The sequence below is a fragment of the Pseudomonas sp. D2002 genome, from assembly GCF_013385735.1.
Lineage (GTDB): Bacteria > Pseudomonadota > Gammaproteobacteria > Pseudomonadales > Pseudomonadaceae > Aquipseudomonas.
Window position 1 is genome coordinate 1 of the sequence record NZ_JACAPL010000024.1, and the last position, 57,110, is coordinate 57,110.

52 protein-coding genes and 2 pseudogenes (1 of these 54 running past the window's edge) are annotated in these 57,110 nt (G+C 60.5%); 36 read left to right on the top strand and 18 right to left on the bottom strand.

The genetic code is table 11. The features are described 5' to 3' along the window. Positions 1–135: 135 nt before the first annotated feature. The 6 genes from recC (at position 136) to HX783_RS28685 (ending at position 11,783) form a co-directional block, all read left to right on the top strand. Complete coding sequence (recC, locus tag HX783_RS28660; RefSeq protein WP_177019110.1) at positions 136–3,585, top strand: exodeoxyribonuclease V subunit gamma; 3,450 nt, start codon at positions 136–138, stop codon at positions 3,583–3,585. Beyond that, the gene (gene recB, locus HX783_RS28665) at positions 3,582–7,253 is read left to right on the top strand and encodes an exodeoxyribonuclease V subunit beta (protein ID WP_177019111.1); all 3,672 of its coding nucleotides are present in this window, start codon (positions 3,582–3,584) and stop codon (positions 7,251–7,253) included. Before recC ends, recB begins: the two co-directional genes overlap by 4 nt. Then, positions 7,250–9,319 (top strand): exodeoxyribonuclease V subunit alpha, encoded by a 2,070-nt coding sequence (gene recD / locus HX783_RS28670; RefSeq protein ID WP_177019112.1) that lies wholly within the window; start codon positions 7,250–7,252, stop codon positions 9,317–9,319. The genes recB and recD overlap by 4 nt, the downstream gene beginning before the upstream one ends. Before the next feature lie 142 nt (positions 9,320–9,461). Next, a complete protein-coding gene (locus HX783_RS28675) occupies positions 9,462–10,028 on the top strand; it encodes a YfiR family protein (protein ID WP_177019113.1) in 567 nt (188 codons plus the stop codon). Continuing rightward, positions 10,025–11,287 (top strand): diguanylate cyclase domain-containing protein, encoded by a 1,263-nt coding sequence (locus HX783_RS28680; protein WP_159959874.1) that lies wholly within the window; start codon positions 10,025–10,027, stop codon positions 11,285–11,287. The genes HX783_RS28675 and HX783_RS28680 overlap by 4 nt, the downstream gene beginning before the upstream one ends. A gap of 4 nt (positions 11,288–11,291) precedes the next feature. Further along, positions 11,292–11,783: an OmpA family protein gene (locus HX783_RS28685; protein ID WP_177019114.1), complete on the top strand. Its 492-nt coding sequence runs from the start codon at positions 11,292–11,294 to the stop codon at positions 11,781–11,783. A gap of 687 nt (positions 11,784–12,470) precedes the next feature. Here HX783_RS28685 and HX783_RS28690 read toward each other — a convergent pair. Together HX783_RS28690 and HX783_RS28695 are read right to left on the bottom strand one after the other, a co-directional pair. Beyond that, entirely contained in the window at positions 12,471–12,761 is a 291-nt protein-coding gene (locus tag HX783_RS28690) for a DUF3077 domain-containing protein (RefSeq protein ID WP_177019115.1), read from the bottom strand. A 498-nt stretch (positions 12,762–13,259) separates the two neighbouring features. Continuing rightward, a pseudogene (locus HX783_RS28695) lies at positions 13,260–13,397 on the bottom strand (DUF3077 domain-containing protein); the annotation flags it as partial. A gap of 201 nt (positions 13,398–13,598) precedes the next feature. Between HX783_RS28695 and HX783_RS28700 the strand changes: the two are divergent. Genes HX783_RS28700 through HX783_RS28710 form a run of 3 tightly spaced genes read left to right on the top strand, consistent with a single transcriptional unit; the run spans position 13,599 to position 16,395 of the window. Then, a complete protein-coding gene (locus HX783_RS28700; protein WP_177019116.1) occupies positions 13,599–14,546 on the top strand; it encodes a TauD/TfdA family dioxygenase in 948 nt (315 codons plus the stop codon). A gap of 53 nt (positions 14,547–14,599) precedes the next feature. Continuing rightward, a complete protein-coding gene (locus HX783_RS28705; RefSeq protein ID WP_177019117.1) occupies positions 14,600–15,448 on the top strand; it encodes an EamA family transporter in 849 nt (282 codons plus the stop codon). After that, positions 15,448–16,395, top strand: coding sequence for a LysR substrate-binding domain-containing protein (locus tag HX783_RS28710; RefSeq protein ID WP_177019118.1), 948 nt, complete (start codon positions 15,448–15,450; stop codon positions 16,393–16,395). Before HX783_RS28705 ends, HX783_RS28710 begins: the two co-directional genes overlap by 1 nt. Positions 16,396–16,534: 139 nt before the next feature. Here HX783_RS28710 and HX783_RS28715 read toward each other — a convergent pair whose 3' ends face one another. After that, the gene (locus HX783_RS28715; RefSeq protein WP_177019119.1) at positions 16,535–16,825 is read right to left on the bottom strand and encodes a DUF3077 domain-containing protein; all 291 of its coding nucleotides are present in this window, start codon (positions 16,823–16,825) and stop codon (positions 16,535–16,537) included. Between the two features lie 328 nt (positions 16,826–17,153). Continuing rightward, entirely contained in the window at positions 17,154–18,101 is a 948-nt protein-coding gene (locus HX783_RS28720; RefSeq protein ID WP_177019120.1) for a LysR family transcriptional regulator, read from the bottom strand. Between the two features lie 130 nt (positions 18,102–18,231). On the opposite strand from HX783_RS28720, the gene HX783_RS28725 reads away from it, so the two are divergent. Further along, positions 18,232–19,749, top strand: coding sequence for a CoA-acylating methylmalonate-semialdehyde dehydrogenase (locus tag HX783_RS28725; protein ID WP_083356770.1), 1,518 nt, complete (start codon positions 18,232–18,234; stop codon positions 19,747–19,749). Positions 19,750–19,764: 15 nt separating this feature from the next. Beyond that, complete coding sequence (gene mmsB, locus HX783_RS28730; protein WP_177019121.1) at positions 19,765–20,652, top strand: 3-hydroxyisobutyrate dehydrogenase; 888 nt, start codon at positions 19,765–19,767, stop codon at positions 20,650–20,652. Between the two features lie 48 nt (positions 20,653–20,700). Here the strand turns inward: mmsB and HX783_RS28735 are convergent, their stop codons facing one another. Next, positions 20,701–21,045: a cupin domain-containing protein gene (locus tag HX783_RS28735; protein WP_003194115.1), complete on the bottom strand. Its 345-nt coding sequence runs from the start codon at positions 21,043–21,045 to the stop codon at positions 20,701–20,703. A gap of 386 nt (positions 21,046–21,431) precedes the next feature. On the opposite strand from HX783_RS28735, the gene kynB reads away from it, so the two are divergent. Both kynB and kynA read left to right on the top strand, forming a co-directional pair. Continuing rightward, positions 21,432–22,082, top strand: coding sequence for an arylformamidase (gene kynB, locus HX783_RS28740; protein ID WP_177019122.1), 651 nt, complete (start codon positions 21,432–21,434; stop codon positions 22,080–22,082). Beyond that, complete coding sequence (gene kynA / locus HX783_RS28745) at positions 22,079–22,936, top strand: tryptophan 2,3-dioxygenase (protein ID WP_065908419.1); 858 nt, start codon at positions 22,079–22,081, stop codon at positions 22,934–22,936. Before kynB ends, kynA begins: the two co-directional genes overlap by 4 nt. 147 nt (positions 22,937–23,083) lie before the next feature. On the opposite strand, the gene HX783_RS28750 is transcribed toward kynA, so the two are convergent. The 4 genes from HX783_RS28750 to antA form a co-directional block, all read right to left on the bottom strand. Then, positions 23,084–24,484 carry an amino acid permease gene (locus HX783_RS28750; RefSeq protein ID WP_159959860.1) on the bottom strand — a complete coding sequence of 467 codons (1,401 nt, stop codon included), beginning with the start codon at positions 24,482–24,484 and terminating at the stop codon, positions 23,084–23,086. A gap of 72 nt (positions 24,485–24,556) precedes the next feature. Beyond that, positions 24,557–25,564 (bottom strand): anthranilate 1,2-dioxygenase electron transfer component AntC, encoded by a 1,008-nt coding sequence (gene antC / locus HX783_RS28755; RefSeq protein WP_177019123.1) that lies wholly within the window; start codon positions 25,562–25,564, stop codon positions 24,557–24,559. Between the two features lie 134 nt (positions 25,565–25,698). Further along, entirely contained in the window at positions 25,699–26,190 is a 492-nt protein-coding gene (antB, locus tag HX783_RS28760; protein ID WP_177019124.1) for an anthranilate 1,2-dioxygenase small subunit, read from the bottom strand. Beyond that, positions 26,190–27,581 (bottom strand): anthranilate 1,2-dioxygenase large subunit, encoded by a 1,392-nt coding sequence (gene antA / locus HX783_RS28765; protein ID WP_177019125.1) that lies wholly within the window; start codon positions 27,579–27,581, stop codon positions 26,190–26,192. The genes antB and antA overlap by 1 nt, the downstream gene beginning before the upstream one ends. Before the next feature lie 325 nt (positions 27,582–27,906). Between antA and HX783_RS28770 the strand changes: the two genes are divergently transcribed. After that, positions 27,907–28,899, top strand: a complete 993-nt coding sequence (locus tag HX783_RS28770; RefSeq protein WP_177019126.1) for a helix-turn-helix domain-containing protein — start codon at positions 27,907–27,909, stop codon at positions 28,897–28,899. A gap of 41 nt (positions 28,900–28,940) precedes the next feature. On the opposite strand, the gene HX783_RS28775 is transcribed toward HX783_RS28770, so the two are convergent. Next, positions 28,941–29,816, bottom strand: a complete 876-nt coding sequence (locus HX783_RS28775; RefSeq protein WP_177019127.1) for a LysR family transcriptional regulator — start codon at positions 29,814–29,816, stop codon at positions 28,941–28,943. Between the two features lie 114 nt (positions 29,817–29,930). Between HX783_RS28775 and HX783_RS28780 the strand changes: the two genes are divergently transcribed. Genes HX783_RS28780 through catA form a run of 3 tightly spaced genes read left to right on the top strand, consistent with a single transcriptional unit; the run spans position 29,931 to position 32,332 of the window. Continuing rightward, the gene (locus HX783_RS28780) at positions 29,931–31,058 is read left to right on the top strand and encodes a muconate cycloisomerase family protein (RefSeq protein ID WP_177019128.1); all 1,128 of its coding nucleotides are present in this window, start codon (positions 29,931–29,933) and stop codon (positions 31,056–31,058) included. Between the two features lie 12 nt (positions 31,059–31,070). Continuing rightward, positions 31,071–31,361, top strand: a complete 291-nt coding sequence (catC, locus tag HX783_RS28785; protein ID WP_016974901.1) for a muconolactone Delta-isomerase — start codon at positions 31,071–31,073, stop codon at positions 31,359–31,361. Between the two features lie 41 nt (positions 31,362–31,402). After that, the gene (catA, locus tag HX783_RS28790; protein ID WP_159959846.1) at positions 31,403–32,332 is read left to right on the top strand and encodes a catechol 1,2-dioxygenase; all 930 of its coding nucleotides are present in this window, start codon (positions 31,403–31,405) and stop codon (positions 32,330–32,332) included. Between the two features lie 149 nt (positions 32,333–32,481). On the opposite strand, the gene HX783_RS28795 is transcribed toward catA, so the two are convergent. Then, positions 32,482–32,955 carry an Lrp/AsnC family transcriptional regulator gene (locus tag HX783_RS28795; protein WP_003176072.1) on the bottom strand — a complete coding sequence of 158 codons (474 nt, stop codon included), beginning with the start codon at positions 32,953–32,955 and terminating at the stop codon, positions 32,482–32,484. Positions 32,956–33,099: 144 nt separating this feature from the next. Here HX783_RS28795 and kynU point away from each other — a divergent pair, with 144 nt between their 5' ends. Further along, positions 33,100–34,350 (top strand): kynureninase, encoded by a 1,251-nt coding sequence (gene kynU / locus HX783_RS28800; protein ID WP_177019129.1) that lies wholly within the window; start codon positions 33,100–33,102, stop codon positions 34,348–34,350. A 164-nt stretch (positions 34,351–34,514) separates the two neighbouring features. Continuing rightward, complete coding sequence (locus tag HX783_RS28805) at positions 34,515–35,921, top strand: amino acid permease (RefSeq protein ID WP_177019130.1); 1,407 nt, start codon at positions 34,515–34,517, stop codon at positions 35,919–35,921. Here HX783_RS28805 and HX783_RS28810 read toward each other — a convergent pair. Then, positions 35,867–36,757, bottom strand: coding sequence for a LysR substrate-binding domain-containing protein (locus tag HX783_RS28810; RefSeq protein ID WP_177019131.1), 891 nt, complete (start codon positions 36,755–36,757; stop codon positions 35,867–35,869). The two genes, HX783_RS28805 and HX783_RS28810, sit on opposite strands and share 55 nt — an antisense overlap. A gap of 190 nt (positions 36,758–36,947) precedes the next feature. On the opposite strand from HX783_RS28810, the gene HX783_RS28815 reads away from it, so the two are divergent. The 5 genes from HX783_RS28815 (at position 36,948) to HX783_RS28835 (ending at position 42,003) form a co-directional block, all read left to right on the top strand. Continuing rightward, positions 36,948–37,712: a sulfite exporter TauE/SafE family protein gene (locus HX783_RS28815; protein ID WP_177019132.1), complete on the top strand. Its 765-nt coding sequence runs from the start codon at positions 36,948–36,950 to the stop codon at positions 37,710–37,712. 123 nt (positions 37,713–37,835) lie between these two features. Continuing rightward, a complete protein-coding gene (locus HX783_RS28820) occupies positions 37,836–38,426 on the top strand; it encodes an NAD(P)H-dependent oxidoreductase (RefSeq protein WP_177019133.1) in 591 nt (196 codons plus the stop codon). 31 nt (positions 38,427–38,457) lie between these two features. Next, the gene (locus tag HX783_RS28825) at positions 38,458–39,354 is read left to right on the top strand and encodes a LysR family transcriptional regulator (RefSeq protein ID WP_159959834.1); all 897 of its coding nucleotides are present in this window, start codon (positions 38,458–38,460) and stop codon (positions 39,352–39,354) included. A gap of 103 nt (positions 39,355–39,457) precedes the next feature. Then, on the top strand, positions 39,458–40,351 hold the full coding sequence (locus tag HX783_RS28830) for an NAD-dependent epimerase/dehydratase family protein (protein ID WP_177019134.1): 894 nt from the start codon (positions 39,458–39,460) through the stop codon (positions 40,349–40,351). 206 nt (positions 40,352–40,557) lie between these two features. Beyond that, on the top strand, positions 40,558–42,003 hold the full coding sequence (locus HX783_RS28835) for a SulP family inorganic anion transporter (protein WP_177019135.1): 1,446 nt from the start codon (positions 40,558–40,560) through the stop codon (positions 42,001–42,003). Positions 42,004–42,007: 4 nt separating this feature from the next. Here HX783_RS28835 and HX783_RS28840 read toward each other — a convergent pair whose 3' ends face one another. Then, positions 42,008–42,400: a lysozyme inhibitor LprI family protein gene (locus HX783_RS28840; RefSeq protein ID WP_177019136.1), complete on the bottom strand. Its 393-nt coding sequence runs from the start codon at positions 42,398–42,400 to the stop codon at positions 42,008–42,010. Positions 42,401–42,647: 247 nt separating this feature from the next. Between HX783_RS28840 and HX783_RS28845 the strand changes: the two genes are divergently transcribed. Genes HX783_RS28845 through HX783_RS28860 form a run of 4 tightly spaced genes read left to right on the top strand, consistent with a single transcriptional unit; the run spans position 42,648 to position 46,747 of the window. Next, positions 42,648–43,997: a gluconate:H+ symporter gene (locus tag HX783_RS28845; protein ID WP_256347360.1), complete on the top strand. Its 1,350-nt coding sequence runs from the start codon at positions 42,648–42,650 to the stop codon at positions 43,995–43,997. 26 nt (positions 43,998–44,023) lie between these two features. Then, positions 44,024–44,884, top strand: a complete 861-nt coding sequence (locus HX783_RS28850) for a MurR/RpiR family transcriptional regulator (RefSeq protein WP_159959824.1) — start codon at positions 44,024–44,026, stop codon at positions 44,882–44,884. Position 44,885: 1 nt separating this feature from the next. Next, on the top strand, positions 44,886–46,349 hold the full coding sequence (locus HX783_RS28855) for an amidohydrolase family protein (protein ID WP_177019138.1): 1,464 nt from the start codon (positions 44,886–44,888) through the stop codon (positions 46,347–46,349). Between the two features lie 29 nt (positions 46,350–46,378). Further along, complete coding sequence (locus HX783_RS28860) at positions 46,379–46,747, top strand: glyoxalase superfamily protein (RefSeq protein ID WP_177019139.1); 369 nt, start codon at positions 46,379–46,381, stop codon at positions 46,745–46,747. Between the two features lie 627 nt (positions 46,748–47,374). Here HX783_RS28860 and HX783_RS30385 read toward each other — a convergent pair. Further along, the gene (locus HX783_RS30385) at positions 47,375–48,238 is read right to left on the bottom strand and encodes a methyl-accepting chemotaxis protein (protein WP_371317720.1); all 864 of its coding nucleotides are present in this window, start codon (positions 48,236–48,238) and stop codon (positions 47,375–47,377) included. Positions 48,239–48,277: 39 nt separating this feature from the next. Next, positions 48,278–49,294, bottom strand: a pseudogene (locus HX783_RS30390) (methyl-accepting chemotaxis protein); the annotation flags it as partial. A gap of 259 nt (positions 49,295–49,553) precedes the next feature. Between HX783_RS30390 and HX783_RS28870 the strand changes: the two are divergent. Beyond that, a complete protein-coding gene (locus HX783_RS28870; RefSeq protein WP_177019140.1) occupies positions 49,554–50,171 on the top strand; it encodes an FKBP-type peptidyl-prolyl cis-trans isomerase in 618 nt (205 codons plus the stop codon). Positions 50,172–50,324: 153 nt separating this feature from the next. Here HX783_RS28870 and HX783_RS28875 read toward each other — a convergent pair whose 3' ends face one another. From HX783_RS28875 to HX783_RS28885, 3 genes are all read right to left on the bottom strand, one after another. Beyond that, positions 50,325–50,582: a hypothetical protein gene (locus HX783_RS28875; RefSeq protein WP_003194088.1), complete on the bottom strand. Its 258-nt coding sequence runs from the start codon at positions 50,580–50,582 to the stop codon at positions 50,325–50,327. Between the two features lie 159 nt (positions 50,583–50,741). Then, positions 50,742–51,083 carry a zinc ribbon domain-containing protein YjdM gene (locus HX783_RS28880; protein WP_017254008.1) on the bottom strand — a complete coding sequence of 114 codons (342 nt, stop codon included), beginning with the start codon at positions 51,081–51,083 and terminating at the stop codon, positions 50,742–50,744. A gap of 205 nt (positions 51,084–51,288) precedes the next feature. Beyond that, positions 51,289–52,257: a polyprenyl synthetase family protein gene (locus tag HX783_RS28885; protein ID WP_177019141.1), complete on the bottom strand. Its 969-nt coding sequence runs from the start codon at positions 52,255–52,257 to the stop codon at positions 51,289–51,291. A 239-nt stretch (positions 52,258–52,496) separates the two neighbouring features. Between HX783_RS28885 and rplU the strand changes: the two genes are divergently transcribed. The 7 genes from rplU to HX783_RS28920 form a co-directional block, all read left to right on the top strand. Beyond that, positions 52,497–52,811, top strand: a complete 315-nt coding sequence (gene rplU, locus HX783_RS28890; RefSeq protein WP_007950961.1) for a 50S ribosomal protein L21 — start codon at positions 52,497–52,499, stop codon at positions 52,809–52,811. 34 nt (positions 52,812–52,845) lie between these two features. After that, positions 52,846–53,103: a 50S ribosomal protein L27 gene (gene rpmA, locus HX783_RS28895; RefSeq protein WP_003176049.1), complete on the top strand. Its 258-nt coding sequence runs from the start codon at positions 52,846–52,848 to the stop codon at positions 53,101–53,103. 193 nt (positions 53,104–53,296) lie between these two features. Continuing rightward, complete coding sequence (gene cgtA, locus HX783_RS28900) at positions 53,297–54,520, top strand: Obg family GTPase CgtA (protein ID WP_065883536.1); 1,224 nt, start codon at positions 53,297–53,299, stop codon at positions 54,518–54,520. Positions 54,521–54,643: 123 nt separating this feature from the next. Beyond that, the gene (gene proB / locus HX783_RS28905; protein WP_026013771.1) at positions 54,644–55,762 is read left to right on the top strand and encodes a glutamate 5-kinase; all 1,119 of its coding nucleotides are present in this window, start codon (positions 54,644–54,646) and stop codon (positions 55,760–55,762) included. 15 nt (positions 55,763–55,777) lie between these two features. After that, positions 55,778–56,242 (top strand): CreA family protein, encoded by a 465-nt coding sequence (locus HX783_RS28910; RefSeq protein ID WP_159959813.1) that lies wholly within the window; start codon positions 55,778–55,780, stop codon positions 56,240–56,242. A 101-nt stretch (positions 56,243–56,343) separates the two neighbouring features. Further along, the gene (locus tag HX783_RS28915) at positions 56,344–56,826 is read left to right on the top strand and encodes a glutathione peroxidase (protein WP_177019142.1); all 483 of its coding nucleotides are present in this window, start codon (positions 56,344–56,346) and stop codon (positions 56,824–56,826) included. 163 nt (positions 56,827–56,989) lie between these two features. After that, on the top strand, positions 56,990–57,110 hold the 5' portion of the coding sequence (locus HX783_RS28920) for an NADH:flavin oxidoreductase (protein ID WP_177019143.1). 983 nt of this gene lie beyond the right edge of the window; only the first 121 of its 1,104 coding nucleotides appear in the window; the start codon lies at positions 56,990–56,992; its stop codon lies beyond the right edge, outside the window.

Genomic DNA, 57,110 nt, shown 5'->3' on the forward strand with positions numbered 1-57,110 from the left:
CAGGGGTTTTGTTTTGGGCGACCGAAAAAAACTCTGTGACCGCCTCTTACACTCCTGACAGCCTCGCTTGCAGCTTGCAGTCGCCTTCAATGCTAAAGTCGCTCCCTCGATTTTGCTTTTCCCAAGGAAGCCGTTATGCCGGATGCGACGTCCCTCAGCGCTGGATTCATGGTGGTTCACGGCAACCGCCTGGATGAACTGCGCAGCCTGGTAGTCAGCTGGATGCGCCGCTATCCGCTCGCTCCCTTGGAAAACGAGATCGCACTGGTACAAAGCAACGGTATCGCCCAATGGCTCAAGCTGGCTTTGGCCGAAGACCCGGAAGAAGACGATATGGGTGGTTGCGGCATCGCGGCGGCAATTGATGTGCAACTCCCTGGCAGCTTCATGTGGCAGCTCTATCGCATGGTGCTGGGCCGTGACGAAATCCCGCCCAAGTCCCTGCTCGATAAAGCCCCACTGACCTGGCGTCTAATGCGCCTGCTCCCAGAGCTTATCGACCAACCACACTTCGAACCCCTGCAGCGCTTCCTCACCCACGACACCGACCTGCGCAAACGCTATCAACTGGCTGAACGCCTGGCCGACCTGTTCGACCAATACCAGGTCTACCGCGCCGACTGGCTGGAAGACTGGGCTGCTGGCCGCCACCAACTGCGCAACGGCCGAGGCGAGTCCAAGCCACTGAACCCCGCGAACTGCTGGCAGGCCGAACTATGGCGCGCACTGCTATTGGATGTAGGTGAAGAGGGCATGGCCGAAAGCCGCGCGGGCGTTCACCAGCGGTTCATCGAGCGCATCAACACCCTTGAAAAAGCCCCCCAAGGCCTTCCGTCACGAGTGATTGTTTTCGGCATTTCCTCTTTGCCCGCACAAGCGTTGGAAGCACTCGCCGGTCTGGCACGTTTCAGCCAAGTCTTGCTATGCGTGCACAACCCTTGCCGCCATCACTGGTCCGACATCGTCGCCGATAAAGACCTGCTGCGTAACGAGTACAAACGCCAAGCGCGTAAAGCGGGTATGCCGGTCACCATCGACCCGCAAACCCTGCACCAGCATGCGCACCCGCTGCTCGCCGCCTGGGGCAAACAAGGCCGCGACTACATCAGCCTGCTGGACAGTTACGACGACCCCAACAGCTACCGGGCCGCATTCCGCGACGGTCGCATCGACCTGTTCAGCGAAAGCGAACCGACCACGCTGCTCAACCAGCTCCAGGACGACATCCTCGAGCTTCGCCCACTCAACGAAACACGCGAGCTGTGGCCGGGCGTCGACCTCAATAACGACCGCTCCATCCGTTTTCACATCGCCCACAGCGCCCAGCGCGAAGTAGAAATTCTCCACGATCAATTGCTCCAACGCTTCAGCGCCGATCCCTCATTGCGCCCGCGCGACATCATCGTCATGGTCCCTGACGTCGACAGCTACGCGCCGCACATCCGCGCCGTCTTTGGCCAGCTGGAAAAAGGTGATCCACGTTTCATCCCGTTCACCCTCACCGACCAAGGCCAACGCGGCCGTGACCCACTACTGATCGCCGTCGAACACCTGCTCAAACTCCCGGACAGCCGCTTCCCCGTCAGCGAAATCCTCGACCTGCTCGACGTTCCCGCCTTGCGCGAGCGCTTCGCCATCAAAGAACGCGACCTTCCCACACTGCACCGCTGGATCGAAGGCGCCGGCATCCGTTGGGGCCTCAATGCCGAACAGCGTGCAGGGCTTGGTCTGCCGAACGAGCTGGAACAAAACAGCTGGCGATTTGGCCTGCGGCGCATGCTGCTGGGTTACGCCGTCGGCACCGGAATCGCCTGCGACGGCATAGAGCCCTACGATGAAATCGGTGGCCTCGATGCGGCGTTGATCGGCCCGCTGGTCTCCTTGCTCGATGCGTTAAACGATGCCCACCAGGCCCTGTCCCAACCGGCAGCACCCCAGGAGTGGGGCGAACGCCTGCAACGCCTGATGCAACTGTTCTTCCTGCCCAGCAGTGAACATGACGACTATCTCCTAGGCCAACTCGAACAACTCAGAGAGGACTGGCTGGAAACCTGTGAGTCCGTCGGCCTACAAGATGAGTTACCCCTCACCGTAGTCCGCGAAGCCTGGCTGGCTGGCCTGGACCAGGGGCGACTGTCCCAGCGCTTCCTCGCCGGAGCTGTCAATTTCTGCACCCTGATGCCCATGCGCGCCATCCCGTTCAAACTGGTTTGCCTGCTCGGCATGAACGACGGCGACTACCCGCGCGCGCAACCACCGCTGGACTTCGACCTGATGGGCAGCGACTACCGCCCCGGCGACCGTTCACGCCGCGAAGACGACCGCTACCTGCTGCTCGAAGCCCTGCTGTCCGCCCGCGACCAGCTCTACATCAGTTGGGTAGGCCGCAGTATCCGCGACAACAGCGACCGCCCGGCCTCGGTGCTGATAGGCCAACTGCGCGACCATATCGCCAGCGGCTGGCATAACGCAGACACACATGAACTGCTGGAAGCGATGACCCAGGAACACCCGCTCCAACCCTTCAGCGCGCGCTATTTCCATGAGGGCGACCCGCTGTTCAGTTACGCCCGCGAATGGCAGTTGCTCCACGAACCACGCGATACCGAAGTACAAGAGGTCGAACTGACGGAGCACCACCAGGAAGAACCCCTGAGTCTTGGCCAGTTGCAGGACTTCCTGCGCAACCCGGTCAGACACTTCTTCAGCCAACGTCTAAAAGTGTTCTTCGAGGCCGCCGAAGTCCCGCTGGCCGATGAAGAGCCCTTCGTCCTCGACGCGCTGCAACGCTACAGCCTCAGCGACAGCCTGCTGAACGCCGCATTGACCCAGCCCGACCAAGTGGATCAGGCCCTCAACGCCCAAGCCCTGCGCCTGCAAGGCAGTGGCTTGCTGCCCATGGTCGGTTTCGGCGAGTGCCTGCGTAACGAACTGATCGAGCCATTACCGGATCTGTTGCAGCGCTACCACCAATTACTGGCGCTCTGGCCCACGCCACACACAGCCGCCGAACCGATCAGTTTTGAGCATCAAGGCATTCAGCTGGAAGGCTGGATCAGTGGCCTGCATCGGCGCAGTGATGGCGGGTTGCTCAGCGTGACCACCATCCCCAACAGCATCGGCTCGATCAAAACCCGCAAGTGGCACCGCCTGATTCGCCCTTGGGTCAATCACGTGGTGGCCTGCGCCTGCGGCCTGCCACTCAGCACCGGGTTGGTCGCCAGTGACGACACCTTGCTCCTGGCGCCCCTGGAAAAATCCGCGGCCCAGGAAATCCTCGGCAACCTGCTGCTGGCCTGGCACACCGGCATGCGAAAACCACTTCCGGTGGCGGTCAAAACCGCCTTCGCCTGGCTCGGCCAAACCGACCCCGCCAAGGCCCAGGCCGCCGCCAGCAAAGCCTATGAAGGCGACGGCCTGACCACCGATGGCGAACGTCGCGAAACCCCGGCGCTCACTCGGCAATTTCCCGACTACGCCACGCTTATCGCCAGCGAAGAATTCGAAGGCTGGGCTGAAACCCTGTACCGCCCATTGCTCAACGCGCCGTGGCGATCGCTCAGCAGTGAGGAGGCCAGCGCATGATCAGTAAACCTTTAGCCCTGGCCTTCCCGCTCAAAGGCAGCCAACTGATCGAAGCCAGCGCCGGCACGGGTAAAACCTTCACCATCTCTGCCCTGTACCTGCGCCTGGTGCTCGGCCACGGCGGTGATGACTCCGGCTTTGCCCGCGAATTGCTGCCGCCGCAAATCCTGGTGGTGACCTTCACCGACGCCGCCACCAAAGAGCTGCGTGAGCGCATCCGCATCCGTCTGGCCGAAGCCGCGCGCTTTTTCCGCGATGAAATCGAACAACCGGATGCCCTGATCGCCCACCTGCGCGACGAATACCTCCCCGAGCAGTGGCCGGCCTGTGCCAATCGTTTGGATATCGCCGCGCAATGGATGGACGAAGCCGCCGTTTCGACCATCCACAGTTGGTGTCAGCGCATGCTGCGCGAGCACGCATTCGACAGCGGCAGCCTGTTCACCCAAACCCTGGAAACCGACCACAGCGACCTGCTCGGCGAAGTGCTGCGCGACTACTGGCGGCTGTTTTGCTACCCGATGCACGATGACGCGCTCAACTGGGTGCGCAAAAACTGGAGCGGCCCCGCCGCGCTGATGCCACGTGTGCGTGCATTGTTCGGCAGCGAACGGCCGACCGACGAAACGCGCGAGCCGGCCGAGCTGATCAATGCCTGCCTGCAAGAGCGCCGCGAAGCCTTGGTCACCCTCAAGGCGCCCTGGCAACAATGGGCCGCCGAACTGCGCGATATCTGCCTGCAAGCCGTGGCTGCCAAAGCCGTCGACGGCCGCAAGATGCAAGCGCGGTACTTCGAACCCTGGTTCGAAAAGATCAGCGCCTGGGCCGCTGACGAAACCCTCGAACAACTCGACATCGGCACCGGCTTCACGCGCCTGACGCCCGACGGCATGGCCGAAGCCTGGAAGAACGAGCCGCCGAGCCACCCTGGCATCGACGCCATGGCCAGCCTCAAGGCCAGCCTCGACGCCTTGCCCACTCCCGACGCCGCCGTGTTGCAACACGCCGCCGGTTGGGTGGGTAAACGTTTCGAAGAAGAAAAACGCCGTCGCGCCGAAATGGGCTTCGACGACATGCTGATCCGCCTCAACGCCGCCCTCCAAGCCGAAGGCGGCGAGCGCCTTTCCAGTGTGATTCGCGAGCAGTTCCCGGTGGCGTTGATCGACGAATTCCAGGACACCGACCCGGTGCAATACAGCATCTTCGACAGCATCTACCGCATCGAAGAAAACCACCTCGACAGCGGCCTGTTCCTGATCGGCGACCCCAAGCAGGCGATCTACGCCTTTCGCGGCGCCGACATCTACACCTACCTGCGCGCCCGTCAGTCCACCACCGGCCGCCACCACACCTTGGGCACCAACTTCCGCTCCAGCCACGCGATGGTCGAGGCGGTCAACCACGTGTTCCAACGCGCAGAAACCGGCCGTGGCGCCTTCCTGTTCCGCGAGCCGAATGGCGACAACCCGGTGCCGTTCCACTCGGTGCTGTCTCAAGGTCGCAAAGAGCAATTGCAGGTCGACGGTCAAACACTGCCGGCAATGAACCTCTGGCACTTACCCACCGACCAGCCGATTTCCAATGCGGTGTATCGCCAGCAACTCGCCGCCGCCTGCGCCACGCAAATCGTCGAGTTGCTCAATGGCGGACAGCAAGGTACGGCCGGCTTCGTAAAAGATCACAACTTAAAAGGTGTGCTGCCGTCAGACATCGCCATCCTGGTGCGCGACGGCAAGGAAGCCCAAGCCGTGCGCGCTGAGTTGGCCGCCCGTGGTGTGCGCAGCGTGTACCTGTCGGACAAAGACTCGGTCTTCGCCGCCCAGGAAGCCCACGACCTGTTGGCCTGGCTCAAGGCCTGCGCCGAGCCGGACGTCGAGCGCCCACTGCGCGCCGCCCTGGCCTGCGTCACCTTGAACCTGTCATTGGCGGAACTGGAGCGTCTGAATCAAGACGAACTGGCGTGGGAAACCCGCGTGATGCAGTTCCGTGGCTACCGCGCGATCTGGCGCACCCAAGGCGTGCTGCCAATGCTGCGGCGCTTGCTGCATGACTTCAAACTGCCGCAAACCCTGATCGCGCGCAGTGACGGCGAACGTGTGCTGACCAACCTGCTGCACCTCAGCGAATTGTTGCAACAGGCCGCGTCGGAGCTGGACGGCGAGCAAGCGCTGATTCGGCATCTGGCTGAACACCTCGCGCTGTCGGGGCAGGCCGGTGAAGAACAGATCCTGCGTCTGGAAAGCGATGAGCAGTTGGTCAAAGTCGTGACCATCCACAAATCCAAAGGCCTCGAATACGACCTGGTCTTCCTGCCTTTCATCTGCTCAGCCAAACCGGTGGACGGCAGCCGTTTGCCGCTGCATTACCACGACGAACAGGGCAAATCCCAAGTCAGCCTGCGGCCCACCGCCGAGTTGATTGCCCAAGCTGACGATGAACGCCTGGCCGAAGACCTGCGCTTGTTCTACGTCGCCCTCACGCGCGCCAAACACGCCTGCTGGCTCGGCGTTGCCGACCTCAAGCGCGGCAACAACAGCTGCTCCGTGTTGCACCTGTCAGCCCTGGGCTATTTGCTTGGCGCGGGTGCATCGCTGGGCGAATCTGCAGGCCTGGCGCGCTGGCTGCTGGATTTGCAAGAGGGCTGCGCCGCCATCCATTACGGCCAGGTGCCCGACGCGCAAGACATCCAGTTCCACCCGCCCCGCAACGAAGCCACCTTGCTCGCGCCGTTGCTGCCCAAGCGCAAGGCCGCCGAAAACTGGTGGATCGCCTCCTACAGCGCATTGCGCATCGGCGAGAGCATGAGCGCCGCAAGTCTTGAAGCGCCGGAAAGCCCGCAGGCCCAGAAGCTGTTCGACGACGAACGTCTTGACCCTGACGCACCGCGCGAGGTGGCAGCGTCCGGCGGCGATATTCACCGTTTCCCACGTGGCCCTAACCCCGGCACCTTCCTCCATGGCCTGTTGGAATGGGCGGGCGAGGAGGGCTTTAACGTCAACCCCGAGGCCATCGAAAAAGCCGTGGGCGCGCGCTGTAACCGGCGCAACTGGGAAGGCTGGATCGTTACCCTGAGCGGTTGGCTCGGCCACCTGCTGCAAACGCCGCTGCCAGTGGATAACGATCAGGTCACCCTGAGCAGCCTGCAGCAGTACCAGATCGAAATGGAATTCTGGTTCGCCAGCCACAAAGTCGACGTGCTCGCCCTCGACAAGCTGGTGTGCCAGTACACCCACAACGGTGTGTCCCGTGTCGCCGCCGAACCGGTGTTGCTCAATGGCATGTTCAAAGGCTTTATCGACCTGACCTTCGAACACGACGGCCGCTACTACGTGGCCGACTACAAATCAAATTGGCTCGGCCCCGACGATTCGGCCTACACCTCGGATGCCATGGAACAATCGATCCTAGAGCATCGGTACGACCTGCAATACGTACTTTACCTGCTGGCCCTGCACCGCCAGTTGAAGGCACGCCTGCCGGATTACGATTACGACCGCCACGTCGGCGGCGCGCTCTACGTTTTCCTGCGCGGCACTCAATCGGTGAGCAAAGGCGCGTATTTCACCCGGCCACCACGGGAGCTGATCGAAGGCTTGGACCTGTTGTTCCAGGGCAAACCCATACCGCCCAAGGTTGAGCCCGCCTGGGAACAAGGAGTGCTGCTATGAGCCTGTCGCCGTTACCACTTGAGGCGTTAGAGCCGCTCAGCCGCGCCGCCGACCTGGTGCAACTGCTCGAACGCTGGGTTGATCGTGGCTGGCTGCGCGCGTTGGACAAGGCCTTTGTCGGCTTCCTCCACGAGCTCGACCCGCAGGCCGACCCGCTGGTGTTGCTCGCCGCGGCGTTAACCAGCCACCAACTGGGCCATGGCCACGTCTGCCTCGACCTGTTCGAAACCCTCAAGGCGCCGGATTTCGCCCTGTCATTGCCACCCGAAGGCGACCTGCAAACCGGCGCGATGCTGCTGCCGTCGCAATTGCTCGACGGCCTCGACGGCGCCCATTGGTGCCATGCGCTGGCGGCCAGTGACTTGGTCGCGCTGGCCGTCGATGGCAGCGACGCCGCCCAAAGCCGCCCATTGGTTCTGTCCGGCAAACGCCTGTACTTGCGCCGCTACTGGACCTATGAACGACGCATCGACACTGCTCTGCGCTTACGTCTGGCGACTCAGGAGACTGTCGGCGCCGACCTGCCGCAACGCCTGAATAGTCTGTTCAACCAGCCACCGCCCGACGGCGTGATCGACTGGCAAAAACTCGCCTGCGCCCTGGCCACGCGCGGTGCCTTCAGCATCGTCACCGGCGGCCCCGGCACCGGCAAGACCACCACCGTCGTGCGCCTGCTCGCGCTGTTGCAGGCGCCCGCCGTGGAGGCCGGCAGCCCGTTGCGTATCCGCCTGGCGGCGCCCACCGGTAAAGCCGCCGCACGCCTTACCGAATCCATCAGCCAGCAAGTGCAGTCGTTGACCGTGCCCGACAACGTGCGGGAAAAAATCCCCACAGAGGTCACCACCGTTCACCGCTTGTTGGGCAGCCGCCCGGGCACGCGGCACTTCCGCCATCACATCGGCAACCCATTGCCCCTGGATGTGCTGGTGGTGGACGAAGCCTCGATGATCGACCTGGAAATGATGGCCAACCTGCTGGACGCCTTGCCGCCCCACGCACGCTTGGTGTTGCTGGGCGACAAGGACCAACTCGCCTCGGTGGAAGCCGGCGCCGTCCTCGGCGACTTGTGCCGCGACGCCGAAGCCGGTTGGTACAGCCCCGCCACGCGCCAATGGCTGCAAGCGGTCAGCGGTGAAGACCTCAGCGCCAGCGGCCTGCAAGAAGACCTCGACGGCAGCCATCCCCTGGCCCAGCAAGTGGTGATGCTGCGCTACTCGCGACGGTTTGGCGAAGGCAGCGGCATCGGCCAATTGGCGCGCTGGGTCAACCAGCAAAACGCCGAAGAGGCGCGCAAACTGCTCGCCGCGCGCAGCCACGATGACCTGTTCTGCCTCAGCCTCAAGGGCGAGCACGACCACGCCTTCGAGCGCCTGGTGCTGGACGGGCAGGGCGACGAAGCCCAGGGTTATCGCTACTACCTCAACCTGCTGCAAAGCGCGCGCCCAGCCCTCCATACACCCCGTGAAGACCTGGCCTGGACCCACTGGGCGCAACAACTGCTGCAAGCGTTCGATGCCTTCCAACTGCTCTGCGCGGTGCGCAAAGGCCCTTGGGGCGTGGAAGGCTTGAACCTGCGCATCACCGCCGCCTTGCGCAAAGTGCGGCTGATCGAAGGCGATGACCAATGGTACGAAGGCCGCCCGGTGCTGATGACCCGCAACGATTACGGCCTCGGTTTGATGAACGGTGACATCGGCATCGCCCTCAAACTACCCGAAACAGACGGCGGCCCCCACGTGCTGCGCGTAGCTTTCCCACGCAACGATGGCCAAGGCGGCGTGCGTTTTGTATTGCCTAGCCGTCTGAACGATGTGGAAACCGTGTACGCCATGACCGTGCACAAATCCCAGGGCTCGGAATTCACCCACACCGCGCTGATCCTGCCGGATGCACTTAACCCGGTGCTGACCAAAGAACTGATCTACACCGGCATCACCCGCGCCAAGCGTTGGTTCAGCCTGATTGAGCCGCGTGGCGGCGTGTTCGAAGAAGCCGTGCGACGCAAGGTCAAGCGCTTGAGCGGGTTGATGCTGGAGCTGGACGCCCAGGATGAAAAAACTGACTGATAGGTCATGAAATATTTCTGATTCAGTCGTCTGAATTTTCTGAAAAAATAGCGGACTCCGCGAAGCACCGGCTTCGTGGGGCTTTCCGCCGCTGTGCTATCGTTGCGGCATCACCTCGAAAATACCTGAAGAGAATCGCTGCATGAACGTGGCTGTCTCGCCCACAGAGCGCAGTTTGAGCTGGAGACGCATGTTACTGGTGGCGCTCGTGTGCCTGCTCGCCCCACGAGCATTTGCCCAGGCGCCCAGCCCGGCTGACCAACGCGCCCAAGCGGTGACCCAAGTCGTACTCGGCATCCTCAGTTACGCACGTTGGCCGGTGGAGCCTACGCAACTGCGTTTGTGCATCGTCGGGCCGACCCAATACACCGACGACCTGGTCAAAGGCACCACCCAGGCGACCGGCCGTCCGGTAGTGGTGCAGCGCCTGTTGGCCGACCATCCCGACATTGTCAGTGCCTGCGACGCCGTGTACATCGGCAAACTCAGCGCAGACGAACGCGCTCGGCTGTTTACTTCGCTGATCGGCCACCCGGTGTTGAGCATCAGCGAAGGTGGCGACCAATGCACCGTGGGCAGCCTGTTTTGCCTGCGCGTGGGCGATGAGCAAGTGTCGTTCGAGGTCAACCTGGACTCGGTTGCCCGCAGTGGCGTGCGTATTCACCCCAGCGTGTTGCAGCTGTCCCGCCGTCGAGCGCCCGCGTCATGAAAGCCGTGAAAGCGCGGCCGACTCTGCGTTCGGTCATCGGCCGTGGGCATTTGATTTTGGCGTTGGTCGCCGTGACCCTGGCCAGCGTGTCGCTGACCCTGCTCGGCGTGCTGGCGCTGCGCGTGTATGCCGAGCACAACCTGCACCTGATCGCGCGCTCCATCAACTACACCGTGGAAGCGGCGGTGGTGTTTAACGACAGCGCGGCCGCTACCGAAGCCCTCAGCCTGATCGCCTCCACCGAAGAGGTGGCCCAGGCCGAAGTGTTCGACGCCAATGGCAAGTTGCTGGCGCAATGGGTGCGGCCAGAAACCGGGATGCTCTCCAAGGTCGAACTGGCGCTGGCGCATGCCTTGCTTGAACAGCCGATCAGCCAGCCGATAGTGCATCAAGGGCAGACTGTGGGCAGCATTCACGTGGTCGGCCATGGCGGTAGCCTGCTGCGCTTCCTGCTCAGCGGCCTGGCCGGCATTGTGATTTGTACCGCCCTCAGTGCCTGGGTGGCTTTGTATTTGGCGCGGCGTTTGTTGCTGGGCATCACTCGACCGCTGCAAAGCCTCGCCGCCGTGGCCCACGCCGCCCGTAGCGAGCGCGACTTTGACCGGCGCGTGCCTCCGGCGCAGATCGCCGAACTCGACAGCCTCGGCAGTGACTTCAATGCCCTGCTGGGTGAGATGGAAGCCTGGCAAAGCCACCTGCAAAGTGAAAACGAGACCCTCGCCCACCAAGCCAGCCACGACAGTTTGACCGGCCTGCCCAACCGCGCATTTTTCGAAGGCCGGCTGATCCGTGCCTTGCGCAGTGCCGCCAAGGTCAACGAGCGCGTGGCCGTGCTGTTCCTCGACAGCGACCGCTTCAAAGACATCAACGACAACTTTGGCCACGCCGCCGGGGATGCCGTGCTGGTCGCCGTCGCCGAGCGCGTGCGCGCGCAATTGCGTGAAGATGACTTGGTGGCGCGCCTGGGCGGTGATGAGTTCGCAGTGCTGTTGGCGCCGTTGCACAAACTCGACGACGCCCAGCGCATCGCCGACAAGATTATCGCCAGCATGGACAAGCCGATCCCACTGCCCGGCAACACCCAGGTGTTGACCTCCCTCAGTATCGGCATTGCCGTTTATCCCGATCATGGCGCCACCCCCGGCACCTTGCTCAATGCCGCCGACGCGGCGATGTACCAGGCCAAACGTTTGTCCCAGGGCGGCCAGCAAACGGCGGAATCGGAGCCCACCGCCGCAAATGTTAACCACAGGAGTTGATCCCTTGTTCTCGACCGCGCGTTTTATGTTTATCACTCTATTGGTGGCCTTTTTGGCCCTCGGCGGCTGCCAGACGGCCCCACCCAAAGGCCTGACCCCGGCCCAAGTCGCGGTCCTCAAGCAGCAAGGCTTCGAACTGACCGACGAAGGCTGGGCCTTCGGCCTGTCAGGCAAAGTGCTGTTCGGCAGCGACGTTGAAAGCCTCAACAAAGCCAGCACCGACATCGTCGAACGCATCGGCAAAGCCCTGGTCGGCGCCGGCATCGACCGCGTGCGCGTCGACGGCCACACCGACGCCTCGGGCAAAGAGAGCTACAACCAGCAACTGTCCCTGCGTCGCGCCAAAAGCGTAGGCAACGTGCTGACCGGTGTGGGCATGAAAGAAGAAAACATCCAACTGCGCGGCCTGGGCAGCAGCGAGCCGGTGGCGCCGAACACCACAGTGGCCGGGCGCACCGAGAATCGGCGCGTGTCGATTGTGGTGATCGCGGACTAACGCTGAGAGCTGACGCAGAGCGTCCAGGGCGGCATTCCCAAATGTGGGAGCTGGCTTGCCTGCGATAGCGGTATATCAGCAGCAGATGTGCTGACTGACCCACCGCTATCGCAGGCAAGCCAGCTCCCACACTTATTTGCGCCTGACCAAAAATTCGCACCCGCCACAGTTCAAAAAATGTGGGAGCGGGCTTGCTCGCGAATGCGGTGTATCAGCAACGGCTAAGCCGACTGACCCACCACATCGCAGGCAAGCCAGCTCCCACACTTATATGCGCCTGACCAAAATTTCGCACCCGCCACAGTTCAAAAAATGTGGGAGCGGGCTTGCTCGCGAATGCGGTGTATCAGCAACGGCTAAGCTGACTGACCCACCACCATCGTAGGCAAGCCAGCTCCCACACTTATTTGCGCCTGACCAAATTTCGCACCCGCCACAGTTCAAAAAATGTGGGAGCGGGCTTGCTCGCGAATGCGGTGTATCAGCAACGGCTAAGCTGACTGACCCACCGCTATCGCAGGCAAGCCAGCTCCCACACTTATTTGGCCTGACCAAAATTTCGCACCCGCCATAATTCAAATGTGGGAGCCGGGCTTGCCCGCGATAGCGGTCGTTCAGCCAATAATTTATTGGCTGACCTACCGCATTCGCGAGCAAGCCCGCTCCCACATGGAGACAGTGTTTCGCTTAACTGCTCGGCGTCATCGCCTGCGTCAAGTCATCCACCACGGCCTTGCCCATCTCACACAGGTAATGCGCGGCCCATGCGTATTGCTCGCCGCGCACATCCATGGCGGCTTCCATCGCGAGTTTCTTGGAGTAAAAAAGCAGGGTGGAGGCGTGTTCCAGGGCTTGCTCGATGGGCATGCCGGAATTGACGCGGAACAGGTTTTTTTGGTTTTCGCCGTAATCGCCGAAGGTGACGACGCCGAGGGTGGTGATGGAGGAAAGCGGTGGATCGGGGACGATTTTTGACATGATGTTTCCCAAATTTGCAGTAGGGGTCACCACGGCATGTCGCTAAACATGAAGGGGTGGCAGCTGTACACGGGTTAGCGAACCGGTAAATTTGGGAACCCGGCAGACCCGAAGGTCTCCCGCGTACAGCCGCCATAAAACGGTAAAGACAGGTAAAACGCCTGGCAATACTTTGGCATCACATCCCCAACTAATCCGAGTCGCTAAACCCGATCGCTGATATGCAGCGACCCAGGGAGGCTAGTGACCCAAACGGTAAGGCGCAATGGGGTAGAGAGTCTCTAGGAAACGTCCTGCAAATTAAAGCGAATCGTCGTTGATGGCCCTTTAATCCGCGAACCTCATCTCCCGCGTCTCCCCCATCAACAACCCCTGATCCGATCGTTCCCACGCTCCGCGTGGGAATGCATCCTGTGACGCTCCGCGTCACCACTTCAAAAGCAGACGCAGAGCGTCCATGGCGGCATTCCCACGCAGAGCGTGGGAACGATCTGGCGTTTAGCTCGTTGGCGTCATCGCTTGCGTCAAGTCATCCACCACGGCCTTGCCCATCTCACACAGGTAATGCGCGGCCCATGCGTATTGCTCGCCGCGCACATCCATGGCGGCTTCCATGGCGAGTCTCTTGGAATAAAAAGCAGGGTGGAGGCTGTTCCAGGGCTTCGCCGGGGCTGATGCACCATGGCAAAACCCCAGTAATGAGCATCCAGTTTTTTTACCCCTTAGGAACGGTCTGCCATGACGGATTTTGATGGCTAAGCTGATGAGGTTTCGCTTTTTGGTAAGCGGCGGGCTTAGTTAAATAGTCGCTCTAACTAAGCACCGTAAAGGATTGCGATGAACATAAATGTCAGTAATTTCCGCCAAGAAGTTTCTAAGATCAGGCTTTCAAAAAGTGCTTTTGATGAACTGTTAAGTGCAACAAAGATTATCGAATCTGAAATCCAGAACAGTCGATTCGACGCGAAGCCAGCGTACATCAATCCACTGCTATTGCCCGATCTCAGCGAGGAACTACATAGAATACGAAACATGATTGATCACGAGAGCCATGTCTTGATCCTCGATGGCTTTAAGGTCGAAAAGCTTGCCAGCTTCAAATCACTGGTGTGGACATTCGGTTCTTTACTCGGTGTGCCAATGGTGCAGAACCATCTCGGTCACAAGGTGATTGAGGTTTATGACCGAGGCGGTAAGAGCATTGAAGAAGGTGCGAGGTACCATCAAACCCGTCAAGGCGCCTACGTACACAATGATGGGGTGAGCGACCCACTGCCTATCGATTACTTGATCTTGGCTTGCGGACAGAAAGCGCTTTTAGGCGGTGAAAGCATTCTCATTGATGCAAGTGCGGTGTATGCGGAGCTGATGGCATTCCCGGAAATATTGGAAGAGCTCAAATGTGACTTCTTTTTTGAGAATCGCGGCATGTCAGATGAGGAGCAGTTGTTTAAAGCACCCATTCTGAGTTTTTCCAATGAAGGTATTCCACTGATCAGATATTTTCGAGTCTACATTGAATCAGCCCACCTTAAGGCGGGAGTGCCGTTAACATTGGCTCAATCCCAAGCGCTGGACTTTCTAGACACCGTTCTCGATCAGTCATCGGTTCAGCATCGAGTACTGCTGGAGCCAGGGCAGGTGCTTATTTCGGCCGATAACAAGTTTCTACATACCCGCACGCACTTCATTGATATGAATGCTCCACGCTCCGAGATTAATAATACCGAGCCTTTGAGCGATCTGAATCGCTACATGCTACGGATGTGGTTACGCAAACAATGATGCACCGATGCTCATAACGTACGTCCTCACATATCCGCCAAAAGCCGAGCCCCATGGACAACTCCAATATCGCGATCACGCTGGTCTTGATCTCTGCCTTTATGCACGCCACGTGGAATGCTGTAGTCCGCGCCGGTAGCAGTCGCTTCATGACCTTGGCCATGGTTGATGGCGCCGCGTTGGTGATATGCCTGTTGGCGTTGCCGTTTGTCAGCGTGCCGAGCCTGGAGGTCGGGGGTTATATCCTCGTCTCTGTGGTGCTCAATACGGTCTATCGGCTATTTCTGATCAAAGCGTACGAAACGGGTGACTTCGGCCAGGTTTACCCCGTGATGCGTGGGGTGCCGCCCGTATTGGTCGCGCTGTTTTCTTATTTTTTGCTGCATGAACAGTTGTCACTCCAGACGCTGGCGGGTGTGTTGCTGATTTGTGTGGGGATTATCAGCCTGACCTTTGTGCGCAGGATGACGGCGCAGATGTTCAAGCCGATCTTCATGGCGGTGTGCGCCGGTGTGTTTATTGCGTCTTACACGGTGGTGGATGCCAAAGGTGTAAGAGCCAGCGAGACGGTGTTGCAGTACATCATCTACCTGACGGTGTTCCAGAGTATTCCGATCCCGGTGCTGGCGTTCTCCAAAGAGCGCTCAGCCTTGGTTCAAGCAATACAGGGGCATTGGCGAGTCGGCCTATTAGGCGGTGTGTTTTACCTGGCGTCGTACGGATTGGTGTTGTTTGCGTTGTCGCTGGACGCAGTCGCCAAGGTCTCAGCGCTGCGAGAAACCAGTGTTATTATCGGCGCTATTATTGCTGCGCTGTTCTTTCATGAACGGTTCGGTTGGCGACGGATGCTGTCGGCATTCGTCATTGTTTGCGGGATCATCTTGATCAAAGTGAGCACCTGATGGCCCAGCGTCCGCCTCCTACACCGATGCTTCAAGCGTTCGTCAGCGCAGCGCAAACCGGTAGTTTTGCGCGTGCAGCCTCTGAGCTCAACCTCACCGCCAGTGCCATCAGTCATCAAATTGCAGGCCTGGAAGAGTGGTGGGGCGTGCAGTTGTTTGAGCGACACTCGCGCGGCGTCAAGCTGACGGCAGCAGGGCAGGCGTTGTTGCCGGTTACCGACGGGTTTTTCAAGGCGCTGGACGGGGTGCTGCATTCGCTCAATCCCGGTAAATCCCAACCGTTGTACCTCTCATGCACGTCTTCTCTCTGTTCAACGTGGCTGATCCCCAGAATGCATGGCTCGCACACTGAGGCCTCTTTCAACCTTGATCTAGTGTTGACCAGCGCCGATATGAGCGGCGCCAGCCTGGAGGCTCATCAATACGATGTTGCGGTGGTGATGGGGTATGGCGACTACCCGGATCATCATGTCGAACTGCTGATGCGCGACGCGGTGTTCCCGGTTTGTTCCCCGGAGTTTCTGCGGTTGAAGGGTGATATTGCGCTGGACGATGTCGCCCGGTATCCGTTGATTCATCGGGTGGACGATCAGGTGTGCCCGGGATGGGAAAGCTGGTTTGCGTTTCAGGGACTTACTGCGCCGCCGTATCACCATGGGCCTAGATTTCCGGATTCGAGCCTGGCGATCAGCCTGGCGGTGAAGGGCGGAGGGATTGCGCTGGGTAGGACTGCGTTGGTGTATGACCAATTGGAAGACGGCGCGTTGGTTGCGTTAAATAGCCCTGTGATGATGTCGCCAGCGGCTTACTACATCATTTGCCGAAACGGACGAGAGACGGAACCGGATATCGCTCGCTTGATTGATTGGCTCAAGATCAGCGCGGGCGAGTTTCTGCGGGAAGTTCGGGTTCGGCACCCGCAAATAGCCGGGGTTGGCGCGATCTAAAGTGGCAAAAGTGCGAACTTCTCCGATCGTACGCTCCGCGTGGGAATGCATCCTGTGACGCTCCGCGTCACGACTTCAAAAGCAGACGCAGAGCGTCCATGGCGGCATTCCCACGCAGAGCGTGGGAACGATCTGGCGTTTAGCTCGTTGGCGTCATCGCCTGCGTCAGGTCATCCACCACGGCCTTGCCCATCTCACACAGGTAATGCGCGGCCCATGCGTATTGCTCGCCGCGCACATCCATGGCGGCTTCCATGGCGAGTTTTTTGGAGTAGAACAGCAGGGTGGAGGCGTGCTCCAGGGCTTGCTCGACGGGCATGCCGGAATTGACGCGGAACAGGGGTTTTTGGTTTTCGCCGTAGTCGCCGAAGGTGACGACGCCGAGGGTGGTGATGGAGGAAAGCGGTGGATCAGGTATGACTTTGCTCATGACGAATGCTCTCTGCAAGTAGAGCTGCCACATCACATCGCTAAACATGAAGAGGGTGGCAGCTGTGTGCAGGTTAGCGATCCGGGCCAGAGCGCATCCCGGGTAGACTCGAAAGTCTCCCGCACACAGCCGCCATAAAACGCTAAAAGCTGGCGAACGCCAGCGAGTGCTATTGGGGCAATGTCACGCCTGAAACCCGGATCGCTAAACCCGATCGCTGATATGCAGCGACCCAGGGAGGCTAGTGACCCAAACGGTAAGGCGCAATGGGGTAGAGAGTCTCTAGGAAACGTCCTGCAAATTAAAGCGAATCGTCGTTGATGGCCCTTTAATCCGCGAACCTCATCTCCCGCGTCTCCCCCATCAACAACCCCTGATTCTGCTCCGTCACTTCCCTGATGTAATCCCACAACAACGTAATCCGCTTCAACTTCCTCAAATCCTCCCGGCAATACATCCAAAACTGGCGCGTGATCGAGATCTGCTCCCCCAGCACCGGCAACAACCGCGAATCCTGCGCCGCTAAAAAGCACGGTAATATCGCCATCGACCGGCCCTGCTGCGCCGCGACGTACTGCGCAATCACGCTGGTGCTGCGCAAACTGGCGCTGGCGCCGGGCACTACATTCGCCAGGTACAGCAGCTCCGAACTGAACGCCAAATCATCCACGTAACTGATAAACGGGTGCTCAGCCAAATCCGCCGGCCGCTGGATCGGTGGGTGCTGGTCGAGGTAGTCCTGGGTCGCGTACAGCTGCAGCTTGTAGTCGCACAGTTTGCAGCACACATAGGGCCCGTGTTCCGGGCGTTCCAGGGCGATGACGATGTCGGCTTCGCGCTTGGACAGGCTGATGAAGTGGGGCAGGGGCAGGATATCCACCGAGATTGCCGGGTACGTATCGACAAAATGGCTGAGCTGGGGCGTGACGAAAAAACTGCCGAAGCCTTCGGTGCAGCCCATGCGCACATGGCCGGACAAGGCCACGCCAGAGCCGGACACCTGCTCGCAGGCCATGTGCAGCGTGCTTTCGATGGACTCCGCATAGCCCAGCAAACGCTGGCCTTCGGTGGTGAGCACAAAACCACTGGTCCGGGATTTTTCGAACAGCAGCGTGCCGAGCGACACTTCCAGTGAACTGATGCGCCGCGACACGGTGGTGTAGTCCACCGCCAGGCGCTTGGCGGCCACGCTGGCCTTGCGGGTGCGCGCCACTTCTAGGAAAAACTTCAGGTCATCCCAGTTCAGGGAGCCCAGTGACGTGATGTTTTTTTGCATATTGGACCGGCTTTTATGTGCGTTCTTATTAGAAGTTTGCACATCTATACTCGAAAAACAGTCCGAACGCCTCATTTCCAAGGCGATTCACGCGCCTTGTCTCTGCATAACTACAAGATTTGGAGACCACATGAACGCTTCTGCCGATATTTCCGTGCAACAGGTCAAGTTGCTGATCAACGGTGAATGGGTCGAGTCCAAGACCACCCACTGGCAAGACATCGTCAACCCGGCCACCCAGCAGGTGCTGGCCAAAGTCCCGTTTGCGACCGCCGATGAGGTCAACGCCGCCATCGACGCTGCCCACCAAGCCTTCCAGACCTGGAAGCTGACGCCGATCGGCGCGCGCATGCGCATCATGCTCAAGCTGCAAGCCCTGATCCGCGAACATTCCAAGCGCATCGCCGTGGTCCTCAGCGCCGAGCAGGGCAAGACCATTGCCGATGCCGAAGGCGATATTTTCCGTGGTCTGGAAGTGGTCGAGCACGCCTGCTCCATCGGCACCTTGCAGATGGGCGAATTCGCTGAGAACGTCGCCGGTGGCGTCGACACCTACACCCTGCGCCAACCCATCGGCGTATGCGCCGGTATTACCCCGTTCAACTTCCCGGCAATGATTCCGCTGTGGATGTTCCCGATGGCGATTGCCTGCGGTAACACCTTCGTGCTCAAGCCGTCCGAGCAGGACCCGCTGTCGACGATGTTGCTGGTTGAGCTGGCGCTGGAAGCCGGTGTACCGGCGGGCGTGCTCAACGTGGTGCACGGCGGCAAGGATGTGGTAGATGCGCTGTGCACCCATAAAGATATCAAGGCGGTGTCGTTCGTCGGCTCGACCGCCGTCGGCACTCACGTGTACGACCTGGCCGGTAAGCACGGCAAGCGCGTGCAGTCGATGATGGGCGCCAAGAACCACGCCGTGGTGCTGCCGGACGCCAACCGCGAACACACGCTGAATGCCTTGGTCGGTGCCGGTTTTGGCGCAGCGGGCCAGCGTTGCATGGCCACCTCGGTGGTGGTGCTGGTGGGCGCGGCCAAACAATGGCTGCCGGACCTCAAGGCGCTGGCGCAAAAACTCAAAGTGAATGCCGGCAGCGAAGCCGGCACGGATGTCGGCCCGGTGATTTCCAAGCGCGCCAAAGCACGCATTCTGGAGCTGATCGAAAGCGGCGTGAAAGAAGGCGCCAAGCTGGAACTGGACGGCCGCGACATCAAGGTGCCGGGCTTCGAGCAAGGCAACTTCGTCGGCCCGACCCTGTTCTCGGGCGTGACCACGGACATGCAAATCTACACCCAGGAAATCTTCGGCCCGGTGTTGGTGGTGCTCGAAGTCGCGACCCTCGATGAGGCCATCGCGCTGGTCAACGCCAACCCATTCGGCAACGGCACTGGCCTATTCACCCAAAGCGGTGCGGCGGCGCGTAAGTTCCAGAGCGAAATCGATGTAGGCCAGGTCGGCATCAACATCCCGATCCCGGTGCCAGTGCCGTTCTTCAGCTTCACCGGCTCGCGGGGTTCCAAGCTCGGCGACCTGGGCCCGTACGGCAAGCAAGTGGTGCAGTTCTACACCCAGACCAAAACCGTTACGAGCCGCTGGTTCGACGACGACACGGTCAACGATGGCGTCAACACCACCATCAACCTGCGCTGATTCCGGGAGACGACCATGAAGATTGCATTTATCGGCTTGGGCAACATGGGCGCGCCCATGGCCCGCAACCTGATCAAGGCCGGGCACGCGCTGAACCTGTTCGACCTGAACCAGACCGTGCTCAAGGAACTCGCCGAATTGGGCGGCAGCATCAGCGACTCGCCGCGTGACGCCGCCCAAGGCGCTGAGCTGGTGATTACCATGCTGCCGGCCGCGGCCCATGTGCGCAGCGTGTGGCTGAATGAGGACGGGGTTTTGGCCGGCATCGGCAAAGGCATACCGGCTGTGGATTGCAGCACCATCGACCCGCAAACTGCGCGTGATGTCGCCGCAGCGGCGGCCAAGCAAGGCGTGGTGATGGCCGATGCGCCCGTCTCCGGTGGCACCGGCGGCGCCCAGGCGGGGACCCTGACCTTCATGGTCGGCGCCACCCCGGAGCTGTTCGCCACCCTGCAACCGGTGCTGGCGCAGATGGGTCGTAACATCGTGCATTGCGGCGACGTAGGCACCGGGCAAATCGCCAAAATCTGCAACAACCTGTTGCTGGGGATCAGTATGGTCGGTGTCAGCGAGGCCATGGCCCTGGGCGATGCACTGGGCATCGACACCCAAGTGCTGGCCGGCATCATCAACAGCTCCACCGGGCGTTGCTGGAGTTCCGACACCTACAACCCCTGGCCGGGCGTGATCGAAACCGCACCGTCGTCGCGGGGTTACACCGGTGGTTTTGGCGCCGACCTGATGCTCAAAGACCTCGGCCTGGCCACCGAAGCCGCGCGCCAAGCCAAGCAACCGGTGATTTTGGGCGCCGTGGCCCAGCAGTTGTATCAATCGATGAGCCAGCGCGGGGAAGGCGGCAAAGACTTCTCGGCGATCATCAACAGCTATCGCAAGCCCGAATAGGGCGTTTTCCGAGAGCCTGCCGTTGGCGGGCTCTCGGGTTTTTGCGCCTCACGCAAACACAAAATACTTACGCACAGTCTCAACCACTTCCCACGTCCCCTTCATCCCTGGCTCCACCACAAAGATATCCCCAGCCCGCAGGTGAATCGGCGCCATCCCTTCGGGCGTGATCACGCAGTAGCCTTCCTGGAAATGGCAGTATTCCCACTTCACGTATTCCACGTACCACTTGCCCGGCGTGCAGATCCAGGTGCCCATGATTTTGCTGCCGTCTTCGCTGGTGTAGGCGTTGAGGTTGACGGTGTGCGGGTCGCCTTCGAGTTTTTCCCATTTGCAGGCATCCAGGACCGGCAGTGGGTGGGTGTCGCGCAGTACGGTGATGGGCTTGGACATGATGGCTCCGAGGCAGGGAATGGAAAGAGCAACCCTAAGGCCTGGGGCGTTGTGTCAGTGGTCTGAACTCGACATCGGGATGCCCAGAAGCGCAGGCGAATGCGATTCCTCTGGCACCCTGCAGTCCATGTGGGAGCGGGCTTGCTCGCGAATGCAGAGTGCCAGTCGCTAAATACTTAGACTGACCCGCCGCCTTCGCGAGCAAGCCCGCTCCCACATTGGATCTCCAGTGTTTGAGCCACTTTCATCAGATGAAACTTCCTGGCGTGAACCCGACCTTTCCTCGCAGTAACTGCGAAAGAATTCCCGCTTGGCGCTGGAATAAGCAAGAAAATGCACGGCTGGCCCTCGTATCATTCACCCCAGTAACGACCGAGAGCCTCGAAATGAACCCAATAAAAACGTGGTGGGATATCAGCCCGCCCTTGAGCACGGCCACCCCGACCTGGCCGGGCGATACGCCGTTCCAGGAAGAGCGCGTGTGGCAGTTCGGCCCGGAGTGCCCGGTGAATGTAGGGCGCGTGACCTTTTCGCCGCACACCGGCGCCCATGTGGACGCGCCGTTGCATTACAGCGCTGACGGCGCGCCGATTGGCGAGGTGTCGCTGGACGTGTACATGGGCCCGTGCCGTGTACTGCATTGCCTGGGCAGTGGCGCGCTGGTGCAGCCGCATCAGTTGGACGGGCGTGTGGATAACTTGCCCGAGCGCGTGCTGCTGCGCACTTATCCACAAGCGCCGCTGACCGAGTGGGATTCGAATTTCACCGCCATCGCCCCGCAAACCATCGAGCTGCTCGCCAGCCTGGGCGTGCGCCTGATTGGTATCGACACGCCGTCCCTGGACCCGCAACAGTCCAAGACCATGGACTCCCACAACGCCGTGGCCCGCCATGGCATGGCGATTCTCGAAGGCATCGTGCTCGATGACGTGCCGGAGGGCGACTATGAATTGATCGCGCTGCCGCTGCGTTTTGCCAATCTGGACGCGAGCCCGGTCCGCGCCATTCTCCGCCCGCTCAAGGAGCCCACGCGATGAGCCAATGTCCTTTCTCTGCTGACTATCAACCGCCGGAAGAATGGCATAACGCCGAGCTGAATTTTTCCGAGTCGATGAGCTACGGCGACTACCTGGATCTGGGCAAAGTCCTCAGCGCTCAGCACCCGCTGTCGCCGGACCACAACGAAATGCTCTTCATCATCCAGCACCAGACTTCCGAGCTGTGGATGAAACTGATGCTCCACGAACTCAAGGCCGCCCGTGAACACGTGCGCCTGGGCGAGCTGCCGCCGGCGTTCAAGATGCTGGCGCGGGTGTCGCGGATCTTCGATCAACTGGTGCACGCCTGGGCGGTGCTGGCGACGATGACACCGTCGGAGTACAAGGCGATTCGCCCGTTCCTGGGGCAGTCGTCGGGGTTCCAGTCGTTCCAGTACCGCGAGATCGAATTTATCCTCGGCAATAAAAGCGCGGCGCTGTTGCGTCCTCACGCGCATCGGCCGGAGTTGTTGAACGAGCTGAAAGTGGCGATTGCCACGCCGTCGCTGTATGACGAGGCGGTCAACCTGATGGCCAAGGCGGGCCTGGCGATTGACCCTAAACGTGCCGAGCGCGACCCGACGGCGGCCACGGTTCACGATGAATCGGTGGAAGCGGCGTGGCGTGAGGTGTATCGCGACCCGAGTCGGTATTGGGATTTGTATCAGTTGGCCGAGAAGTTTATCGACTTGGAGGATTCGTTCCGCCAGTGGCGCTTCCGGCATGTGACGACGGTGGAGCGCATTATCGGCTTCCAGCCGGGCACGGGCGGCACAGAAGGCGTGGGGTATTTGCGCAAGATGCTCGACACGGTGCTGTTTCCCGAGCTGTGGCGAGTGCGTTCCACGCTATAAATAAAAAAGCCCCGGAACGCCGGGGCTTTCTACATCTGGAATGCATTCAAAACTGTGGGAGCGGGCTTGCTCGCGAAAGCGGTGTGTCAGTCAATACATGTGCTGGCTGATCCACCGCCTTCGCGAGCAAGCCCGCTCCCACAGGGGTTACTGCGCTACGGCTACTTTCGCGTTTCTAACCCGCAACCGATACGCCACATAGATAATCCCCACCCAAACCGGCATCGCATACACCGACTCACGAATACCCTCAATCGCCAGCATCACGCTCACAATCATCACCATGAACGCCAGGCACAGGTAGTTGCTGAACGGGAACCAGAAGGTCTTGAACGATGGCGTCACGCCTTGCTCGCCCATGGCTTTGCGGAACTTGATATGAGTGATGCTGATCAGCGCCCAGTTGATCATCAGCGAGGCAACCACCAGCGCAAACAGCAATTCCAGCGCACTCTTCGGCGCGACGTAGTTGACCACCACGCAGAGCATCGTCACCAGTGCCGAAATCGCCAGGGCGCGCAGCGGCACGCCTTGTTTGTTGAGTTTCATCAGCGCTTTCGGCGCGTCGCCTTGCTCGGCCAGGCCGAACAGCATGCGGCTGTTGCAGTACACGCCGCTGTTGTACACCGACAGCGCCGCGGTCAGCACCACGAAGTTGAGGATGTGTGCGGCGGTGTCGTTACCGATCAGCGAGAAAATCTGCACAAACGGGCTGCCGCTGTAGGCATCGCCTGACGCGCCGAGGGTTTGCAGCAGCTGGTCCCACGGGTACAGCGACAGCAGCACGGTGAGCGCGCCGACGTAGAAAATCAGGATCCGGTAAACCACCTGGTTGATGGCTTTGGGGATCACTTTGCGCGGCTCGCTGGCCTCGGCGGCGGTGATGCCCACCAGCTCCAGGCCGCCGAACGAGAACATGATGAACGCCATCGACATCAACAGCCCCATGCCGCCATTCGGGAAGAACCCGCCGTGGCTCCACAGGTTGCTCACCGAGGCTTGCGGGCCGCCGGTGCCGCTGAACAGCAGGTAGCAGCCGAGCACGATCATGCCGACAATCGCCACCACTTTGATGATCGCGAACCAGAACTCGGCTTCACCGAAGAACTTCACGTTCAGCGTGTTGATCAGGTTCACCGCGACGAAGAACACCAGCGCGCTGACCCAGGTTGGAATCTCCGGCCACCAGAACTGGATGTATTTGCCCACGGCCGTCAGTTCGGCCATGCCCACCAGCACGTAAAGTACCCAGTAGTTCCAGCCCGCCAGGAAGCCTGCGTAGCCGCCCCAGTATTTATGTGCGAAGTGGCTGAAGGAGCCGGCCACCGGCTCTTCGACGATCATCTCGCCGAGCTGGCGCATGATCAGGAACGCAATAAAACCGGCAATCGCGTAACCCAGGATCATCGACGGCCCCGCCGACTTGAGCACCCCGGCCGAGCCGAGGAACAACCCCGTGCCAATCGCCCCTCCCAAGGCGATCAGCTGAATATGCCGGTTCTTCAGGCCACGCTTGAGGCCAACCGGGTTAACCATGTCATCCGCCATTAACATTCCCTTCTACTTGTTTTTCTTGAGGGTGATTGCACGCCGCACCCGCCCCTCAGAACTGCTGAGGGGTCAGATATTACTCTGCGTAAACTTTTCGTAATACAGCTGAACGCCATCAAGTGCCTGATCCGACAGCCATTGTTGGATCGATTCGACCATTGGCGGCGGGCCGCACACGTACATATCCGCCGATCTATCCCGCAATTCGGCCAGGTCGAAATGCTCGGTGAGGTAGCCGCGCTTGCCGGCCCACGCCGGTGAGGCGTCGCTCAGCACTTCGGTGTAGCGAAAATTCGGAATTTTTGCAGCGTAGGCGTGGATGCGCGCCGCTTCGCATAAGTCCTCGGCACCACGCACACCGTAATACAAGTGCACAGGTTGGTCGCAGCCGTTGGCCGCTAGTTCATCGAGCATGCCCAGCAACGCCGACAACCCGGTGCCACCGGCCACCAGCACCAGCGGTTGGGTGACATGGCGCAGGTAAAACGCGCCCAACGGCGCCTCCATCAGCACTTCATCACCGACCTGGCAGCGCTCGCGCAGGTAGTTGCTCATGACGCCGTCGGGCAGCAGACGCACCAGAAACTGCAGTTGATTGCCGGGGCGATTAGCGAAGGAATACGCGCGCCAACTGTCGGTGCCGGGAACCGACAGGCGAGCGTATTGGCCGGGCAGAAAATCCAGCGGTGCCTCCAGCTGCACCTGCAAAATCGCCGTGCTGCTTGAAATTTGCTGCACTTCGCTCACCGTACCGCGCACTTGCACCGGCCCGGGCGCGTTGCACAGGCTCGAATCAAAGTCGAAGTAAAACGCCGCGTCGGACTTCACCCGCGTCTGGCAGCTGAGCATCTTGCGCTGTTGCAGATCGAGGCTGGAGAGGGCTTCTTCGTCGACATAATCCTGGGTGTAATCGCCGGACTCGCACCGGCCCTGGCAGGTGCCGCACACGCCTTCGCGGCAATCCAAAGGGATTTTTATGCCGTTGCGCAGGGCCGCGTCCAACAGGATTTCATTGGCGCCCACCGGAAAAAACAGGGTCTTGCCGTCGGCAAAACTGAAGGCCACTTTGTGATTCATTGATTGAGCTCCACGCACATCATGTGTGGAGAGGGAGCTTGCTCCCGCTGGGCTGCGCAGCGGCCCCAAAATCTTGGGAGCGCTGCGCACTCCAGCGGGAGCAAGCTCCCTCGCCACAGGGGTGATGTGCCGGTTTAGAGGTGATAAAAATCCAGCACCGAGTTGATGGTGTCGTTGAGCAGCAAGGCGTGTTTGCGCGTGATCAACCAACTGTCGCCATGGGGTTTGAGGCTGTAGGTGGCATGCCCATAAAACTGCTCCGACGTGGCCAGCCGATAAAACAGCGTGTGCCAGTTCAACTTCACTTCCAGTAACCCGCCCGCCTGCTCGGCCACACGCACGTTATTGATCAAGTGCAATGTGCGCGGCATTGGCGTGGCCGACGCGGCCTTACCCGTACGCAAACGGAACACGCGGTCTTCCAGCCCCGAACGGTTGGCGTAATAGATCAGCGACATCTCGCGCTTGGGGTCGCGGGTGTAGACGTGTTCCGAGTCCCATTGCGGCAAGTGGAATTCACTCTGCGGGTCGAACAGCTGCACATAGGCGTCCCAATCCTGGGCATCGCACAGCTCGGATTTACGGTAGAAAAACTGTTCGATCCGGTACTGCAATTGCGCATTCATCACTTCACCTCCCGCAGTTTCAGCGCTTGTTGGTCCAGGCCCTTGAGGAGGAACTGCTGCCAGTTGCGGTGCTGGTTGACGTACAGGCCTTCGTGGGTGAATTCGGTGCCGGTCATCGCCGGTTGGATGCCGATGGCTTCGCTGTTCGGCGTGGGCCCGGTTTCCCAGCGGTGGCTGCCGCGCGAGATATCGCTCCAGCGTTCCAGGCGGCCCTGGAAACCGCGCTGGGCTTCGCGAAACTCCACCAGGTCATCGGGTGTGCCCATGCCGGACACGTTAAAGAAGTCCTCAAACTGGCGGATGCGGTTTTCACGGTCGGCATCCGACTCGTTCTTCACGCCCAGGCACTGGCTGATGATCTCGGTCTTGTTCCACGCCACCGGGCGAATAATCCGCAGCTGCGAGCTGATCTGGTCGAGGAAGAATAGGCTTGGGTAAATGTTCAGGTTGCGCAGGCGGTGCATCATCCACTCGGCCTTTTGCTGGCCATGTTCTTCCACCAGGCGCGGCATGATGGTGGCGTAGCCCGAGCGCACGCTCGGGTTGGGCATGTCGCTGAACAACACGCTGTGGCCATTGTTGAAGGCGAACCAGCCATCATCGGTGTTCGCGTCGCCCGCGCCGAGCTTGCTGTAGTCCAGCGTGGTGCCTGCGCCGCTGCCGTTTTCGGTGTTCACCTGCTGGCGATGCTGCACCGTGGCCACGTAGTTGTAGTGCACGGTGCTGACGTGATAACCGTCCAGGCCGTTCTCGTTTTGCAGCTTCCAGTTGCCGTCGTAGGTGTAGGCCGATTTACCCGGCAGCACTTCCAGCTCACCCGTGGCGGACTGCGCGACCATCATGTCGAAGAACACTTTGGCGTCGCCGAGGAAGTCTTCCAGGCTGTCGGTGCCGTTCACGTCCAGGCTGATAAACACAAACCCCTTGTAGCTTTCGATGCGCGCCTTTTTCAGGCCGCGCGTGGCTTTGTCGAAGCCTTCCGGGTACTCGCCCGGCGCCTTGACCTTCACCAGCCGGCCATCGCTCTTGTAGCACCAGGCATGAAACGGGCACGTAAAGGTCGATTGGTTGCCCTTGCCGACGCGCGTCAGCGTGGTGCCGCGATGCTGGCAGGCGTTGATCAGCGCATTCAGTTGGCCCTCGCCATCGCGGGTGATGATCATCGGCTGGCGCCCGGCGCGCATCGTCACGAAGTCGTGGTTATGGGCCAGCTCGCTTTCGTGGCAGGCGTAGATCCAGTTCTTTTCGAAGATCAGTTCCATCTCCAGGTCGAACAGTTCCGGCTCGGTGAACATGTCGCGGGCGATGCGGAACACTTCATCGGCCGGGCGAAAGTCCAGGCAGCTTTCGATGAATGTTTTCCACTGCTCGACGCTTTTTGCACCACTCATGGGAGGCACCTTTTTGATAGAGGCTGATCGGTGGTCCATTAGAGGCAGCGGGGCAGGGTGCGGGCTATCCGCTTAATGGGCAGAGATGGGCCGCATAGTTGGGGGGCATGGTTGGGCAGCAAATACCCAGTTCGGTGCAGCCAGGTGACGCGATGCGCTACTGTCATACCAAGGGAAAGCCGCAAAAACCGGCGGCTTATCCACATAGTCGACCGTTGCTATCCACCCCGTTGCATTCACGCGGGCGTGGCGTAGAACTTGCTGTCGATTGTTAACGACGCGCCGCCAGAGCGCGCAACCGCCTAACCGCCGTGGGTGCACCCTGATGAGTAGCCATACACGCGAAATCCATATTCAACGCTTCGACCTCGAAGGCGCCTGCAGCTGGATGTCCGGCATTTGTGGGCCGCACCGCCTGGCGACCTCGACACCCGAGCGCCTGCGCTTTCACCACAGCGCCAACGTGTTCAAGTCCCGCGCCACCACCCTGGGCGTGATCGAATACGGCACCGACGTGACCATCGGCATCGAAGACGCCGAGCACTTCAGCAGCTACAGCCTGAGCCTGCCGTTGGTGGGCGAGCAGGAGTTGAGCAAGAACGGCGAGCGCTTGAGTTCCAACCGCGACCAAGGCGTGATCCTGTCGCCCAACGAGCACCAAGTGCTGGCGATATCCGGTGACTGCCGCAAGTTGCAGGTGGTGATCACGCGCGCGGCGATGAGTGAGTCGCTGGAGGCGTTGCTGCAACGGCCGATTGAGGCGCCGTTGCGTTTTGAATCGGTGATGGACGCGGTGGACGGCGCGTCGGCATCCTGGTGGCGCATGGCGCGCTACTTTATCGCCGAGCTCGAGCGCAGCAGCGAGCTGTATGAGCAGGCAGCGTTTACCCGTGACCTGGAAAGCTCGCTGATCAAAGGGTTGATCCTCGCCCAGCCGAATAACTATTCAGAAGAATTGCGCGACGTGCTGGGCGTGAAGCTGCCGCATTATTTGATTCGTGCGCGGCAGTACATCCACTACAACGCCCGTGAAGCGGTGCATTTGGAGGACCTGGAGACGGCTGCGGGCGTGTCGCGGTTCAAGCTGTTTGATGCGTTTCGCAAGTACTTTGCGCTGTCGCCCATGGCGTATTTGAAGAAGTACCGGTTGGGGGCGGTGCGTCAGGAAATTCTTGAGCAGGGTTCTACTCGGACCATTTCCGAGATTGCCCTGGGTTGGGGCTTTACCCATTTGGGGCGGTTCTCGGCGGAGTACCGCAAGCTCTTTGATGAGTCCCCCAGCCAAACCCTGCAACGCAAGCGCCTGCGCAGCCTCTAAACCTGATGAAGATCCATTGGATCTAGGGTGTTTGGGAGATCTCAGATCAGTTCTTCTACCAGTTGCAAACAATGACTCAGCCCCGGCGACTGATCATTCACCCGCCGGCTCAGAATAATCGGCGAGGTCGCAGTGCTTTCCACGATCGGCGTGTAACCAATATCCGCCCGATGCAGCACCTGCACCGAGGCCGGCACCAGCGTCACGCCCATGCCCGCGCCGACCAGGCCGATGGCGGTCTGCAATTCGTTGGTCCACTGCGCCACCTTGAGGCTCAAGCCGTGGGCGTCGAACAGCGCGATCACATGGTCGGCATAACTGGGGCGCGGGTTGCCGGGGTACAGCACAAACGGCTCGGCGGCCAGCTGGGCGAGGGTGGCGGGCGCTTCCAGCAGCGGGTGCCCGGCGGGCAGCACCGCCACCAGCCGATCCTCCACCAGCACGCGCTGGACGATGGCCGGGTCGTCGATGCGAATCCGCCCGAAACCCACGTCAATCCGCCCGGCCTTGAGCGCTTCGACCTGCTGCAAGGTGGTCATCTCCGACAAGCCCAACTCCAGCTCCAGCGCCTCATGGTTGCGCAGCCGCCGAATCAACTCCGGCAACACGCCGTACAAGGTCGACGGCGCAAAACCGATGCCCAGCCAGGTCTTTTCGCCCTGGCCGATGCGCCGCGTGTTGTCGCAGACTTTGCCCAGTTGCTCGAGCAGCACATTGGCGTGCTCATAGAAAAACCGCCCGGCCTCGGTCAGCCGCAGCGGTCGGCCGCGCTCCAGCAGAATCACGCCCAATTCATCTTCCAATTGCTGGATCTGCCGGCTCAACGGCGGCTGGGCGATGTGCAGGCGTTCGGCGGCGCGGGTGAAGTTCAGCGTTTCACCCAGCACCTGGAAATAGCGCAGATGACGCAGTTCCATGGCGGCTCCTTTCATACCTTGAAGGTATTGTGCGAGACCCATTCTATATTGGAAGCCAGGAAAAATACGGCACAGAATCGGCGCAAATCTATAAAGAACCCAATGGGTATAGCCATGCCGATTTGCGCCATCGAGTCGATTGAAACGATCATCGTCGACCTTCCCACCATTCGCCCGCACAAGCTGGCGATGCACACCATGCAAAACCAGACGCTGGTGATCATCCGCCTGCGTTGCGCCGACGGCATCGAAGGCATTGGCGAAGCCACCACCATCGGCGGCCTGAGCTACGGCAATGAAAGCCCCGACAGCATCAAGGTCAACATCGACCGGCACTTTGCGCCGCTGTTGATTGGCCAGGACGCGAGCAATATCAACGCGGCCATGTTGTGCCTGGAGCGCAGCATTCGTGGCAACACCTTTGCCAAGTCCGGCATCGAGAGCGCCTTGCTCGATGCATTGGGTAAACGCCTCAACCTGCCGGTCAGCGAACTGCTCGGCGGGCGCGTGCGTGATGCCTTGCCGGTGGCTTGGACATTGGCCAGCGGCAACACCGAACAGGACATCGCCGAGGCCGAGAAGATGCTCGACCTGCGCCGCCACCGTATCTTCAAATTGAAGATCGGCGCCGGTGAGGTCAGCCGCGACCTGGCCCACGTGATCGCGATCAAACAGGCGGTGGGCGAGCGCGCCAGTGTGCGCGTCGACGTCAACCAGGCCTGGGACGAAGCGGTGGCCCTGCGCGCGTGCAAGGTGCTCGGCGATAACGGCATCGACTTGATCGAACAACCCATCTCGCGCAACAACCGCAGCGGCATGGCGCGGCTGAATCTGTCGAGCCCGGCGCCGATCATGGCCGATGAGTCCATCGAATGCGTGGAAGACGCCTTCAACCTGGCCCGCGAAGGCGCGGCCTCGGTGTTTGCCCTCAAGATCGCCAAGAACGGCGGCCCGCGGGCGGTGCTGCGTACGGCTGCGATTGCCGAAGCGGCCGGTATCGGCTTGTACGGCGGCACCATGCTCGAAGGCGGCATCGGCACCCTGGCCTCGGCGCATGCCTTCCTGACCTTGAACAAGCTGGCCTGGGACACCGAACTGTTCGGCCCGCTGCTGCTCACCGAAGACATTCTCACTGAGCCGCCGGTGTACCGCGATTTCCAGCTGCATGTCTCCACAGCGCCAGGCCTGGGCCTGAGCATTGATGAAGAGCGTTTGGCGTTCTTCCGTCGTGACAAACACTAAGAGGCGCCTGCCATGTTGTTCCACGTAAAAATGACCGTGAACCTGCCCCTGGACATGAACCCCGAGCGCGCGGCCGGCCTCAAGGCTGAGGAAAAAGCCCTGGCGCAGCGGCTGCAACAAGAGGGCAAATGGCGCCACCTGTGGCGCATCGCCGGGCACTACGCCAACTACAGCGTGTTCGACGTCGACAGCGTGCAAGACCTGCACGACCTGCTGATGCAACTGCCGCTTTTCCCTTATATGGCCATCGAAGTGAATGCGCTGTGCCGGCACCCTTCGTCGATCCATGAAGACGACCGCTGAGCCTGTTTTGCCCCCAATAATTACAAGATGAGGATTGCACCATGTCCATCCGACTGTCCCAGACTGCCCATGCCCAAGCGTTTCTCGAAGAAGCCAGCGGCCACCACAACGACGGCGGCAACCCGCGCGCCAAGGCGCTGATCTACCGAATTTTGCGCGATACGGTAAACATCATCGAAGACCTGGAAGTGACTCCGGAAGAGTTCTGGAAGGCGGTCAATTACCTCAACGAGCTGGGTAAAAATCAGGAAGCGGGGCTGCTCGCTGCCGGGTTGGGCCTGGAGCATTACCTCGATTTGCTGATGGATGCCGCCGATGAGGAGGCCGGCAAGTCCGGTGGCACGCCACGCACCATCGAAGGCCCGCTGTACGTGGCCGGCGCGCCGCTGAGCAAGTACGAAGCACGGTTGGATGATGGCAAGGACGACGCGGTGCCGCTGTTTATGCGCGGGCAAGTGCGCGACACCGATGGCAAGCCGTTGGCGGGCGCGATTGTCGATGTGTGGCAGGCCAATACCGCTGGCACCTATTCGTGGTTTGACCCGGCGCAATCGGAGTTCAACCTGCGCCGACGCATCGAGACCGATGCCCAGGGCAACTACCGTTTTCGCAGCATTGTGCCGTCCGGCTACGGCTGCCCGCCGAGTGGACCGACGCAGCAACTGCTCGACCAACTGGGGCGCCACGGGCAGCGGCCGGCGCATATTCACTTCTTCATCTCGGCGCCGGGGCATCGGCATTTGACCACGCAGATCAACCTGTCGGATGACCCGTACCTGCACGATGATTTTGCCTATGCGACGCGGGATGAGTTGATTGCCGAGATTCGCTTCAGTGACGATCAGCAACTGGCGCGGGAGTTTGGCGTGGAAGGGCGGTTTGCGCAGATTGATTTTGACTTTGAGTTGCAGCTGGCTGACGCGCCGGTAGAGCAAAAACGCATGCAACGCGTGCGCGCCCTCGAAGACTAAACCCGAACTGATCGTTCCCGCGCTCTGCTGATCGTTCCCACGCTCTGCGTGGGAATGCATCCTGTGACGCTCCGCGTCACGCCCTTTTAAAGCGGACGCGGAGCGTCCAGGGCGGCATTCCCACGCAGAGCGTGGGAACGATCGTCGGGTTATTTGCGCACCACCAGGTCCAACACCTCATCCCGATCCTTGATCTTCTGCAACACAATCTCCGAGCGAATATCCATCACCCCCGCCGTGCGGTTCAGGTGGTTCACGATAAAGTCGGAAAAGTGTTTCAAATTCCGCGCCTGCACCCGCAGCACATAATTGCTGGCGCCGGTAATCACATACGCACTGGCCACCTCCGGCCAGCCTTGCACCTTCTTGATAAACGTCTCGTGCCAATCCTCCACATCCTGGCGCAAGGACAGGTGCACGATGGCTTCCAGCTCGATCCCCAACTGCTCGGCATTCAACACGGCGCGGTAGCCGCTGATGATTCCCTCGCTCTCCAGCAGGCGTAAACGGCGCAGGCAGGCGGAAGGCGACAGGGCGACTTTTTCCGCCAGTTCCTGGTTGCTGATACGGCCATCCTGTTGCAAAAAATGCAGGAGGCGCAGGTCGGTGGCGTCGAGAATCATGGTTAGAATAAATCCGCGTGTTTTGGGGTTAAATTCGAATTTCCTACAGCTTAATTAGCTTGTTGCCTACAACTTTGCACGAAAATTCTGTAAATCTTCGCTCATTATTTGGCCCATCTTCACTTATAAAAACCAGGACCGCCCATGACCACCCGAACCCACTGCCAAGCCCTCGATGCCCAGGACCCGCTGGCGCCACTGCGCCACCAGTTCGCCTTGCCCGAGGGCGTGATCTACCTCGACGGCAACTCCCTCGGCGCGCGCCCGCTCGCAGCGTTGGCGCGAGCGCAACAGGTGATCGCCGAAGAGTGGGGCAATGGCTTGATTCGCAGCTGGAACAGCGCCGGTTGGGCGGATTTGTCTCTACGCCTGGGCAACCGTCTGGCACCGCTGATCGGTGCGCGCGACGGTGAAGTGGCGATCACCGATACCACCTCGATCAACCTGTTCAAGGTGCTCAGCGCCGCGCTGAGTGTGCAGCGCCAACGCCAGCCGAATCGCAAGGTGATCGTCAGCGAGGCGAGCAACTTCCCCACCGACCTGTACATCGCCGAAGGCCTGGCCGAATTGCTGCAACAGGGCTATTCATTACGACTGGTCAACAGCCCCGACGAGCTGCCGCAGGCTGTCGGCGAGGACGTGGCGGTGGTGATGCTCACCCACGTCAACTACAAGACCGGCTACATGTACGACATGCAGGCGCTTACCGCGTTGAGCCACGAATGCGGCGCCTTGAGCATCTGGGACCTGGCGCATTCGGCGGGCGCGGTGCCTGTCGACCTGCACAAGGCCGAGGCTGATTACGCGATCGGCTGCACCTACAAATACCTCAATGGCGGGCCAGGCTCCCAGGCGTTTGTGTGGGTGAACCCTGCGTTGGTGGACGTGGTGCGCCAGCCGCTGTCGGGCTGGTTCGGGCATACCCGGCAGTTCGCCATGGAAGCTCAATACGCGCCAAGCGCCGGCATCGCGCGCTACCTGTGCGGCACTCAGCCGATCACTTCGTTGGCCATGGTCGAATGCGGCCTGGAGATCTTTGCCCAGACCGACATGGCCAGCCTGCGCGCTAAATCCCTGGCGTTGACTGATTTGTTTATCGCCTTGGTCGAAGCTCGCTGCGCCGCCCACGGCCTGACGCTGATCACGCCACGTGAGCACGCAAAACGCGGCAGCCATGTGAGCTTCGAACACCCTGAAGGCTACGCGGTGATCCAGGCGCTGATCGCCCGTGGCGTGATCGGTGATTACCGCGAGCCGCGCATCATGCGGTTTGGTTTTACGCCGTTGTATACGAGCTTCACTGAGGTATGGGATGCCGTGGAAATCCTCGGTGAAATCCTCGACCAGAAAACCTGGGACCAGCCGCAATTCAAAGTGCGCAACAGCGTCACCTGATTCAGCGCGGATTAAAAATGTGGGAGCGGGCTTGCTCGCGAATGCGGTGTGTCAGCCACCACATGCGGTAACTGACACTCCGCCTTCGCGAGCAAGCCCGCTCCCACAGGGGATCGGCGTCAATATCCAAACTGTGCAATCACAATAATAAAGGGGCACACCACGTGACCACACCCGACAACGGCTTTGCAGAGATCACCCACCGCGAACTGGGCCTCAGGCGCCAGTTGACTTCCGGCCAGATGAGCATGATCGCCATCGGTGGCGCCATCGGCACCGGGCTGTTCATGGGCAGCGCCTATGCCATCGGTTATGCCGGGCCAAGTGTATTGGTGAGCTACGCCATCGGCGCGCTGATCACCTTGCTGTTGATGGGCTGCCTGGCGGAGATGACGGTGGCGCATTCCACTTCGGGCTCGTTCGGCGCTTACGCCGAGTTCTACATCAGCCCGCTGGCCGGGTTCCTGGTGCGCTATGCCTACTGGGCAGCGATTGTGCTGGCGGTGGGCGCCGAGGTCACGGCGGTGGCGATGTACATGAAGTACTGGTTCGCCAACGTGCCGGAATGGGTGTGGATCGTGTCGTTTTCCAGTGTGCTGATCCTGCTTAATGCAATCAGCGTGAAGACCTTCGGCAACTTCGAATACTGGTTCTCGACCATCAAGATCAGCGCCATCGTCGGCTTCATCATCCTCGCCGTGTACGTGGTGTTCGGCTCTGGTAACCCGGATTACGGCGTGCAGAATTACACTGCCCACGGCGGTTTTTTCCCACATGGCTTGAGCGGCATGTGGATCGCAGTGATTGTGTCGATCTTCAGCTACTTGAGCGTGGAGATGATCGCGGTGGCCGCCGGTGAAGCCGCCGACCCGGAGCAGGCGGTGAAGAAGGCCTTTCGCGCGACCATCGTGCGCTTGGTGGTGTTTTACCTGCTGACCCTGGCGCTGATGCTGGCCATCGTGCCCTGGAACCAGGCCGGTCAGACCCAGAGCCCGTTTGTCACGGTGATGCAGACCATCGGCATTCCCGGCGCCACCGGGGTGATGAACTTCGTGATTCTGATCGCCGCGTTGTCGGCGATGAACAGCCAGCTGTACATCACCACACGCATGATGTTCAGCCTCTCGCGCGCAGGTTTTGCGCCCAAGTCCATGGGCGCCTTGAGCAAGAACGGGATTCCGCTCAACGCGTTGCTGCTGTCCAGTTCGGGCATTGCGTTGGCGACCTTGCTGAACGTGGTGTACCCGGAAAGCTCGTTCACGCTGATGATGGCGATCTCGATGTTTGGCGCGATCTTCACCTGGTTCATGATCTTCCTCACGCACCTGTTTTTCCGCCGCCACCGCAAGCGCCACGGCGGCGCGAAGCTGTCGTTCCAGCTGCGTCTGTTTCCCTACAGCACGCTGTTGGGCCTGGTGCTGATGGGGGCGGTGATGATCACCACGTATTTCACCGAGGCGTTCAAGATGACGCTGGTGTTCGGCGTGCCGTTCCTGCTGATTCTGTCGGCGGTGTATTACGGGTTTTTCCGCAAGGGCAGGGCCAAGGCGTCAAACAAGGCCTTGGCGTAACCGGGTAATTGCTCGAAGGCGCGCGCGCACAGCAGCAGTTTGCGGCAGGCCCAGTCTTCTTGCAGAGGCTGGGCTTTGAAGCGCTGCTCAGAGGGCCAGCGTTCCAATGCGGCCTGGGGCACGATGCCCAGGCCGGCGCCGCCTGCGACCATGCGAATCAGCCCATCAAACCCGTCGGCGCGGATGCGTGTTTGCAGGCGAAAGCCCGCGTGCAGCGCCTGTTCCTCCAGGTACACCGCGAGTGCGCTGTTGGCGGCCAAGCCGACGTAGTCGTATTGCAGGCTGTCGATGAAACTCGCCGTCGTCAGCGGATGGTCGAGCGGCATGATCAGCACCAGCGGGTCATCGCGAAACGCCAGGGTTTGCAGGCCATGGGTGTCGACTGCGTCGGAAATAATCCCGAGGTCTGCGGTGCCCTGGCGCAAGGCCTGGGTGATGCGCAGGCTGGGCAGTTCCTGCAGGTCGATATCGAGGTTGGGGTGTTCGCGCAAAAAATCCGCGAGCAGTTCCGGCAGGTATTCGCTCAGGGCGGTGGTGTTGCACAGCAGGCGCACCTGGCCTTTGACGCCATTGGCGCACTCGGCCAGGTCTTGTTGCAGGTGCTCGGCCTGTTGCAGCAGCAGGCGCGCGTGGCGGGCCAGGGCCTTTCCCGCTGGCGTGGGTGTGACGCCACGGCGGCCGCGTTCAAGGAACTCGATACCCAATGAAGCCTCCATGGCGCGGATGCGCGCGCTGGCGGCGGCGAGGGACAAATGGCTGCGCGCCGCGCCTGCGGTGATGTTGCCGGTGTCGAGGATGTGCAGGTACAGGCGCAGGTCGATCAGGTCAAAGTGCATGGCTGAAAAATCCCGGTGATTGGACTGGCCTCATCGCAGGCAAGCCAGCTCCCACAGTTGGATGTGTGAACACAGTTCAAAGGTGGGAGCTGGCTTGCCTGCGATAGCGATCTCAGCCTCACGCAAAACAAGAGGCTGCCTCAGTATATGGCGAATTTTCATAACCGCCTTAACGTCGCACAATCGCCCCATGACTACCTTCCTGGCGTTCTACCAAAACCTCGGCCCGGCCCTGACCCTGTTGGTCATCGGCACCTTCCTGCTGGCCGGCACCGTCAAGGGCGTGATCGGCCTGGGCCTGCCCACCGTGGCCATGGGCATGCTCGGCCTGGCTATGCTCCCGGCGCAGGCTGCGGCATTGCTCATCATTCCTTCAACGGTGACCAACCTCTGGCAACTGGCATTTGGCGGCCAGTTGAGCGCGCTGCTCAAGCGCCTGTGGCCGATGCTGTTGCTGATTTTCCTCGGCACCGGGCTCGGCACGTTGTGGCTGGGCATGGACGGCGGCCATTGGGTGGTGCGCGCGTTGGGTGGCGCGTTGCTGGTGTATGCGTTGAGCGGGTTGTTCCTGCCCACGTTCAAGGTGCAGCCTCACACCGAGCGCTGGCTGGGGCCGCTGTGTGGGCTGATCACCGGCATTATCACCTCGGCCACCGGTGTGTTTGTGATTCCCGCCGTGCCGTATCTGCAAGCCTTGGGCTTGAACCGTGATCAGTTGGTGCAGGCGTTGGGGCTGTCGTTCAGCGTTTCCACGCTGGCGCTGGCGGCCGGTCTGGCGTGGCGTGGCACCCTCGGCGGCGGTGAAATCAATGCCTCTTTGTTGGCGTTGGTGCCTGCGCTGTTGGGCATGTGGCTGGGCCAGGCACTGCGTCAGCGCATCAGTGCGGTGCTGTTCAAACGGGTCTTTTTTATCGGCATGGCGCTGCTGGGCGGCCACCTTTTGATCAGCGGTTAAATCAAGAGTACGGCGTTATTCGTGCGTTTTTATCAAATGTATTTTGCCGCACCGCTGCTTATTCCAAGGGCGCAATGTCGATAGCCTGCCGGCAGACATTGCTAACCCTTTGGATTCCCTCCCATGAAAAAAGTACTTCTGCTTAACGGCGGCAAACAATTCGCCCATTCCGACGGCCGCTACAACACCACCTTGCATGACGCCGCCGTGGCCGTGCTGGACCGTGGCGGTATCGACGTCAAAGTCACCCACATCGACGCAGGCTACGACGTGGCCGAAGAAGTGGCTAAATTCCTCTGGGCCGATGTGATCATCTATCAGATGCCTGGCTGGTGGATGGGCGCACCGTGGATCGTCAAGAAGTACATCGACGAAGTCTTCACCGAAGGCCACGGCAGCCTGTATGCCAGCGACGGCCGCACCCGTTCCGACGCGTCGCAGAAATATGGCAGCGGCGGCCTGATCCAGGGCAAGCAGTACATGCTGTCGCTGACCTGGAACGCGCCGCAGCAAGCCTTCGACGACCCGACGGATTTCTTCGAAGCCAAGGGCGTCGATGCGGTGTACTTTCCGTTCCACAAGGCCAACGAGTTCCTCGGCATGACCGGCCTGCCGACCTTCCTGTGCGTAGACGTAATGAAACGCCCGGCCATCGAGGCAGACGTGGCGCGCTACGAGCAGCATCTGGCGCAGGTGTTCAACTTCACGGTGTAAGCTGCTACTCACCGATCAAGAAGGACAGCCCGTGAAAGCCCGATCCGATGAGTTACAGATCTTCGTCAGCGTGATTGAGTGCGGCTCGATTTCCGCCGCAGCGGAGCAGGTCGGGCAGACGCCGTCGGCGGTCAGCCGCACCTTGTCGCGCCTGGAAGCCAAGCTCGACACCACGCTGATCAACCGCACCACCCGGCGCATGGACCTGACCGAAGAGGGCAAGTATTTCTTCGAGCAGGCCAAGGTGATCCTGGCGCAGATGGATGAGCTGGAAGAGCGTCTGTCGTCGCGCCAGAAAAACCCGGCCGGGCGCCTGCGCATCAACGCCGCCGTGCCCTTCATGCTGCACGGGATCGTGCCGTACATCGCCGAGTTTCGCAGCCTCTACCCGGAAATTCAGCTGGAGCTCAACAGCGATGACCTGATCATCGACCTGCTGGAGCAGAGCACCGACATTGCCATCCGCATCGGTGCCCTGGCCGATTCCACGCTGCACGCGCGGTCGCTGGGTTGTACGCCGCTGCATATCCTTGCCAGCCCCGACTACCTCAAGCAATTCGGCACGCCGACCACGGTGGCCGAGTTGGCGGACCATACCTTGCTGGGCTTTACCCAGACCGAGACCCTCAACCACTGGCCGCTACGCCATGTGGAGGGCGACCGTTGGCTGATCCAGCCGAGTGTCGCCGCTTCCAGTGGCGAGACCCTGCGTCAGTTGGCGCTGGAAGGGCAGGGTATTTGTTGCCTGTCGAACTTCATGACGGTCGAGGACATCAACGCCGGGCGCCTGGTGCCGGTGCTGGAGGCGTTCAACAGTGGCTATCGCCAGCCGATCCACGCGGTGTTCTACCGCAACTCGCAGTTGGCGTTGCGCATCCAGTGCTTCCTGGACTTCATTCAGACCAAGCTGGCGCGGTATGCCTGCTGATTCGTGACGTGCGCGCAAGATTGAATTGGGCAATCGGGTCTTATTCGACCGGGGCGGGTCCGTAACAATGGACCCATCACTTACCCAGTCAGGAGCACACTCCATGAACGTATTCGTAACCGGCGCAGCCGGGTTTATCGGCGGTTCCATCGCCACCGGCCTGGTCAAGGCTGGCCACCGCGTTACCGGACTGGTGCGCAGCGCCGAACAAGCCGCTGAAATGACCGCCCTCGGTATCACCCCGGTGATGGGCACACTTGACGATTCGGCCGTGCTGACCGAGCAGGCGCAAAAGGCGGATGCGGTAATCAACGCCGCCAGCAGCGACCATCGGGCTGCGGTTGAGACCTTGCTGGCTGCGTTGAAGGGCTCCAATAAACCGTTCCTGCACACCAGCGGTTCGAGCATCGTCGGCGACGCGTCGGGCGGTAAATCCAGCGATGTCATCTACTTTGAAGACAGCCTGCCGCAGCCAACCGTCGACAAGGCAGCCCGCGTGGCCATCGACAACCTGATCCTGGCCGCGGCGAAAGATGGCGTGAACTCGGCGGTGATCTGCAACACCCTCATTTACGGTCACAGCCTGGGCGTGAAGCGTGACAGCGTGCAATTGCCGCGCTTGCTCAAGCAGGCACGCAAAAGTGGTGTGGTGCGCCATGTGGGCACCGGGCAGAACATCTGGTCCAACGTGCATATTGAAGACGTGGTGGCGCTGTACCTGCTGGCGCTTGAGAAGAATGTGCCAGGCACCTTCTACTTTGTGGAAAGCGGCGAAGCGGCGTTTGTCGACATGACCACGGCTATTGCCGACGCGTTGAAGCTGGGCAAGCCACAGGATTGGCCGTTGGCGGATGCTGAAGCCGAGTGGGGCTATGAAATGGCCAACTATGGTTTGGGCTCCAACAGCCGGGTACGTGGCAAGCATGCGCGTGAGTTGCTGGGCTGGGCGCCGAAGCGTACTTCTGTGGTTGAGTGGATTCGCAACGAGATGGTGTGATGTTCACTTAGCACCGCGGCGCGGCCTTCGCGAGCAAGCCCGCTCCCACATTTGACTGCATTCCAATGTTGGAACTCGGTCAAATGTGGGAGCGGGCTTGCTCGCGAAAGGGGCGACTCGGTCTATTTGGTTTACCCAGCGCTGGCCCCACCTCGCCCAATTCCGTACCATTCCCCGCCTTATCCCCCGCATTACCCTGGTACTTCATGAACCTCACCCGTCTGCGCGCCGATGCCCTGGCCGGCCTCACCACGTCGTTTGCGCTGCTGCCCGAATGCATCGCCTTTGCCCTGGTCGCCCACCTCAACCCGCTGATGGGGCTCTACGGCGCCTTCATCATTTGCACCCTCACTGCGCTGTTCGGCGGCCGGCCCGGCATGGTCTCGGGGGCGGCCGGTTCGATGGCGGTGGTGATCGTCGCGCTGGTGGTGCAGCACGGTGTTGAGTACTTGCTGGCGACGGTGCTGTTGGGCGGGCTGATCATGGTCGCGTTCGGCCTGCTGCGCCTGGGCAAGTTGGTGCGCATGGTGCCGCATTCGGTGATGCTCGGCTTCGTCAACGGCCTGGCGATCATCATCGCGCTGGCGCAACTGGAGCATTTCAAAAGCGGTGACCACTGGCTCAGCGGCACGCCGTTGTATGTGATGACCGGCCTGGTCGCCGTGACCATGGCGATTGTCTACCTGCTGCCGCGCCTGACCCGCGCCGTGCCGCCTGCCTTGGTCGCGATCCTCGGCGTCGGCCTGGCGGTCTACCTGCTCGGCCTGCCGACCCGCACGCTCGGCGACATGGCGCACATCGCCGGTGGCTTGCCGACCTTTGCCTTGCCGCAAATCCCCTGGACCCTGGAAACCCTCGGCATCATCGCGCCCTACGCGTTCCTGATGGCGATGGTCGGCCTGCTGGAAACCCTGCTGACCCTGAACCTCACCGACGAAATCACCGAAACCCGTGGCTACCCCGACCGCGAAAGCGTGGCCCTGGGTGCGGCGAATATGGTCAGCGGCCTGTTCGGTGGCATGGGCGGTTGCGCGATGATCGGGCAAACCGTGATCAACCTCAGTTCCGGCGGGCGCGGGCGTTTCTCCGGGGTGTTTGCCGGGGTGATGATCCTGTTGTTCATTCTGTTTCTGTCGCCGCTGATCGAGCGTATTCCGCTGGCGGCGCTGGTGGGCGTGATGTTCGTGGTGTCCCAGCAAACCTTCGCCTGGGCGTCGCTGCGGGTGATCAACAAGGTGCCGTTCAACGATGTGTTGGTGATCCTGGCGGTGACGGTGATCACCGTCTTCACCGACCTGGCCACCGCCGTGCTCTGCGGCATCGTGATTGCGGCGCTGAACTTCGCCTGGCAACAGGCGCGTGAGTTGTATGCCGATGAGCATCTGGAAGCCGACGGCAGCAAGCTCTATCGCTTGCACGGCACCTTGTTCTTTGCCTCGACGACGCCCTTCTTGAACCAGTTCGACCCGGCCAACGACCCGGCCGAGGTGACGCTCGATTGCCGTCACCTGAGCTTCGTCGACTACTCAGCGATTGCTGCGTTGATGACCTTGCGCGAGCGTTATACCAAGGCCGGCAAGCATTTGCGGGTGCTGCATTTGTCGGAGCGCTGCAAGAAGCTGCTCAAGCGTGCCCGCGTGCATCAGGAGTAAATGATTACGGCCCGACCAGGTCTTCAAGTTCCTGGGCGCGGGTCTGGGTCATGTCCAGCAGGCAGCCGGAGCCGTTGACCTGGTCGATGGTGCCGCCGGTGGCGGAGCCGGCGAAGCCGCAATTGGCGTCGCGGTATTTAATCCACAGGCGCTGCACGTCCTGCAGTTTCTCCTTGCGGTCGCCTTCCTGGGCGGCCAGGGCGGTTTTGTAGGCTTTGTTCAGGCGCTCGTCCTGAACCTTGGCTTCCTTGGCGTTGCAATTGACCATGTCGACGGTGGTATTGGCGCTGTCCATGCATTTTTTCAATGCGGCGTTCTCGGCGGCCGAGGCGCTGCCGCACAGGGCCAACAGCATGGCGCCGGCGGCGAAAGGAACAAGCAGGGTTTTGCGATTCATGGTGGGAATTCCTGATCGTAGTGGAGGCCGCAGTCTGAGACTCGGCCTTGGCGGCTGAGTTTCTGCGCGGCAAAAACTTCATGTAAGAACACCCCCCGGATTTTCATGCGCTGGCGTTGGGCATATCCCCAAGCGACAGCGCTTATCCGTGGGCGAAAATTACTTTCATAAAAATTGAAAATTACACCGGGTAATGATTTATGAGTTTCACAACCAATTCGACGTGACCCTTTCCAAGGAGTACCGCATGGCCGCACCACTGGGCTTGGGGCTGTTGGCATACGCTGCCATCGCTATCATTGCATTGATCGTGCTGATCGCACGTTACCGACTCAACCCGTTTATTGTCATCACCTTGGTGTCCATCGGCCTGGCGCTGATGGCCGGCATGCCGGCAGACACAATCATGGGTTCCTACGAGGCGGGCGTCGGTAAAACCCTGGGGCACATTGCTCTGGTGGTGGCGCTGGGCACCATGCTCGGCAAGATGATGGCCGAGTCCGGCGGCGCCGAGCAGGTGGCGCGTACGCTGATCAACCGTTTTGGCGAACGCAATGCGCATTGGGCAATGGTGTGCATCGCTTTTCTGGTGGGGCTGCCGCTGTTTTTCGAGGTCGGTTTTGTGCTGCTGGTGCCGATCGCCTTTACCGTGGCGCGGCGCGTTGGGGTGTCGATACTGATGGTCGGCTTGCCGATGGTCGCTGGCTTGTCGGTGGTGCATGCGCTGGTGCCGCCGCACCCGGCGGCGATGATGGCGGTGCTGGCGTACAACGCGTCGGTCGGGCAGACCGTGCTGTATGCGATTCTGATCGGTATTCCCACGGCAATTATTGCTGGCCCGTTGTACGCCAAGTTCATCGTGCCGCGTATTCACTTGCCGGCGGAGAACCCGCTGGAGCGCCAGTTTATCGAGCGCGAACCACGCACCCGTTTGCCGAGCTTTACCCTGACCATGGGCACGATCCTGTTGCCGGTGGTGTTGATGATGATCGGCGGCTGGGCCAATGTGATTTCCACCCCCGGCACCGGCTTTAACCAGTTCCTGCTGTTTATCGGCAACTCGGTGATCGCGCTGTTGGTGGCCACCTTGGTGAGCTTCTGGACGCTGGGTCTGGCCCAGGGTTTCAACCGTGAAGCGATCCTCAAGTTCACCAATGAATGCCTGGCACCGACCGCGAGTATCACCTTGCTGGTGGGCGCGGGCGGCGGCTTGAACCGCATCCTGGTGGACGCGGGCGTGACCAATGAAATTCTCGGCCTGGCGCATGCCTTCCATTTGTCGCCGCTGGTGATGGGCTGGTTGTTTGCCGCGCTGATGCGCGTCGCCACCGGTTCGGCCACCGTGGCCATGACCACGGCTTCCGGTGTGGTTGCACCCGTGGCCATGGGCTTGGGTTATCCACACCCTGAATTATTGGTATTGGCCACTGGCGCGGGTTCGGTGATTTTTTCCCACGTCAACGACGGCGGCTTCTGGCTGATCAAGGAATACTTCAATATGACGGTGATCCAGACTTTCAAGACCTGGACCGTGCTGGAGACGTTGATTTCGGTAGTCGCGTTCGGTCTGACTTACGGCCTGTCTCTGGTTCTATGAGCCTTCTTTCGTAACCCGGAGCCCCGATGGACATCCTCTACCAGATCCGCGCCCGCCAGGATTCCTTCAGTGCCGGCGAGGGCCGTATCGCCAAGCTGATGCTTGATGACGTGGGCTTTGCCGCATCGGCCAGCCTGGAAGAGTTGTCACAACGGGCCGAGGTGAGCACGGCGACCTTGTCGCGTTTTGCCCGCAGTGTGGGGTGCCGTGACTTGCGTGATTTGCGCCTGCAATTGGCCCAGGCCAGCGGGGTTGGCAGCCGTTTCCTCGACCCGGCGGGGTTGCCGGAACAGTCGGCGTTTCATCGGCAGATTCTCGGCGATATCGAAGCGACGTTGCGTCAGCATCTGTCAGGTTTTAATCAGGCGAGTTTTGTCGACGCCGTCAGCCTGTTGGGCAAGGCGCGGATGATCCATGCATTCGGCATGGGCGGCCCGTCGAGCCTGTGCAGTGAAGAGTTGCAAGTACGCCTGGTGCGTCTGGGTTACCCGATTGCCGCTTGCCGCGACCCGGTGATGATGCGTGTCACGGCGGCGACCTTGGGGCCGGAACATGCGCTGATCGTGTGCTCGCTCTCCGGCCTCACGCCCGAGTTGCTGGACGTGGTGACGCTGGCGCGCAACTACGATGCGCCCATCGTCGCCATCACCCTGGCCGGCTCACCGCTGGCCGAGTTGGCGGACGTGCTGCTGCCGCTGCAACCGGCCGAAACCAGTTTTATCTACAAGCCCACCGCGGCGCGCTACGGAATGCTGTTGGCCATCGACCTGCTCGCCACCGAGTTGGCGCTGGCCATGCCGGACGACAACCAGGAACGCCTGCGCCGGATCAAGCTGGCCCTGGACGATTATCGCGGCGGCCCTGACAGCCTGCCGCTTGGAGATTGAAATGAAGTACGACACGCTGATTCGCCAAGCGCTGATCATTGATGGCAGCAATACGCCAGGCTATGTCGCCGATGTAGGGCTGCGCGGCGGGCGTATCGAGACGATCGGCGACCTTGCGAGCGCAACCGCCGAGCACGAGATCGACGCCAGTGGCCGCGTGTTGTCGCCAGGGTTTATCGACGTGCACACCCACGATGACACCGTGGTGATTCGCCATCCGCAGATGCTGCCCAAGCTCAGCCAGGGCGTAACCACGGTGATTGTCGGCAACTGTGGCATCAGTGCCTCGCCGGTGAGTCTGCGCAGTGATCCGCCAGACCCGATGAACCTGCTCGGTTCGCGTGAGGCGTTCGCTTATCCGCGCTTCGCCGATTACCGTGCGGCCGTGGAAAGCGCCCATCCGGCCGTCAACGTTGCGGCGTTGATTGGCCATACGGCGCTGCGCAGCAACCATATGGACGACCTGCACCGCACCGCCACGCCACCTGAAATCGCCGCTATGCGTGTGCAGTTGCAACAGAGCCTGGAAGCCGGCGCCCTTGGTTTGTCCACAGGCCTGGCCTATGCCAGCGCGTTTAATGCCGAGACCGATGAAGTGCTGCAACTCAGTGAAGAACTGACGGCCTTCGGCGCGGTGTACACCACGCATTTGCGCAGCGAATTCGAGCCGGTGCTGGAGGCGATGGACGAGGCCTTTCTGATTGGCCGCCATGCCAAGGCACCGGTGATTATTTCCCACCTCAAATGCGCCGGCGCGGGTAATTGGGGGCGTAGTCCGCAGCTGTTGGCATCGCTGGAACTGGCGGCGAAAACTCACCCGGTGGGCTGTGATTGTTACCCCTACGCCGCCAGCTCTTCGACGCTGGACCTCAAGCAAGTCACCGACGCGTTTCGCATCACCATCACCTGGTCGACGCCACACCCGGAAGTCGGTGGGCGCGACTTGCAGGACATCGCCGCCGAGTGGGACGTTTCGCTGCTGGACGCAGCACGTCGCCTGCAACCGGCCGGGGCGGTGTACTACGGGATGGACGAGGCGGATGTACGACGCATCCTCGCGCATCCGCTGTCGATGGTCGGGTCGGATGGCTTGCCTGAAGACCCTTTTCCACACCCGCGTTTGTGGGGTGCGTTTCCACGGGTGCTGGGGCATTTCAGCCGGGACGTGGGGTTGTTCCCGCTGCACACGGCGGTGCACAAGATGACAGGGCTGTCGGCAGCGCGCTTCGGCCTGGCGGAGCGTGGGGAAATCCGTGAAGGGCACTGGGCTGACCTGGTGTTGTTCGACCCGTTGCGCGTGCGCGATGTGGCGGACTTCAAAGAGCCACAACGCGCGGCCGAAGGCATTGATGGGGTGTGGGTCAACGGGGTGTTGAGTTACAGCGACGGACAGGCCAATGGTCAGCGGCCGGGCCGGTTCCTGGCGCGCAATGGGGATTTGCGTGGTGGGTTTGCGTCTCTATAGTGGGTGCTCTCATACACGGAGCTGTGGTCATGTACTTAGGAAAAGTCACCCCGATTTTACGCATCTTCGACGAAGCCAAGGCGTTGGAATTTTACGTCGACTTCCTCGGGTTCAAGGTCGACTGGCAGCATCGTTTCGAGGCGAATTTTCCGTTGTATTTGCAAGTGTCGCTGGGCGAGTGCGTGCTGCATTTGTCCGAGCATCACGGCGATGCTTCGCCCGGGTCGGCGGTGCGCATTCAGGCGCAGGGCGTGGACGCGTATCAGCAGGAGTTGCTGGCCAAAGATTATCGGTATGCCAAGCCTGGGGTTGAGGAAACGCCTTGGGGCTCGCGGGAGATGAGCATCGGCGATCCCTTCGGGAATCGGTTGGTATTTGTCGAGGAAGGCGAGGGCTGATGGGCAAATCGCAGGCAATAAAAAACCGCCTTAGTAGGGCGGTTTTTTATTGCAAACCCAGTGAGTGGCTGGGGTTGCGACCTCATTGGAAGCAGTGATGTGCCACACGGATACTACTGCCGGTTATTGCATCAGGCAAGACATGACGACGGTCGGTACTCTTCATTTTCTATCCAAAATGAGCGGTAAAGTTTGGCAATGAATTTGCGGACCTTGCAGTAGGTTTTATCGTCGCTCGTTACACCTTTCGCCGGGATGTTGGTTAGTATCAGCCCCGTTCCAAGTCCGTCGTTTTGTAGGTGGCTGGGTATGCGCGCGGAATAATGGACCGAACGCCACGGGCTAGTAATCCGTGCCGGATTCATGCGGGAGGAACCAAAGCCCGGCCGCCTCAAAGGAAGCAGTGATGTGCATCCCAAGGCCCACGTGTTCCGGTAAGTGTGCTGGAGGTAAGGCCCAACTCAGGGAGGGCCGAGTATGTCTAAGTTTGCACGACGTACGTGGAACCTCGTAGTGAATGCCCTGCGTGTTTATCACGTGTGGACATTCCTGCGGGACAGCTTCGATGACCTGTAAGGTCTGAGAAGTGGAGCCGCCTCGGTTTAGGCCGAGGCGGCTTTTTGGTTTTTAAACCCGGAAGTGGCTGACCATCTGCTGCAACTGGCTGCCCAAACGCGCCAGTTCCACGCTCGACTTGGCTGTCTCGTCACTCGCCGTGGCGGTCTGCTCGGACACATCACGCACGTTCACGATGCTGCGGCTGATCTCTTCAGCCACGGCACTCTGCTGTTCGGCCGCGGCCGCAATCTGCTGGTTCATCGACTGGATGTTCGACACCGTACGGGTGATATTTTCCAGCGACACACCGGCCTTGCGCGTCAGCTCGACGCTGCTGTCGGTGAGGCTGCGGCTGTTGTTCATCACGGTGGCGACTTGCTGGGTGCCGTTCTGCAGACCGGCGACCAGGCCTTCGATTTCTTCGGTGGATTTCTGGGTGCGTTGGGCCAGGCCACGGACTTCGTCGGCGACCACGGCAAAGCCACGACCAGCTTCACCGGCGCGCGCGGCTTCAATCGCGGCGTTGAGTGCCAGCAGGTTGGTTTGTTCGGCCACCGCCTTGATCACATCCATCACGCTGCCGATCTTGTTGCTCTCTTGTTGCAGGTGCGTCATGGCGTCGGTGGAACGTGCCACTTCAGCCGCCAGGCGTTCGATCTGGGCGATGGCCTCGGCCACCACTTTGTCACCCGCACGGGCTTGGCCATCGGCATCGGCAGCGGCCAGCGAGGCCTGCTCGGCGTTGCGTGCGACTTCCTGCACGGTGGCAGTCATTTCGTGCATCGCCGTGGCGACTTGATCAGTCTCGATCTTCTGGCTGTTCACGCCGGCGCTGGTCTGTTCGGTAACCGCCGACAGCTCTTCGGCGGCGCTGGCGATTTGGGTTACGCCGTCGCGAATACCGCTGATCAATTCACGCAGGGTGGTGCCCATGCGCTGGATGCCTTGTTGCAACACGCCCAACTCATCACGACGGGTGACCTGGATGTTGTGGCTCAGGTCGCCGGAAGCGATGCGCTCCACCACGGCCAGGGTTTCCTGGATCGGGCGAGTGATCTGGCGGGTAATGACCAGTGCCGCGATGACGCCGACCAGCAGGGCCAGCAAGGTGCTGATCAGTTGCAGGCTGCGGGCCTGGGCGCTTTCGGCGTCACGGCGATCCAGTTGGATGTCGTACAGTTTGTCGCTGATGGTGACGATATCGGCGCCTTGGGTGGTCATTTCCGCACGGGCGCTGACGATGTTGGCGTTGGCCGCCTTGTAGCTTTGCACGGCGCTGCGATAGGCACCCAGCGCGGTTTCCAGTGAGGTCAATGCGCTTTGTTGGCTGGCGCCGAATGCGGCGCTGAGGCCTTTCAAACCGCTGATGGCTTTTTCAACTTGTGCAGCGGCGCGGGCTTCGGTCTCTGCGCTGGGACTGTTGGTGTAGCCGCGCACTTCGTAGCGGCTCAACTGGAAGTCTTCCTTGGCGTGAGTGACGGCCTGGTACTGGGTGAAGCGCTCCGGACTGTCAGGCATCTGCTGCACAGTGGTTTCCAGCGCGTCGATCTGGGCGTTGGCGATGTCGGCCTTGTCGCCCATGACCTGGCGCGCGGCGTTACCGTTGCGGTAGGCCTCACGCATTTTGTTCAAGGACTGCTGATACGCGGTGATGACGGCTTTCTGCTCGTTGAGCAGCTTGAGGTTTTCCGGGCTCTTGAAGCTGTCCAGCAGCTTCTGTTGCTGGGCGGCGAAGGCGTCGAGATTGGTCTGGACGTTCTGTGCCACCGCTTCATCGCCGTTAGCCAGCATGTATTGCAGGCGCACGATGCGCAGCTTGGTCAGCGAGGCGTTGAGCTGGGTGATGTCGCTCATCCAGTTGCTGCGGTCGATCAAGCCGCCCAGGCTGGTCCAGCCGGTCAGTGCCAGGATCGAGGTGAGGACCAGCACCAGGCCGAAGCCCAGGCCGAGTTTAAGGTTGACGCTTATGTTGCCGAACCAGCTATTCATCGAATGCTCCGCAAGAATGATGTGTGTCTGCTGGACGGTGTTTTTTTGTTTGAGCCAGCCAAAGTGTGTAGGGCTGTATCGGCGGCGTCAGGTGATTCTGAAATATTTTTAATCCGGGTGCGACGAAGGGTCGCGATCGCCGTGTGGCTTATGGCGTAGGGCAGGGGCTCATCATGGGCAGGCCTTGTGTGCTAGTCTGCTGGCCCTTTTAGTTTTGGATGACACGGGAAATCGTGTTGTCCTACAGCGGAGCCTCTTCATGTCCGAAGTTAATCTGTCCACCGACGAAACCCGCGTCAGCTACGGTATCGGCCGTCAGTTGGGCGACCAACTGCGCGACAACCCGCCACCGGGCGTGAGCATTGATGCGATCCTGGCCGGCCTGACCGACGCGTTCGCAGGCAAACCAAGCTGCGTTGACCAAGAGCAAATGGCGGCCAGCTTCAAAGTTATCCGCGAAATCATGCAAGCCGAAGCGGCTGCCAAGGCTGAAGCGGCTGCTGGCGCTGGCCTGGCGTTCCTGGCTGAAAACGCCAAGCGTGACGGCATCACCACCCTGGCTTCCGGCCTGCAATTTGAAGTGCTGACTGCCGGTGATGGCGCCAAGCCGACCCGCGAAGACCAAGTGCGTACCCACTACCACGGCACCCTGATCGACGGCACTGTGTTCGACAGCTCCTACGAGCGCGGCCAGCCTGCAGAATTCCCGGTTGGCGGCGTGATCGCCGGCTGGACCGAAGCCCTGCAACTGATGAATGCCGGCAGCAAATGGCGTCTGTACGTGCCGAGCGAACTGGCTTACGGCGCTCAAGGCGTTGGCAGCATCCCGCCGCACAGCGTTCTGGTGTTCGACGTCGAGCTGCTTGACGTTCTGTAAGACCTGCTGAGTTCTATGGGTGTCGGGCTTGTGTGGGAGCGGGCTTGCTCGCGAATGCGGTGGTTCAGAAACACATTCAGTGACTGACACACCGCTTTCGCGAGCAAGCCCGCTCCCACATAAAGCCCACATCCGTGGATTTTGCTTGATGGTTCATGGATGGAACTTGCCATTCAACTCCGTGGCCGGGCGCAACGCTCGGGCATAGCAGAACAAAAACAGGTTGCGCACTACTTCCTTCAGCACGCCAGGCTCACTCGAACTCAGGCCGTTGACGTCCAGGTCGCCCTGGTCCTGCAGTTCATTCAACGCTTCTTCTTCCAGCACCGCACAGACTTCCCCGGTTTCCCGATGCAGGATTCGCAGGTAAGGGTGTGGCCGGTCCAGCCAGGCATCTATCAAATAAGTCATGGTCGTTCTCCTTGATAAGTTTCAATGAGAATAATTCTTATTCGTAGAATAGCAAGTGCCTATTGGCGGTTTCCAGGTTTTTCTGTGTGGATATTGCGTTCGATCAACGGGGAGGGCGGAACGCCATCCCGCGGCGGGCGCGGGATGGATGCAGCGGAATCAGACTTTACGGACGAACTCGGACTTGAGTTTCATCGGGCCGATACCGTCGATCTTGCAATCGATATCGTGGTCGCCGTCGCACAGGCGGATGTTCTTGACCTTGGTGCCGACCTTGACCACCAGGGACGTGCCTTTGACCTTGAGGTCTTTGATGACCGTGATGGTGTCGCCGTCTTGCAGGACGTTGCCTACAGAGTCTTTCTTCACGGTTTCATCGCCGGCTGCTTCGGCCTCGCCATTGGCGGACCACTCATGGGCGCATTCCGGGCAGATCAGCTGGGCGCCGTCTTCGTAGGTGTATTCGGAATTGCATTTCGGGCAGGGTGGCAACGTGCTCACTAAAGCTCCTTGAAAGTCAGGATGGCTAAAAGTCGCACATTATATAGGGAATTGGAGCGCGAGCGGGGTAGTGGGTTGGTAATGGGATCTAAATGTGGGAGCGGGCTTGCTCGCGAAGGCGGTGTATCAGAAACCTGTTCAGTGACTGACACTCCGTATTCGCGAGCAAGCCCGCTCCCACACAAGCCCACTCCGCCAATCGTCTTTAGTGAGTACGCGCGACCGCAAACTCACTCAACTCAACCAGCGCATCGCGGTATTCGCTGGCAGGCAAGGCGTCCAGGCACTTGATGGCGCGGGCCACATAGTCACGCGCCAGTTGCGCGGTGTATTCCAGGGAGCCGGAGGCTTCCACGGCTGCACGGATGGCTTCCAGGTCTTCAATCCCGCCTTTCTGGATCGCCTTGCGCACCAGGGCAGCCTGTTCCGGCGTGCCTTCGCGCATGGTGTAGATCAGCGGCAGCGTTGGCTTGCCTTCGGCCAGGTCGTCGCCGACGTTCTTGCCCAGTGTCTCGGCGTCGCCCTTATAGTCGAGCAGGTCGTCGACCAGTTGGAACGCCACACCCAGGTGATCGCCAAAGGTGCGCAGGGCTTCGGACTGGTCGACTGTCGCGCCACACAGGGCAGCGGCACTGTGGGTCGAGGCCTCGAAGAGCATCGCGGTTTTGCCGCGAATCACTTCCATGTAGGTTTCTTCGGTGGTGCTGGCGTCGCGGACCTTCGACAGCTGCAACACTTCGCCCTCGGCGATGATGCGCGTGGCTTGTGAAAGAATCTTCATCACCGGCATCGAGCCCAGCTCGACCATCATTTCGAACGAGCGCGAGTACAGGAAATCGCCCACCAGTACGCTGGGGGCGTTGCCCCACATCGCATTGGCCGTCTCGCGACCACGGCGCATGCCGGACATGTCGACCACGTCGTCATGCAGCAAGGTGGCGGTGTGCAAAAATTCGATAGTGGCGGCCAGCAGGCGCAGGTCATCGCCTTCGCGGCCCAGGGCTTTGCCACACAGCAACACTAATAAAGGACGCAGGCGTTTGCCGCCCGCCGACGTAATGTAGTCGCCAATTTTGGAGACCAGCGGCACTTTAGACGTCAGCTGCTGCTTGATGATGCCGTCGACGGCGCTAAAATCGTCCGCGACCGCGCGGTAGAAAGCTTGGGGTTGCATCAGCGACAGTCGCTCCAGAAGGGTTGCGCGGCATGCTAGGACTCAGGCCCGGCACTGTCAAGGCGCGATAGACGGCCACTTGCATCACCCATTTACCTTGCGTACAATCGCGCACCCTGAACTTCCTGGGCAGCACCTGCCTTACGCAATTGCATTCGGGACGTCCATCCCATGCAGCCATGCCAGCCAATACCTCTTCTTATAAAGCGCTGGGTGAGCAGGATTATCGGAGAAATACCATGTCGTACGCAGTAATTGTTACTGGTGGCAAGCAATACAAGGTCGCCCCAGGTGAATACCTGAAGATCGAAAAACTGGAAGTCGCTACTGGCGAATCCGTTACCTTTGATCGCGTTCTGTTGGTCGCCAATGGCGATGACGTGAACATCGGCGCTCCAGTTGTTGCTGGCGCTACCGTTGTGGCTGAAGTGATCTCCCAAGGTCGTCACGATAAAGTCCGCATCATCAAGTTCCGTCGTCGTAAGCACCACATGAAGCGTATGGGCCACCGCCAGTGGTACACCGAGATCAAAATCACCGGTATTCAGGCTTAATTTCAGCCTAATTCCTCACTAGGAGAATTGACTCATGGCACACAAAAAAGCTGGTGGTAGTACCCGTAACGGTCGCGACTCAGAAGCCAAACGCCTTGGCGTGAAGATGTATGGCGGCCAGAAAATCATTCCGGGCAACATCATCGTGCGTCAGCGCGGCACCCAATTCCACGCCGGTTACGGTGTTGGCATGGGTAAAGATCACACCCTCTTCGCTAAAATCGAAGGCGTGATCAAGTTTGAAGTAAAAGGCGCGTTCAACCGCCGTTACGTGAGCGTTGTCGCCGCTTAATTGCGCGATCGCTGGAAAAGCCCTGTCTCGCGACGGGGCTTTTTCGTTTGTGGAGTGAGTCTCTTGCAAAGCTGTTTGTAATGAGCTCAAGCGCTGGATAGGCGGTTGTTGTTTGAGGTCGCTGCGCTCATTTTTGCAAGAGTCTTATGTCTTGGTTTCTTAAGCTCGTCCATGCGACGAGAGGCGTTTTGTTATGAAGTTCGTTGATGAAGTTTCCATCCGAGTAAAAGCAGGCGACGGCGGTAACGGTTGCATGAGTTTCCGTCGCGAAAAATTCATCGAAAACGGTGGCCCCAACGGCGGTGACGGCGGTGACGGCGGCTCCATCTACATGATGGCCGACGAAAACCTCAACACCCTGGTCGACTACCGTTACACCCGGCACTTCGATGCCGAGCGTGGCTCCAACGGCGGCAGCACCGACTGCACCGGTAAAAAAGGCGAAGACCTGGTACTGCGCGTACCGGTCGGCACCACGATCATCGATTCCGCTACCCAGGAAGTGATTGGCGACCTGACCAAGGCCGGCCAGAAGCTGATGGTTGTGCAGGGCGGCTGGCACGGTCTGGGTAACACCCGATTCAAGTCCAGTACCAACCGTGCACCACGCCAGACTACGCCGGGCAAGCCGGGCGAGCAGCGTGACCTCAAGCTGGAAATGAAAGTACTCGCTGACGTCGGCCTGTTGGGCCTGCCTAACGCCGGCAAAAGTACCTTCATCCGTTCGGTCTCGGCCGCCAAGCCGAAAGTCGCCGACTACCCGTTCACTACCTTGGTGCCAAACCTGGGCGTGGTCAGCGTCGACCGCTGGAAAAGCTTCGTGATCGCCGACATTCCCGGCTTGATCGAAGGTGCTTCCGACGGTGCAGGCCTGGGGATTCGCTTCCTCAAGCACTTGTCGCGTACCCGTCTGCTGCTGCACCTCGTCGACATGGCGCCGCTGGATGACACCAGTGCAGCGGACGCTGCCGAAGTGATCGTCAGCGAGCTGACCAAGTTCAGCCCGGCCCTGGCCGAGCGTGATCGCTGGTTGGTGCTGAACAAGTGCGACCAGATCCTCGAAGAAGAGCACGAAGAACGCGTCAAGGAAATCGTCGACCGCCTGGAGTGGGAAGGTCCGGTCTACGTGATCTCGGCCATCGCCAAAGAAGGCACCGAGCGCCTGACCCGCGACATCATGCGCTACCTCGAAGACCGCGCCGACCGCCTGGCGGCTGACCCGGTATTCAAGGCAGAACTGGCCGAACTCGATCAGCAGATCGAAGACGAAGCCCGCGCCCAGCTGCAAGCCCTGGACGACCAGCGTGCCCTGCGTCGCAGCGGCGTGAAGTCTGTCCATGACATCGGCGACGATGATTGGGACGAAGAAGACGTGGATGATGAAGACGGTCCGGAAATCATTTACGTGCGCGACTGATCGGTTGCGATAAACTTAAACGCCGCTCTCTGGAGCGGCGTTTTGGTATCTGGATATACGTAGTCACTAATAACGTTATGGGCGGCGCTGGGTCGCGCTGCCCTCAATCTAAGGTTGAAGATGATGCGGAGCAAAGTGACAGGTGCGCAGCGCTGGGTCGTGAAGATCGGCAGTGCGCTGCTGACGGCGGACGGCAAAGGTCTGGATCGCGCAGCCATGAGCGTGTGGGTCGAGCAGATGGTGGCCTTGCATGAGGCCGGTGTCGAGTTGGTGCTGGTGTCGTCCGGGGCAGTTGCCGCCGGGATGAGCCGCCTCGGCTGGACCGCGCGACCCAGCGCGATGCACGAACTGCAAGCCGCCGCCGCCATCGGCCAGATGGGCCTGGTGCAAGCCTGGGAATCCAGCTTTGCCGAGCACGGCCGCCATACGGCGCAGATCCTGCTGACCCACGACGACCTGTCCGACCGCAAGCGCTACCTCAACGCCCGCAGCACCTTGCGCGCGTTGGTCGAGCTCAAGGTTATCCCGGTGATCAACGAGAATGACACGGTGGTCACCGACGAAATCCGCTTCGGCGACAACGACACCCTGGCCGCGCTGGTGGCCAACCTGGTGGAAGCCGACCTGCTGGTGATTCTGACCGACCGCGACGGCATGTTCGACGCCGACCCACGCAACAACCCCGACGCCCAGCTGATCTACGAAGCGCGCGCCGATGACCCGGCGCTGGATGCCGTGGCCGGCAGCGTTGGCGGCGCCCTGGGGCGTGGCGGCATGCAGACCAAGCTGCGCGCCGCGCGCCTGGCTGCGCGTTCCGGCGCGCACACCATCATCGTCGGCGGGCGCCTGGAGCGTGTGCTGGATCGCCTTAAGGCCGGCGAGCGCATCGGTACGCTGCTGTCGCCGGAACGCGGCATGCTCGCGGCGCGCAAGCAGTGGCTGGCCGGGCATCTGCAAACCCGCGGCACATTGGTGCTGGACGATGGCGCCGTGTCGGCGTTGTCCCAAGGCAACAAGAGCTTGCTGCCGGTCGGCGTCAAGTTGGTGCAGGGCAGCTTCCGCCGTGGTGAGATGGTGGTGTGTGTGGCGCCCGACGGTCGTGAGATCGCCCGTGGCCTGGCCAACTACAGCGCGCTTGAAGCACAGAAAATCATTGGACAATCGTCTGACGCGATTGTCGGACTATTAGGTTACATGGCTGAACCGGAACTGGTTCACCGCGATAACCTGATCCTGGTCTAAACAAAGGAATACACGATGCGCGTCATAAAAGGTTTACTCGGCCTGTTGCTGGCCCTGCCACTGCTGGCCTCGGCCGAAGAGATTGGCCAGGTGTCGACGGTGTTCAAATTTGTCGGCCCCAACGACCGAATCGTGGTCGAGGCGTTTGATGACCCCAAAGTCGACGGCGTGACCTGCTACCTGTCACGCGCCAAGACGGGCGGCGTGAAAGGCGGGCTGGGCCTGGCCGAAGATCGCGCCGAGGCCTCGATTGCCTGCCGTCAGGTCGGCCCGATCCATTTCAAAGGCGAGCTCAAGGACGGCGACGAAGTGTTCAAGGAGCGCACCTCGCTGGTGTTCAAGACCATGCAGGTGGTGCGTTTTCTCGACAAGAAGCGCAATACCCTGGTTTACCTGGTCTACAGCGACCGCTTGATCGAAGGCAGCCCGCAAAACGCGGTTACCGCGATTCCGATTTTGCCTTGGCCGACCGCTCAGTAGTCTGCAGGCGAGTTTTGTAATCGGCGTCTATGATTGCAGGCTTGCGGTCTGTAATCTCGAACGGTCGCAATGCGAAGAACATGGGATATCTGGAGTTCGTCATGAGTGCTTTCCACGACCTGAAACTCAAAGCTTTGGACGGACAAGAGCTGCCGCTGGCGCCCTTCAAGGGGCAAGTGGTGCTGGTGGTCAACGTGGCCTCCAAATGTGGCTTGACCCCGCAATACGCGGCGTTGGAAAACCTCTACCAGCAATACAAGGGCCAGGGTTTTACCGTGCTGGGGCTGCCGTGCAACCAGTTTGCGGGTCAGGAGCCGGGCACCGAAGAAGAAATCCAGCAATTCTGCAGCCTGAACTACGGCGTAACGTTTCCGTTGGGCAGCAAGCTCGACGTTAACGGCCACGATCGTCATCAGTTGTATCGTTTGCTGGCGGGCGAGGGCGCGGAATTTCCGGGGGATATCACCTGGAATTTCGAGAAATTCCTGCTCGGCAAAGATGGCCGCGTGCTGGCGCGATTCTCACCACGTACCGCGCCGGATGATCCGACGATTATCCAGGCCATTGAAAAAGCCCTGAGCTGAATTGGCCCCCTGTGGCGAGGGAGCTTGCTTGCGCTGGGCTGCGCAGCAGTCCCAAGTCCCTCGCGACTACTACCCCTTAATCACCCAGATCAATAGTGCTACCCAGGACTTCGCACTGACAATATTATCCACATCATAAATCCCTCTGATGTGGAGTGCTCCCATGCCTGTCCAAGCCTTGTTCAAACCCTTCCAGCTCGGCGCACTGCAGCTTTCGACCCGCGTGGTCATGGCGCCGATGACTCGTTCGTTCTCGCCGGGTGGCGTACCCAATTCCAAAGTCA

Coding starts and splice junctions, on each gene's coding strand:
- recC (WP_177019110.1), top strand. CDS start 136: ATGCCGGATGCGACGTCCCTCAGCGCTGGATTCATGGTGGTTCACGGC.
- recB (WP_177019111.1), top strand. CDS start 3,582: ATGATCAGTAAACCTTTAGCCCTGGCCTTCCCGCTCAAAGGCAGCCAA.
- recD (WP_177019112.1), top strand. CDS start 7,250: ATGAGCCTGTCGCCGTTACCACTTGAGGCGTTAGAGCCGCTCAGCCGC.
- HX783_RS28675 (WP_177019113.1), top strand. CDS start 9,462: ATGAACGTGGCTGTCTCGCCCACAGAGCGCAGTTTGAGCTGGAGACGC.
- HX783_RS28680 (WP_159959874.1), top strand. CDS start 10,025: ATGAAAGCCGTGAAAGCGCGGCCGACTCTGCGTTCGGTCATCGGCCGT.
- HX783_RS28690 (WP_177019115.1), bottom strand. CDS start 12,761: ATGTCAAAAATCGTCCCCGATCCACCGCTTTCCTCCATCACCACCCTC.
- HX783_RS28700 (WP_177019116.1), top strand. CDS start 13,599: ATGAACATAAATGTCAGTAATTTCCGCCAAGAAGTTTCTAAGATCAGG.
- HX783_RS28705 (WP_177019117.1), top strand. CDS start 14,600: ATGGACAACTCCAATATCGCGATCACGCTGGTCTTGATCTCTGCCTTT.
- HX783_RS28710 (WP_177019118.1), top strand. CDS start 15,448: ATGGCCCAGCGTCCGCCTCCTACACCGATGCTTCAAGCGTTCGTCAGC.
- HX783_RS28715 (WP_177019119.1), bottom strand. CDS start 16,825: ATGAGCAAAGTCATACCTGATCCACCGCTTTCCTCCATCACCACCCTC.
- HX783_RS28720 (WP_177019120.1), bottom strand. CDS start 18,101: ATGCAAAAAAACATCACGTCACTGGGCTCCCTGAACTGGGATGACCTG.
- HX783_RS28725 (WP_083356770.1), top strand. CDS start 18,232: ATGAACGCTTCTGCCGATATTTCCGTGCAACAGGTCAAGTTGCTGATC.
- mmsB (WP_177019121.1), top strand. CDS start 19,765: ATGAAGATTGCATTTATCGGCTTGGGCAACATGGGCGCGCCCATGGCC.
- HX783_RS28735 (WP_003194115.1), bottom strand. CDS start 21,045: ATGTCCAAGCCCATCACCGTACTGCGCGACACCCACCCACTGCCGGTC.
- kynB (WP_177019122.1), top strand. CDS start 21,432: ATGAACCCAATAAAAACGTGGTGGGATATCAGCCCGCCCTTGAGCACG.
- kynA (WP_065908419.1), top strand. CDS start 22,079: ATGAGCCAATGTCCTTTCTCTGCTGACTATCAACCGCCGGAAGAATGG.
- HX783_RS28750 (WP_159959860.1), bottom strand. CDS start 24,484: ATGGCGGATGACATGGTTAACCCGGTTGGCCTCAAGCGTGGCCTGAAG.
- antC (WP_177019123.1), bottom strand. CDS start 25,564: ATGAATCACAAAGTGGCCTTCAGTTTTGCCGACGGCAAGACCCTGTTT.
- antB (WP_177019124.1), bottom strand. CDS start 26,190: ATGAATGCGCAATTGCAGTACCGGATCGAACAGTTTTTCTACCGTAAA.
- antA (WP_177019125.1), bottom strand. CDS start 27,581: ATGAGTGGTGCAAAAAGCGTCGAGCAGTGGAAAACATTCATCGAAAGC.
- HX783_RS28770 (WP_177019126.1), top strand. CDS start 27,907: ATGAGTAGCCATACACGCGAAATCCATATTCAACGCTTCGACCTCGAA.
- HX783_RS28775 (WP_177019127.1), bottom strand. CDS start 29,816: ATGGAACTGCGTCATCTGCGCTATTTCCAGGTGCTGGGTGAAACGCTG.
- HX783_RS28780 (WP_177019128.1), top strand. CDS start 29,931: ATGCCGATTTGCGCCATCGAGTCGATTGAAACGATCATCGTCGACCTT.
- catC (WP_016974901.1), top strand. CDS start 31,071: ATGTTGTTCCACGTAAAAATGACCGTGAACCTGCCCCTGGACATGAAC.
- catA (WP_159959846.1), top strand. CDS start 31,403: ATGTCCATCCGACTGTCCCAGACTGCCCATGCCCAAGCGTTTCTCGAA.
- HX783_RS28795 (WP_003176072.1), bottom strand. CDS start 32,955: ATGATTCTCGACGCCACCGACCTGCGCCTCCTGCATTTTTTGCAACAG.
- kynU (WP_177019129.1), top strand. CDS start 33,100: ATGACCACCCGAACCCACTGCCAAGCCCTCGATGCCCAGGACCCGCTG.
- HX783_RS28810 (WP_177019131.1), bottom strand. CDS start 36,757: ATGCACTTTGACCTGATCGACCTGCGCCTGTACCTGCACATCCTCGAC.
- HX783_RS28815 (WP_177019132.1), top strand. CDS start 36,948: ATGACTACCTTCCTGGCGTTCTACCAAAACCTCGGCCCGGCCCTGACC.
- HX783_RS28820 (WP_177019133.1), top strand. CDS start 37,836: ATGAAAAAAGTACTTCTGCTTAACGGCGGCAAACAATTCGCCCATTCC.
- HX783_RS28830 (WP_177019134.1), top strand. CDS start 39,458: ATGAACGTATTCGTAACCGGCGCAGCCGGGTTTATCGGCGGTTCCATC.
- HX783_RS28835 (WP_177019135.1), top strand. CDS start 40,558: ATGAACCTCACCCGTCTGCGCGCCGATGCCCTGGCCGGCCTCACCACG.
- HX783_RS28840 (WP_177019136.1), bottom strand. CDS start 42,400: ATGAATCGCAAAACCCTGCTTGTTCCTTTCGCCGCCGGCGCCATGCTG.
- HX783_RS28845 (WP_256347360.1), top strand. CDS start 42,648: ATGGCCGCACCACTGGGCTTGGGGCTGTTGGCATACGCTGCCATCGCT.
- HX783_RS28850 (WP_159959824.1), top strand. CDS start 44,024: ATGGACATCCTCTACCAGATCCGCGCCCGCCAGGATTCCTTCAGTGCC.
- HX783_RS28855 (WP_177019138.1), top strand. CDS start 44,886: ATGAAGTACGACACGCTGATTCGCCAAGCGCTGATCATTGATGGCAGC.
- HX783_RS28860 (WP_177019139.1), top strand. CDS start 46,379: ATGTACTTAGGAAAAGTCACCCCGATTTTACGCATCTTCGACGAAGCC.
- HX783_RS30385 (WP_371317720.1), bottom strand. CDS start 48,238: ATGGGCACCACCCTGCGTGAATTGATCAGCGGTATTCGCGACGGCGTA.
- HX783_RS28870 (WP_177019140.1), top strand. CDS start 49,554: ATGTCCGAAGTTAATCTGTCCACCGACGAAACCCGCGTCAGCTACGGT.
- HX783_RS28875 (WP_003194088.1), bottom strand. CDS start 50,582: ATGACTTATTTGATAGATGCCTGGCTGGACCGGCCACACCCTTACCTG.
- HX783_RS28885 (WP_177019141.1), bottom strand. CDS start 52,257: ATGCAACCCCAAGCTTTCTACCGCGCGGTCGCGGACGATTTTAGCGCC.
- rplU (WP_007950961.1), top strand. CDS start 52,497: ATGTCGTACGCAGTAATTGTTACTGGTGGCAAGCAATACAAGGTCGCC.
- rpmA (WP_003176049.1), top strand. CDS start 52,846: ATGGCACACAAAAAAGCTGGTGGTAGTACCCGTAACGGTCGCGACTCA.
- cgtA (WP_065883536.1), top strand. CDS start 53,297: ATGAAGTTCGTTGATGAAGTTTCCATCCGAGTAAAAGCAGGCGACGGC.
- proB (WP_026013771.1), top strand. CDS start 54,644: ATGCGGAGCAAAGTGACAGGTGCGCAGCGCTGGGTCGTGAAGATCGGC.
- HX783_RS28910 (WP_159959813.1), top strand. CDS start 55,778: ATGCGCGTCATAAAAGGTTTACTCGGCCTGTTGCTGGCCCTGCCACTG.
- HX783_RS28915 (WP_177019142.1), top strand. CDS start 56,344: ATGAGTGCTTTCCACGACCTGAAACTCAAAGCTTTGGACGGACAAGAG.